The organism is Pseudoflavonifractor capillosus (assembly GCF_016899775.1).
Classification (GTDB): domain Bacteria; phylum Bacillota; class Clostridia; order Oscillospirales; family Oscillospiraceae; genus Lawsonibacter.
This window is the reverse complement of sequence record NZ_JACJJE010000028.1, coordinates 1-42,017: the sequence shown is the minus strand read 5'-3', so window position 1 is coordinate 42,017 and position 42,017 is coordinate 1. Positions and strand designations below refer to the sequence as shown.

The following is a 42,017-nucleotide window of genomic DNA, read 5'->3' as shown; positions in this document are numbered from 1 at the left end:
AAGCGTGCTCTCAGCCTGGGTCTCACCGCGGCCATGATTTCCGGCCTGATGGTGATGGGCTCCAGCGCCGCGAGCTATGCGGATGTGACTTCTGAGGACAATCAGGAAGCCATCGAGGTTCTCCAGGCCGTCGGCATCATGGTCGGCGACGAGAACGGAGACTTCAATCCTGACCAGAACGTCACCCGCAACGAGATGGCCGTTATCATGTCCAACCTGATGGAGTATAACGTGGCCAGCTACAAGAATACCAGCCCCTTCACCGACGTGCCTGCCTGGGCTGAGCCCTACGTGGCTGCCTGCTGGACCAACGGCATCACCGCCGGTTACAGCGACACCATCTACGGCGGTTCCGACACCGTGACCACCGCTCAGGCCGCTCTGATGCTGATGAAGGCCCTGGGCTACTTCCAGTACGCCTCCGACTTCGGCAGCGACTGGCAGCTGGCCACCACCCGCCAGGGCAACGCCATCGACCTGTTCGTGGGCGTGGACTCCGGCGTGACCCAGGCCATGACTCGCAACGACGTGGCTCAGCTGGTGCTGAACACCCTGGAGGCCGGCACCGTGCAGGCTTCCACCGACGGCAGCTGGTCCATCGGCGACGTGGTTATCAACAACAACGTCACCTACAACTACATCACCAGCAACCAGACCTATGCCCGGGCCATCGACGATGACCGGACCACCAACAACGACGGCGACCTAGTCAGCGGCTCCATCGTGGAGCTGGGCGAGCAGCTGTACATGGGCGACCTGAAGCTGGACAAGGACACCACCGATGTGTTCGGCCGTCCTTCCCGCACCTGGAGCTTCGGCGGCAACGAGATCGGCACCTATGCTCAGAAGAATCTGATGGTTGCCGAGTACACCACCGCCGTCACCGGCAAGGACCTGTACGACGTCATCGGCAAGACCGCCTATGACAACTACGAGTTCGAGAGCTATGTGGACGGCGCGGAGAACGACCTGTATGAGGAGATCTCCCGCAACAACAAGGACGACGTTTCCGAGACCGGCAACGGCGCCCTGACCCAGGTGTTCGTGGACTCCGACAACAAGGACGTCATCGTCACCGTGATCAACACCTATCTGGCTAAGGCTGACACCGACTACAACGAGAAGAAGGAAGAAGTTTCCTTCAAGCTGTATGCTCCCAACAGCCTGAATGAGAAGATCATGGACGTCTCCGCCGAGGATTTCGCCATTGAGGACGTGGTCGAGGGCGACTTCGCTCTGGTGACCTACTCCTTCGATTCCGAGGAGATCGAGAGCATCTCTGACGTGGAGACTATGTCCGGCGTGACCATCACCCGGTTCACCTCCAATGACAAGGGCGGCAACAGCGGCACCGAGGTCAGCAGCGTCACTGCCGACGGCACCAAGTATGACGCCTCCAACACCCTGACCTATGAGGCCGACACCCTGGACAACTACACCAATAGCAACCTGAAGGATAAGACCTACAACGTCTATCTGGACCAGTACGGCTACGCCATCGGTGTGGAAGAGGTTGAGGGCTCCAACAACTATCTGTTCCTGACCGGCATCAACGGCGGCAAGGACTATCTGGCCACCGCCAACTTTGACGCCAATGCCATCTTCCTGGACGGCACTTCTGAGGTCATCAAGGTCAAGAGCAACGACGCTATCCGCAATGCCATTACTGAGGCTATTAAAGATACTCCCGATGAAGGGCGCGGCAGCCAGGCTCTGATCAACACCTGGTTCAAGTACACTGTGAACAGCAGCGGTGTCTACACTCTGACTGCGATCGATTATGATCTGAACGGCGGTAAGAATGATCTTGCCCAGAACCAGACCGTTCCTGTGGATACTGATAAGGACGGCAAGTACGATCAGTACAATGTCATCGATGACCGCCACATCTCCCTGCTGGGCGGTACCGGCGACGGCAAGATCTACGGCAACGAGGACACCGTTTACCTGGTGGCCGGTCTGGATACCGTCTCTGTAGATAACGAAGGTACTTACGGCGTAATTGCTGATGCCGATGAGGTCATCGTGGGCGTGGATAATGTGTCCATTGATGTTTGGGGCAAGGCCACGGTCCAGAGTGAGCTGAAGTTGCAGAAGAGTGATAAGGTCGCTCACAGCACTTATGCTCTGTACGACGACTCCGGCGTGGTCATCGCCGCTGTGGTCGTGGGCGAGAGCGAGGGCTCCTCCAGCAACGTGGCTTATGTGATCAGCGAGAAGGCCTCTGAGGAGGGCTATGAGAACGGCGAGTGGAGCTGGACCCGCGACGTGGTCATCGATGGTAAGATCGTCACTCTGAACGAGGTCAACGACGAGGACGAGAGCATCCTGGCCGACGAGATGGTTCAGCACACCTGGTACACCGTCAAGTACGATGCCGACGGCAATGTAAAGAGCATTGATAAATTTGACGAAGCCGCCAAGTACGCCGATGATATGGCTGAGGCCGTCACTGAGCTCCGTGACGAGGATCTGGTAGTGATGCAGTTGAAGGGGCAGGCTATTGATTACAGCAAGAATGGCCGCACCATCTATAACTGGAATGGAAGCAACCAGGACATCGACAATGGTATCTACGTAGACACTGACGTTCAGTTTGTCATCCGTCAGATCAACAAGAACAAGACCACCACTGAGGAGTACACTGGCTGGAATCAGCTGAAGTCCGCTTTGGATACTCTGAATGAGACTCGGAACTACGACTTCAACGCCGTGATCGAGAACGGCCGTATCACCTCCGCTGTCATCATTGACTGGACTGGCGACGGCTATGACGGCCCCTCCAACGAAAGCAAGGGTGTCGTCAAGGTTGAACTGGAAGATTCTCAGTACAACGATGCTGTCGTGCCCTATGTCCTCGCTGGCAACTGGACTGAGGACGCCGCTGTGAACGCGATCAAGCAGGAGCTGATCGACCAGGGCTACACGATCGTTGAGACCCGCGACCACGGTTCTTACTACACCTTCGAAACCTTGACGAAGCATGATGTCAAGAAGACGTTTACTTGGGATGTCACCTACTATGAGAACGTCTACGCTGTGGGCACCGTGATTTCCAACTTCGTCAGCAATGACAAGAATGCTAAGGCCAGCGTGAACGCTAAGTACCTGGTCCCCGGTGAGAGCATCACCTTCACTTATGATCGTGAGGGCAACTGGATGGATTCTTCCTACACGGTGAACTTTACTGTGGGCGGCCAGACTGTTTCCGGCGTCACTCTGGACATTGATGGCACCGTGGCTACTGCCACCTTTAAGGTTCCCTATAACCTGACTGATGGCAATATCACTCTGAATGCCTAATGTTCGATTCTGCAATTTTCATTTGTTCTAAATGAAATAGCAACAGCCCCCCAGGCGGTTTATCCGCCCGGGGGGCTCCTTTCTTTAGTCTCCCTTTCGGTACAACCCCAGCACCCAATAGATTTCATCCTTGTTATTCATCTGATAGCGGGCGTTGTCTGCATGGGTTATGGACAGCTGGGTACCGGACCAACTGTTTACTGACTCGTTGATGAAGGTATCGCTGTAAATATTTTGAGCGATCAATGTCATCTGTGGGTTTCCGCCCCGTCCGAACATCAATGACTCGCTGCCCCCAATGAAAAAGATCTCGGGCAGATGGGCAAACCGGACCTTGGTGGCGTTCCCCGCGCCGCAGGTCCCTGTCCCAGTGTAGGTGAACAGCTCCATCTGACAGTTGCCTGCCCCCGCAGCGGCGGCTGCAAGGTCCGCCTCCAGCTCTGTCCCCTTTGCCGCCAGCCCAGCCAGCGCCGTATCCAGTTTGGCATTGTCGGCGTTGAAGTCGGTGCGTAAAACCTGGTCTGTGGGTTCCCACTGGTTCAGCTGGTAATTGGTCGTTTGATTGGTCGCCATAAATAAAATTCCTCCTTGTTTGAGTTGGGGTCCAGGCTTCCCCCTTCTAGGGGGAAGCTGTCACCCGTTAGGGTGACTGATGAGGGTGTCCCAGGAGCGCGCTTGCTGTGGTCGAGACGCCCCTCATCCGTCACGGCTTCGCCGTGCCACCTTCCCCCCTGTGGGGGGAAGGCTCTCGGCCTACTCAAATAGGGTGGAATTGCTCCCATTGTGGGACGTTTGAATACATATATTGGGAATTAGGGCGGAGTGCGCCTGTTGGGGGGCGGGCGGCCCAGTGTGCCGCCCCTACAGCGAAGACGTGGCAAGCCCGGGCGGCGCGTCCGGGAGGCCGCGCCCTACAAAAGGGGCGGCGGGCGCACAATGTGCGCCCCTACATAGAGAGGGGGCGGGAAACTGCCCCCTCATCCGTCTGGCCTACGGCCAGCCACCTTCCCCCCAGGGGGAAGGCTTGGGAAAAACAAAAAGGGACAGGTCTGGGATCTGTCTCTTAAAACACAGAGGCGAAACGCAGTTTCGCACAAAATTTCTTTGCTTACTTTCTTTTTCAAAGAAAGTAAGAGGCCCCGGTTCACCACCGGGGCCTCTTACTTGTGTGTGTTGTAAAGGAGAGGGAGAAATGGGAGATATGTATGATTACTGGGTACGATGATATAGTAACCGATAATTAAGGCAATTTCGTGACGGGCCTATGAACTTTTTGCAAACAGTTCCCGGGTTTGTGAACAGATTTTGTCCAACCGCCCAATTTACAGGCCTGTGAGATCAAAGGGAGGGGTGTACTCCTCCCTGGCGCTGGTGCGCTCCTGACAGAAGCCAGGGAGCCCCAGGTTCTGCATGTAGGCGATGGCGCTCTCCATCTCCCCCCGGCGCAGGCGGCGGTTCAGCTCCGGGGTGCGGGACAGGTCACCCCAGGGGGTGTACTGGCTCATGAGGGAGAAGAGCACGGTCCCTCGGGGAAATTCCTCGGAAACCCAGTCCATAACCGCCTTGGCCTGGTTCACCTGCCCGGGGAGGATCAGATGGCGGATTACCGTCCCCCGGAGGAGCAGGCCGCTCTCGTCAAATTGGCAGGGCCCCGTCTGCCGGACCATCTCCCGAATGGCGGCCTGGGCCGCCTGGGGATAGTCCGGGGCGGCGGAGTACCGCCCCGCCGTCTCCGGGTCTAGGTACTTGAAATCGGGGAGGTAGACGGACACCCGGCCCTCCAGGGCCCTCAGAGTCTCCACCCGGTCGTAACCCCCGGAGTTCCACACCACCGGCACCGGGAGGGGCTCCTCCAGCACCTGGCGCACCACATGGGCGTAGTGGGTGGGGTTGACGAAGTTGATGTTGTGGCCCCCCTGAGCGACGAGCTCCAGGCAGATCTCCCGCAGGCGCTCCGCTGTGACCGGCCTGCCGAAGTCCTGGTGGCTGATCTTCTCATTCTGACAGAACACACACCCCAGAGAGCACCCGGAGAAGAAGATGGTCCCGGACCCCCGGGTGCCGGAGATGGGGGGCTCCTCCCACATGTGGAGGGCGGCCCGGGCCGCCACCGGCGCGGCGGGCATGCGGCAGTATCCCTCTCCCGCCGTTTCCGTGCGCAGGGCATTGCATTGCCGGGGACAGAGATTGCAGAGCACAGAGGTTCCCTCCTTGTTTTTAGAGAGTTTTGCAGGGGATTTCGCCGCTCCGGCGGCGAGTGACTTTTTGGACACGCCCAAAAAGTCACCAAAAAAGCGCTAGGGGGACGGCTCAGGATGGACACTTTGTGTCCATATTCGCCGCCGCCCCTAGAACCCCCGTTGCGGGGGCCGCCAATACGGGAGGCAGGCAGTCAACGCAAAGGCGCGAGTGGACAACGGACTGGCCTCCGTTCTATTACCGCTGCCGCTGAGTTGTCGGTAACCTTTGGGGATTGCTCCTATCGATGAAAAGCGCGCCTATTAAGTTGCTTGGGTTCAAGTGCGGCTCAGGGGATTGGCGGGCGGGTGAGGACACCCGCCCCTACAGAACATACAGAAGACGATCCGGTGAATGTCGTAGGGGCCGACGACCTCGGCGGCCCGCGGGCGCACAGTGTGCGCCCCTACGGTTGAAACGGGTCGCCCTCATAACCAAGACCGTTCCCCTCATCCGCCTCGCTGCACTCGGCACCTTCCCCCAGGGGAAGGCTTTCGGGCGACCTCAAGGGTCGCTCCTACGGCGTAACTGGACCGGGGCTGTCGGCTGGGACAGCCAGGCGCAGTTGCGGAACTGCACCAGCCTTCAATTTTTGGACAGCCAGGGCCCAGTGGCCCGGCTGGAATTCAGACACGCACTCAGATTTTGCGCGCCGGAACTTTTTTGCCCGCCCCAAGGGATAACCCCCGTAAATGGGGTCCGGGGAAAGGCGACTATGAGCACGAAGTGCTCATCTGGAGCCGTCCCCGGGGGCGTTTTGCCTACTTTGCCGCCATGGGCAAAGTAGGTCGCTGCCCGCAGGCGGCGAAACTCCCTGCGAAGGTCTCCAGGTGCGGCCCGATGAGGGCATCGGGCCCTACAGAAGTGCGAAAAACGAAGATAGCAGCGAACCCCCGCTAAGAAAAATACCCCAACTTCCCTTTGACATACTCCGAGAATGCCTGAAAGGCGTTGGGCACGGCGTACTCCCGGGCCAGAGCATCCCGGTCCGCCCACACCCAGCCCTGTGGGAGGTCCAGAGCCTCCGCCCGGGCGGTATAGGCGGTCATGCGCCACTCGATGTGGGTGAAGATGTGCCTGCCTGTCCCCACCAGCTCCAAATCCGCCGGAGACAGCCCCAGGGCGGCGGGGATCGTCTCCTCCCCGGCCAGCTCGTTGGGATACTCCCACAGCCCGGCCAGCAGGCCCTTTCCCGGCCGCCGCCGCAGGGCCACGCCGTCGTCGGAGAAAATCAGATACACCCGGCGCTCCTCAATGCGGCGCGCCTTCTTGGGGGCCTTCACCGGCAGCTCCCCGATGCGATCCTCCCTGAGGGCCCGGCAGAAGGGGGCCGCCGGGCACTTCTCACACTGAGGCGCGCCGTTGGGCAGGCAGACGGTGGCCCCCAGCTCCATCATGGCCTGGTTAAAGTTCCCCGGCTCCCCGGCGGGAATGACCGCCTGGAGGGCGGCGGTCACCTTCTTCTTCATGGCGGGAGAGGTGATGTCCCCGCTGTCCCCGGTGATCCGGGCCGCCACCCGCAGCACATTCCCGTCCACCGCCGGAACCGGAATGCCGAAGGCGATGGAAGCGATGGCCCCGGCGGTGTAGTCCCCCACCCCCGCCAGGGAGCGGATGTCCTCATAAGTATTTGGAAATACCCCCCCGAACTGCTCCATGATCTGCCGGGCCGCCTTCTGCAGGTTCCGGGCCCGGCTGTAATAGCCCAGCCCCTGCCACAGCTTCATCAGGGCGTCTTCGGGCAGCATGGCCAGGTCGGCCACTGTGGGCGCCGCCTCCAGAAAACGGCGGTAGTAGTCCAGGACCGCCGCCACCCGGGTCTGCTGGAGCATGATCTCCGACACCCACACCCGGTAGGGGGTGGGGTGGGTCCGCCAGGGCAGCACCCGGGCGTTCTCCCGGTACCACATCAGCAGGGGGATCGGGAGCTGTTCCAATTCATCCATAGCCTTCTCCTTATATTCCATCCATACACCGGACCTGGGTCCGGATGCGCGGGTCTCATTATATCCCATTCCTCTCCCGGACGCAAGAGAAGGGGGAATTTTATAACTTTTTACTTATGCAGTATATAATGAATTTGGGGATAGTATTTTTCCGGATTTGGTGGTAAAGTTGGTTCCAGCAAAAGGTTAAAAAATTAACGAGCTGACCGGCAGCCGCTCTTACCGGCCTCCTCGCCAATAACCTTTGCGACTCGATTTTCCATTCCTTCCTTCTCACAAAACAGTCAAAAGGGGAAGCCCGGCGGGGCTTCCCCTTTTGGCATTTGTGGAACCAGCGGCGAAGCCTCTGGAACCGTTACTGCTCCTGGGCGAAAAACTCCTCGTCCAGGATCTTGGCCATCTCGAAAACCAGACTGTCGCAGTGCTCCTTCTTGGGAATTCCCTCCTCCTTGGCCTTGGAGAGGAGGGCGGCGCAGTTGGTGTCCTGGTGCTTCTCTCGGAAGCGCTGGACCAGCTGGGCGGCCTGCTGGGGGGTGCAGCCCTTCATCCCCAGCAGCATCAGGGCGCTGGTGAGCACGCCGCAGGTGGCCCCCATCTTCATTCCTGCCCCGAAGTTGGCCCCCAGGGCGTCCGCCTGCTCCTTGGTGAGGCCCACCTCAGGCCCAAAGGGGACCAGCAGGGACTGGGCACAGTTGTAGTGGCGGCCGTCCGGCTCGGTGCGCAGGTACTGTACTTCTTCCAAACGGGTCATAGTAAATTCCTCCTCATAGTTTATCGGCATCAGTTGAAAATATCCGGCGTGTCAGAAAACAGGGTCCGCACCCGCTCCAGCACCGGCCGGTTCTCCGGCTGGGAGAGGGTGGGGTCGGCCATCAGCAGCCTCCGGGCGGAGTCCTGGGCCTCGCTGAGCAGGCGCATGTCCCCGGCCAGGTCGGCCAGCTTCATCTGGGGCAGGCCGTGCTGGCGGCTGCCGAAGAAGTCGCCCGGGCCCCGGAGCTTCAGATCCTCCTCCGAGATCTTGAAGCCGTCGGTGGTGGAGGCCAGGGTCCTGAGCCGCTGCATGGCCTCCACGCTGCGGGTGTTGGTGATGAGCACGCAGTAGGACTGGTGCTTTCCCCGGCCCACCCGGCCTCGGAGCTGATGGAGCTGGCTGAGGCCGAAGCGCTCCGCGTTCTCCACAATAATCAGGGCGGCGTTGGGCACGTCCACCCCCACCTCGATGACGGTGGTGGACACCAGCACCTGGGTCTCCCCGGCGGCAAAGGCGGCCATCACCGCCTCCTTCTCCTTGGGCTTCATCTTCCCGTGGAGGAAGTCCACCTTCAGGTCGGGGAATACCTCCGTCTGGAGCTTCTTGGCGTAGGTGGTCACCGCCTTTAAATCAAGAGCGGGGCCGTCTCCCTCCCATTCTGCCTTCTGCATTCCACCCTCTGCATTCTCCTCCACCGCTGGGCAGATGATGTAGACCTGCCGGCCCTCTCCCACCAGACGGCGGACGAAGTTGTACATCCTGGCCCGCTTGTCCTCCCGCACCACATAGGTCTCCACCGGCGTGCGGCCCGGAGGCAGCTCGTCGATGACGGACACGTCCAGGTCCCCGTAGATGATCAGGGCCAGGGTCCGGGGGATGGGGGTGGCGGACATGACCAGCACGTGGGGGGAGTCCCCCTTGGCGGCCAGGGCGGCCCGCTGGGCCACTCCGAACCGGTGCTGCTCGTCGGCCACCATCAGGCCCAGCCGGGCGAACTCCACCCCCTGGGAGAGGAGGGCGTGGGTGCCGATGACAAGGTCGATCTCTCCGGCGGCCAGGGCCTGCCGGACTTTTTTCTTGCCCGCCGGGGTGATGGAGCCGGTGAGCAGCCCCACCCGCACCCCCGCCGGCTCCAACAGGGCGGACAGGGAGCGGAAGTGCTGCTCCGAGAGTACCTCCGTGGGTGCCATGAGGGCGGACTGGTATCCCGCCCCCGCCGCCAGCCAGGCGGCATAGGCGGCCACCACCGTCTTGCCGGAACCCACGTCCCCCTGGACCAGCCGGTTCATGGGCCGGCCCGAGGCCATATCTCTTGAAATCTCCTCCATCACCCGCCGCTGGGCCCCGGTGAGGGGAAAGGGGAGGCGGCCGAGAAATTCCTCCATGGGCCGGGACGGGATGGCGCAGCCCAGCACGTCCCCCCGCCGCTCCTTCAGCATGGCCAGACCGGCGGACAGGTAGAAGAGCTCCTCGAAGGTCAGCCGCCGCCGGGCCAGTTCCAGGGCCTGGAAGGACTCTGGGAAGTGGATGTTCCGATAGGAGAATTCCGCCTGGGCCAGCTCGTGGTCCAGACGGACCCCACGGGGCAGGGTCTCGGGCATATCCTGGGCACAGGCGCCCACCGCCTGCTGGGTGAGGGTGCAGAGCAGGTGGTTGGTGATCCCCGCCGTCAGGGGGTAGACGGGGACGATGCAGCCGGTGAAGTTCTGCTTTCCCACCCGCTCGAAGATGGGATTGACCATGGTGCGGCGGCTGCCCTGCTCCTCTACCACGCCGTAAAAAATATATTCCTCTCCGGCCCGGAGGGCCCGCTCCACATAGCTCTGGTTGAAGAAGGTGATGTGCAGGGCCCCCGCCTGGTCCACTACTTTCAGCTTTACCAGCTCCAGCCCCTTGCGGATGCGGGAGAGGCGGGGGTGCTCCGCCGCCACGGCGGAGATGCACACCTTCTGGCCCAGAGGGGCGGAGCGGATGGAGTACACCTGCCGCCGGTCCTCATAGTCCCTTGGAAAGTAGGAAATCAGGTCAGCGCACCGGACCAGGCCCAGCTTTTCCAGCTTTTTGGCCCGCACCTCGCCCACGCCGGGGAAATCGGTAAGGGGGGTGTTCAATGTGATCTCCACGGGCTCCGCCTCCTCTCTGCCAGCTGTTTCGCGGGAATCAACCGCTTTGCGGTTTGTTCAGCAGCCACTATTGTAGCACAAGTTTTTTTCATGGTAAAGGGACGGGAGGCGTCGAACTCCCCCGCAGAGTTGAAACCGCTCCCGGAATGTGGTATCCTGAAGTCCAGGCCACAAGGCTCAAATATATATTTGATAAACCTGTATCGTAAGGAGGTCGTTTTCGATGCCTGACGTGATTTTGAATCTTCTCCCGGTCCGCGAAGAAGAAAAAGCCGCCTTTGAGGCCGCCGCTCCAGACGCGGTCCACCTGTACGCGGGCCGCCGCACCGCCACGCTGGAGCAGTTTGCCCAGGCCACCATCGTCATGGGCTGGCCCAGGGCGGAGATGCTCGCCCAGGCCCCCCGGCTCCGCTGGTTCCACTGCATGTGGGCGGGAACGGATCAATACACCGATACGGTGCCGCCCTCGGTGCTGATGACCTCCTCCGCCGGCACCAACAGCCAGTCTGTGGCGGAGCACATGCTGGCCAGCCTGCTGTCCCTGTATCGGAAAATCCCCCAGTGCCGGGACCAGCAGCGCAATCACAGCTGGATCGACGTGGGCGATATGAAGTCCCTGGCCGGGGCCACAGTGCTGGTGGCGGGCGCGGGCCATGTGGGTTCCGCCTTCGCCCAGCTGTGCAAGGTCCTGGGGGCCGCGCGCACCATCGGGCTGAAGCGGACGGTGGGCGGCCCGGTCCCCGGCTTTGACGAGGTCTTCCCCATGGAGCGCACCGACGAACTGCTCCCACAGGCAGATGTGGCGGCCCTGGTGCTGCCCCACGCCCCCTCCACCGTCCGGTTTATGGACCGCCGGCGCCTGGGGCTGTTGAAGGACGACGCCGTCCTCCTCAGCGCGGGCCGGGGCAGTGTTCTGGACCAGGAGGCCCTGGCGGAGCTGATGCAGGGGGGTAAGCTGTGGGGGGCGGCGCTGGACGTGACCGAGCCGGAGCCCCTTCCGGCGGACAGCCCCCTTTGGGAGGTTCCCCGCCTGCTCATCACCCCCCACGTGGCGGGCGGCATGCGCCTGGAGGTCACCCGGAAAAACTGCATCCAGCTGGCCCTGGACAATTTGAGGCGCTATCAAACCGGAGAACCCCTCCGGAACCTGGTAGCCCGATGATCTATAAAAAATGCCGGAGCGGAACTCATCAAGTCCCGCTCCGGCATTTTATGTCTCGTCCTCCGGCTCCACATAGGTCTCCAGCCCGTACCAGGTCAGATTCTTGTCCTCAATGTCCTGCCAGCAGGAGAATTTCTGCTCCAGCTGCTGCCAGGTCAGGTACCAGTAGTGGTACTGGATAATTAAGTGGGCGGGAATGATGTCCTCGATGATGACCCGGATCTCCTCAAAGTTGGGCGGGATGCCCGGCACCTGGGGGAAGGAGACCTCCACGGTCCCCGCCTGGTCTGTCTCCTCCACCCGGGCGTTGACGCCGCAGCCGGAGATGGTGTCGTTGATGGCCGCCAGGGTAAAGCTGTCCCCGCCGATGCGCAGCAGGGCGGCCAGGGCCTCCCGCATGGTCTTGACCGTCGTGGCGGGGGGGCGGCGGCGAAAGAGGACGGCCACCTGCTCCAGCCCCCAGTCCTCTGCCGTGGCCAGACATGCCTCCCGGTTCAGCTCCTCCAGCGCCCCCTCTACCTGGTCAAAGGCGTCTCCCAGGGCCTCCAGCTCGCCCCCCTGAAAGGGAGCATTGAGCTGATAGATCCCCAGCGGAGCCAGCAGCTGCCGCAAATACTGGGCGTAAGTCATGACATCGCCTCCACATTGATGGAGGAGAGCACCGGCAGCTGGTCCGCCTCGATGGCCACGTCGGCGGCGGGGGAGACGATCTTATAGTTGGCCACTCCCTCACAGCCGTAGATCAGGCTGCCCAGCTGGGCCAGCAGCACGTCCTGCGCCAGCCGCTCTCCGGAGAACCAGGCCTGCAATGCGTTCTTCACCCCGGTGCGGACCTCTGAGCCGTCCCAGCCGTCTTTGGCCTTTACCTGGACGGACAGGGTGACGCCCACCTCCTCCGGGGCCAGCACCTGCACGTCCACCGCAATCTCACGCCGGGTCTGGAAGTAGTCCTCCAGCTCGGCCAGCAGCTCCTCATCGGGCTGTCCGTTTCCGGTGGCCACCACCACATCCACCGTCCCCACACCCCGGTTCCGGGGGAGGACGGAGGCGGCGGCCACCTCGTCAAAGGACAGGGCCCCCTGCTCATAGAAGGCGGCATTGGCCCCGTTGGGCAGGCGTTGGAAGGTGTCCATTACCCGCGCCCGCAGCTCCTGGTCGCTCTCCCCGTCGCTGCCCCCCAGGAATGGACTGGGGTTGCCGCAGCTCTGGATGCCCACGGGGGCCACCGCCATGGAGACGACAGCGTCGGCCGACACGTTGCCCGCACTCCCGGGCTGGACCGCCTGGGCGGGTACGTCCACCTGGGTGGCCCCGGCCGAGAGCACCGCCGCCTGGGTGGTCTCAAAGCGCACCAGCCCGGCGGTCATGCACACCGTCCCCAGGGGGATGGCCCGGTCGTTCTCGCTGGCCTCCCCGGCGGTGAAGCGCAGGGTGCCCACCGCCCGGGTTGCCTCCTTGCGCTCCAGGCTGCGCAGCTGGGCGTGGAGGTCCAGATACTCCCCCTCCGCCGTCTGGGGGAAGGCCTGCCGGGCCACCCAGTCCGCCTGGACGTACAGGGCGTACACCTGGGCCGCCGCCGCGTACAGCCGCACCGCCAGGTCACAGCCCGCCTCCAGCTCCACGCCGGTCTTCTCCCCGAAGCAGGCGAGCATCTCCTCAAAAATTTCATCCACTGTTTTCACGTCCACCCCTCCTCTACAGTATCACATCCATCTGGACGGCCAGGGGCGTCCCCCGCCACTCCAGGTTTGCCGTCAGGACGGCCGCCCCCGTCCCGTCCTCCTGGAGCTCCGTCCCCAATACCGCCAGGTCCGCCTCCTGGACCAGGGCCTCGGTGACGTACTGCAAAGCCAGGGCCTCCCGCGCCGAGGGCCGTTCCCGGCCCAGCAGGTACAGCCGGCTGCCCATCTCCGGCAGGAAGGGGAACTGCCCCCGCCTGGCGGTGAGGCGGAACAGCACCCGGGCCAGCAGGGCCTGGGCCCCGTCCAGCGTCTCAAACCCCCCAGCTCCGTCGGGCACATAGTCCCCCTGCTCCAATTTCAGTTCCATCGCCGTTTCCTCCTATCCCATCATAGAGGCCAGCACCTGGTACACGATATCCTGAATGTAGGCCTCCAGTTCCTGCCCGTTGACGTAAATGTCCCCCTCCAGGGCCACCTCGTCCCCCTTCAAGGTCAGCCCGTCCTCGTCCAGCAGCACCACCCCAGTGCCGCTGTGGATGCGCACCGAGCCGGGGGAGAGCTCATCCTCCTCCGACAGAGCGTCCGGCCGCTTCCCCACCAGGCAGGGGAGCTCCCGGTGGTCCCCCGCCTTGACCACCAGTACCTTGTCCCCCGCCTTGGGCCGCCACTGATAGCCGCCGGGGGTATAGAGGGAGACCCAGCGCCGCTCTCCCCCCAGATAGACGGCGGCCGGGTCGCCCCCCAGGGTCACGACCCCCTGGTCGGCGGCGCACTCCTCGGTGCGCCCCTCCCGCTTGCGATTGGCTGTCCACATATCCGTCACCTCACAACACCATGTCCGGGGGTGCCAGCTCCAAAACGGTCCACGCCCCCCGCTTGTCCTGGCCCACCTGAGCCTGGGCCACCCGGTACTGCCCGTTGCGCCCCCAGTCCGACTGGGCCAGCTGGACCAGATCTCCGGGCTTGGCGAAAAACAGCTTGGGCACCTCCACTTCCAGGCGCAGCTGCTCCGCCGCCGACTGCTCCAGCTGGAACTGCCCGCTGTAGCGCATGGCCTGGTACTGCCCCTTGCCCGGCATGGTAATGACCTGCCGCCGCCGTCCTCCCAGCGCCTGGAAGGAGGGGTTATCCACCGTCTCCGTCCAGTCCTGGTACCGGTCCCGGACCACCACCTGGGAGAGCACTCCGTACCGCCGGTCCCGGCACACCAGCCGGGTGACCGGCACCGTGCTGTCCAGCACCACCCGGGCCGTATTGCTCCAGGGGGTCAGAATCAGCCGCCCCAGCTGGTCAAACCGGGGGTAGATTCCGTTATAGTACCGGGCAAAGTCATAGAGCACCGACCACTCGCTGCTGCCGGCGGCCACCGAGAACTGGGACACCGCCCCCATGGCGGACTGCGCCCCCACGGCCACACCGTACGGGGTCACGTGGTCCCGCAGAATGTCAGCCAAGGTGGCGATCTCATAGTCCTGGCTCAGGGCCTCATTGTCCAGCAGTCGGGCGGCCATCCCCCGGCCGCTCACCTCGAAGTAGGACCCCTCAGAGGTGCGCACCGTCTCGCACTCGTCCACCACCCCGGTGAACTTCACCTCGCCGCCCTCCAGAGCTTGAAAGGTGGCCCACTCCGCCGGCTGCACCGCGTTCTCCCCCTCCCAGATGCACCGTAGCTGAAAGCTGTCGCAGGGCACCCCGGCGGTGTACTGAAAGGTCCAGGACACCGGGGCGGGCAGCTGTGTGGACACGCCTCCCGCCGTAAACACATAGCCAGTCACGCCACCCTCACCTCATCTCCCGGCTGGATCAGATTGGGGTTTTTGATCTGGGGATTCAGGGCGACCAGGGTCTCCAGAGACACACCGAACTTCTGGGCGATCCCCCACAGGGTGTCCCCCTGGACCACCCGGTACCGGCTGGAGGAGCCAGAGGAGGCCAAGCCCCCGGTACCGCCCGAGCCGGTCCCCGCCGCTCCGGCGGACGACTCCACCCGCACCGCTCCGTTGTAGTAATCCGCGTCCTCCCAGAAGGTGAAGGAGTATCGCACATAGTCGGGCAGGGGCTCCTGTTCCAGGCGCAGAGAGACAAAGTAGGCGCTGGCCGCCTGCCAAACCGGGTGGATCAGCAGGCCGGGCCCCTCCTCATAAAAGACGTTGGCCAGCTGTCCGAACTGGTTGTAAGCCCCCTCGCCCACAAACTCCCCCTCCCCCTCCATGACCCGCCGGGTCCGGCCCAGGTCCTGGAGGTAGTAGTAGCCAAAGGGCACCTTGTGTACCGCCATCTTCCGCTCGTAGTCGATGGAGTACACCCTTGGGTTGTGGGGCCAGGTGTAGCTTTTGTACCGCATGGGCGTCAAGATCAACCTGCATTCCTCCTTTTAGTACAGGGAAAATCCCCGGTCGTACCGGCGGCTGTCCCGCTGGAAGGCCCGGTCGATCAGACGGGCCTGATCCTCTCTGCCCGGTAAGGACGCCCCACCGGCGTTTTGACCGCCGCCGTTCCCCTCCGCCGTCTGGGAGGAAAAAGAGGCCTGTCCCCGTGAGGGGAGGGCCAGCGCCGGCGCCAGAGAGCGGCTCCGGCGGTTCTGAGCCAGGGCCTGCGCCTGACCCGCCTGCCGCTCCAACTCCTGCGCCTGCTGGAGCAGAGCGGGCCGCCTCCGGCTCCTGATCTGTTCCAGCAGAACCGCGCCGGCCTCCGCCGGCCCGTCCTCTCCTATGACAGGCCGCTCTCCGCCGGAGGCAAGCGCCTCATCCAGCTCACCCGGGGAGTCCGGGATCGCCGCATCCTGGTCCAGGGCGCCGTCCAGCCCCGGCACATTCTCTAGTTCTTCCAAGTCCAGAGTGGGTTCCGGTGCCGGTTCCCGCTCCAGCCTGAGCCGCTCCCCGCCTTTGCCGGAGTCCGCTTCTCCCGCAGCCACTCCCTCCGGCAGCTCCAGCGCCCCTGCCGGGGTCTCCGCCTCCGGAGCCTTGGGCAGAATGAGGGAGGCCGTCTGCGTCTCCCAGACACCGGCGGCCTCCTCGTCCTCCTGGGTCAGAAGGTCCAGCAGTTCCTCCAGATAGTCCCTCATGGCTGTCCTCCCTTCCTCAGCCGCTCAAAGCGCTCCCGGTCAAAGGAGGGGTTGAGCGCCCCCTCCCAGCTCTCGGCCGGGCGGCCGCACACCGGGCACCGTGCCTCCTCCGCCTGGAGGCGGCAGCTGGGGCACAGCCTGGAGAGCTCCTCCTCCTGATCCAGGGCCATGTGGGTCAGGCACCAAACATAGTCCCGGTCCCGCATGGCCCTGGCCCGCTCCTCGGTGGGCAGGGCGCCGAAGGTTTTCAGCACCTTCCACCGCAGCCGCTCCGCCCCGTCCCGGGCTAGTTTTTTTTTACATCCTCCGCCTGCTCCGCCTCCAGGGTGAGGCCGGGGTTTTCCTCCCGGTTAAAGCGGCTCCAGGTGGCGGCCAGGGCGGCGATCTCCTCCACCCGCAGCCCGGAGAGCACCTCCCGGCCGCTGGAAAAGACCGGCTCCCCCTCCTGGGTCTCCAGGGCCCGGGCAAGCAGACAGGCGTTGGAGCACAGGGCCCGCTCCCGCTCAGACTGGGCCAGCTCCTCCGCCTCCCGCCGGGCCTGGAGCACCTCCAGGGCGGACAGCAGCCGCAGGCTCATACCGTTGTCCAGGTCCAGCCGGTCCCGGCCCGCTAAAATCGACGCGCCCACCGGCTTACACCTCCGTCTCCAGCCGCTTTCCGGCCACAATGGTCACCTTTTCCAGCACCATGTCCCCCAGGGTGCCCGTCTCCTGAATGCCGCTCCACTGGCAGTCGGAGTAGATGACCTTCCGGTCGGGCTTACAGATGACCAGAGAGAAGTCGCTGAGGCTGTAGAAGTCGATACCGTCCCGGATGGCCTCGTCGGTGGCGTACAGCCGGGTGAGTTCCAGTACGTGGGTGGTCTGGCCGGGGACGGTGGCCACCGGCTCCTCCTCTCCAAAGGCCTCCACCGCCCGGCTGGTTTTGGCCGCCTTGGCGGTGTAGCTCTGGACCACCGCCACCTTGGTGCCGTCTACCTCCAGATAGATGTCGCTGCTGGTGGGAAATCCTGCGATGCTCAAGGGTTGCTCCCTCCTTTATTTGAATGGGGGCCGCCCGCTTCTGTTCGCGGGCGGCCCAGGTTTAAATGGTAATGCTGGCCGTCAGCCAGATCTGGTTGAGGCCGTGGGCCACGGTGAAGGAGAACTCCACCAGACACACCGTGGGGTTCTCCGTGTCCGCTGACACAGTCACGTGTTCATAGCCGGTGATGATCTCCCGGCTCAGCTTGCTCTCCAGCTCCAGAATCACCTGGGAGCGGATGGCCCCCCGGCTCTGCTCGGTATTTTTGGCCCGGCGGAACTTGGCCCGCAGGCTCTCCCGGATAGAGGGGATCACATCGTCCACGATCAAAATGGTGGTCAGCTCCCGCCAGGTGGTGTCCGGCGACTCCCCGGTGGTGGTGCGGGTAGTGATGCCCCGGACCACGGAGACCACTCCCGCCACGCTCTCCAGGGGGGTGACTCCGCCCCGCACCAGCAGGTCGATGTCGTTGTCGTTATACTGCTGGGAGAGGCCGTGCAGGCCCGTCAGCTCCGCCCCGCTCAAGGGCAGGGCCGGGTCGCTCTGGGAGGCAATGGCCCCAGCCACCGCCGCTGCGGCGGTGAGACCGGACAGTGCGGTCCCATCCTCATCAGTTCCGCCGGGGGCCACCAGAACCACCCGCTCGCTGTTTAAAGCGGCGGCCCTGGAAATGAGGTTGGTCACCGTCTCGCTGGCCGCTCCGCCCACTACGGCAATCCGCTCCCGCCGGGCGGCGGATGCGGCGGCCACGCTGTCCCGCAGATCCTGCTGGTCGGTCTGGGTGGTGCTGTCGCACACCACCACGCTCACGTTCTCCTGCCCCTCCAGAACCGCAAACCCGGCCTCATAGTCGGTGCTGGCGGCGATGGGGACCGCCGCCACCGCAGCAGCACCGTTGAGGAGGATCACCCGGATCAACTCGGCCATGTCCTGGCCGCCGGCGCTGCCGAAGGTGGTCACTGCCTCCTCATAGCTGGTGATGGTGTAGACCGTCTTGGCGGTGGCCTTGGTGTTTACCGCCACCAGTCCCACGGTCTTTCTCCCGCCGCTTCCGCGGATCAGGGATGATGCGCCGTAGGAGGAGTACACCCCCGGGCGCTCGTGTGTGGTAATGCTCATGGAATCCTCTCCCCTCTGATCTCAAAGTCCAGGAATGTGCCGTCCGCCTCCGTAATGGCGTACAGATAGGCGGTGCACACCGCCTGGGCCGGCTTGCGCAGCAGGCGGCTGTCCCCGTCATAGGCGGTCTCTCCGCTGGAAAACTCCTGGATGGTAAGCCCCTCCGGCCCCGCTCCGGCGCAGGCCTGGGCCAGAATATCCAGCGCGGTCTGAAGGGCCGCCTCCCCAGCCTGGGGCAGGGCGTACAGGTCCAGGCCGAAGGTCAGCTGAACCTTCCGGCCATAGATCTCCTCCCACTGTTCCGTCTCCTGGTTGTATTGCTCCCCCAGGTAGGACTGAAAACCGGCCGGTCCAGCCTGACAGGCTCTCAGGGTGACCGCCGCCACCGCTCCCTCCCGCCGCAGGCGCTCCTCCGCTGGCCAAGCGGTGACCGCGGTCACGCCTTGGGCATTCAAATAGTCCGCCATCCGCTCCCGGATCTTGTCCAGTCCATCGCTCATAGTGCCGCCTCCGCCTCCAGATCCCTGGGCCGGAGCACCGCCCAGGTGTACAAAACGGTCTGCCCCACATGGACCGGGTGGGTGGACCACACCTCATAGGCGCCGCCGTTCCACTCCACCCAGTCCTCCTGTCCCAGGGGACAGTCCGGAGCCCCCAGATATAAAAACCGGTCCTCCCGGCGGAATCCCAGAGGGCTGGGGACCTGCTGCTCCTGCCCAGTCTCCCGGATGGGCTGCAAAAACGCCCTCCCGGCGGTCTCCTGCTCCCCCTGGTGCAGCACCACCCTCTGGCCGTACCGCTCCAGCAGGGCGGACCACTCCCGATCCATCATCCCCTCACCCCCTGGACAAAGAAGCCGCCGTCCACCACATAGGGGGCCATCAGCCGCTCCGCCTGCTCCAGGAGGGAGGCCGTCTCCCGGCCTCCCTCCCGGCGGATGGTCACATCCCCGGCGGTAAAGGCGGTGACGCCCTCCCCGCCGTCCCCGGTGCGCAGCCCCGCCAGCACCATCCAGGCCGCGGCGGTGACAAAGGCGCTCTCACAGTCCTCCGCCGTCACCCCCGGCCTCAGCCGCCGGGCGAGGGAGTCCTGCACCGCCTGACACAGGGGGGTGAGCAGCTCCTCCTGGCTGGTGTCCGCCCCCATGGCGGCCAGCAGCTTCAGAACCTTCTCCGTCATCGTCAGTCCTCTTCCGCCGCCTTGACCTTCAGCACCCGGGAGGCGTCGGGGAACAGCTTGGCAAAGCCGCACAGGGTGGTGATGGCCGCCCGCTCCAGCTGCCGGTCGATGAGCTTGTCGTACTCCACCATCACGTCGCTGCCCTGAACCAGCTCCAGGGCGTACCGGTGGTCCAGGCCGATGATGGTGTCGGCGGGCACCGCCGAGGTGCGCAGCAGGGTGGCCCCCAGGGGGGTGGTCAGCTTGCCGGTGCCCTGGAAGTTCAGCCCGGTGAGGGGGTCCTTGAATTCGGTGAGCTTGAGCATCTTCAGCATCACGTCGGGGCTCACCAGCAGAGTGTTCATCTCATAGGGATCAAATTTGCCCCAGAAGGTCACCAAATCGTCATAGGTGAGGGTGGAGGCGGCGGTGGTCTCGTCCGCTTCCGCCTCGTTGTCGTTGCCGTCCCCGTTCATCAGCACGTCCACACCGTCGGAGAGCAGCATCCGGGCGATGTGTGCGCCGATCTGCCGCAGGGTGACGGAGAACAGGTCCAGCTTCTGGTACCGCACCGCCTCATAGGAGGCCACCAGCATGCGCCCCCGCTTGTGGAGCTTCACCAGGTTGGCCTGGACCTTGATGGTGGTGGCGGGGATGGCCGCCCCCTCATCCACCGCCTTCAGCTCCTTCTCGCCGCCCCCGGCCTCGGCGGTGATGGAGCGGTAGTCCATCCCCTCAAAGCGGGTGGTGGCGGCGGTGATGGCGGGGAGCAGGTTGGCCTCCTCCATGCCCTGGCGCACGGACCGGGCGATGTACTCGGGGAAGAGCACCGCCGAATCGGCGGTGCGGAAGAACTTCTCCACCGGGTCGGAGCCCGCCCCCTTCACCTTGATGTCAAAGCGCTTGAGCTGCCGCTGGAAGGCGTCCAGCCCCTCCAAACGGGTGCCCTTGTACTGCTCCGAGGGGTCCAGCCGCTCCAGCACCTGGGTAAAGGAGCGGCCCGCCTCCTGGTACATCCCTTTCTCCAGGCGGATGGTGTCAAACTGATTCGCCATAGCAAAAACCTCCTTTTTCTTACAGACAGACCACGGCGGTCTTGGCCGCAGCGTCCACACTGACCACCAGGGCGGGCACGCCGCCGGTGGAGGCCGTCTGCACACCGCCGGTGCCGTCGGCCGCCAGACTGACCCGGCCCAGTGCCACGCTGCCGGTAGTGGGCAGAGTCAGAAAGCCCTTCACCTGCACCCCGGCAAAGCCGCCCCGGACAGACTGGGCCTGCCCGGCAAAGGCGTCGTTGGCGCTGCACGCCCCCACCTCGCCGTTGGCGGTGATCTTCACCATCTGGCCGGGCTTTACGCCGTCCTGGGCGGCAAAGGTGGCGATAACTGCCCCGATGTCCTCAAACGAAACCTTACTCACTGCGTGTTCCTCCTTTGTTTTTTCAAAGATTCAGAATCAAACCCGAACTGCCGGTCAAATCAAGAACGCCCTGTCCTCCTCGGGGCGCCGCTCCGGCTCCTTTCCGTACCCTAGCTGCACCGTCAGAGGGTACCGCTCCTGGGCCCGGGCCTCATAGGCCTGCTTCAGCTCCTGGAGCTCCCCCTCCTCCAGCTTTTCGGCGATGGCTTTCAGCACCGCCAAGTCCAACTTGGGGTCGGCCAGCCCCCCCAGCCGCACCACATCGGCGCGGAGGGAGGAGATCCACTTCCGGCCCAGAGCCGCCTCGTGCTCCAGCGTCTCCAGCTCCCGGGCGCATCCGGCATTCCCCTGGACCAGCTCCTTCAGGCAGGCCGCCTCCCGGCGTCCGGAAAATCCCTTGACCACCCCGGCCCGGGGCTGGGCGGGCACCGCCACGAAGGAGAACTCGTAGGCGTCGCTGGCCTCCTCCAGGCTGATGTAGCACAGCTTCCCGTCGTACACCTCCCCGGGCTTGTGGCCGCAGCTCTCTCCCCGGGGCGCGCCGCAGATGGAGCACACCGCCTTCTCCACCGAGCAGGCCACGCTGACCTCCTTTTTGATACCCCCCTCGATTTCGGCGATGAGGCTCTGGTTGTCCGGGGTGCGCACCATATAGGCGTACCCCTTCAGCCAGCAGTAGGGGTCCCCCGCCTGGGTGAGCCGCCCGGGCTCCGCCATCACCTGGGTGCGGTAGAGCCGGGCCGCCTGGCCCTGGGCGCTCCAGTTGTGGTCAAAGATGCCGCTCTTGCCCACAAACAGGGGGGCCAGCTGTTCCAGGGTCTTGGGGGCAAAGCGCTCCCCGTCCCGGTCCACCTCGTTGTCGCACAGGCGCACCGAGAAGGCGTACACCTCCGCCTCCGTCAGAGGCGTGCGGCTGAGGCGGTTGATGTCCTCCAGGTGCCCCGGCTGAAGGACCGCCTGGGGCTCCTGGGATGTTTTGATGATCTTCACGTTGTCTCCCTCCTGATCTGTTCCGTCTGGGCCTGATAGAGCCCGGCCTTGGCCTCCTCCACCAGATCCTGCAAGTTGATGTCCTCCCAGTCCACCTCCACCGGCCCGGCGATCCCGTGGAGGCGCAGCCACAGCTGGCACACCCTCCGAACCACCGGCTCCACCCCCCGGCGGATGGCGGTGATCTCACTGGTGAGCAGGTCGGCCTGCTGGGCGCTCATGCGTTCGGTGGAGGACCAGGACAGCCCCAGCAGAAAGGGCGGAATCCCCGTCCGGGCGATGAGCTGCTCCAGAATCTGCCGCACCGGCACCTCGCTGTCCAGCACCTGGTTGTCCGCACCGATGACCTTGATGTCCACGTCGCCCACCGCCACAAAGTCCCGCACCGCCCCCTGGCGGGTGGAGCGCATGGCGGCGGACCACTCGCTGGCCACCATCTCCCCACGCTCCTGGGCGGACAGGCCGTCCCCCTCGCCGGGCTTGCACACCACGGCGAAGCGCAGGTTGCCCACCCGCTCCCAGTTCTGGCCGACGGCCTGATAGATTTTCAGGAGGATTCCGCTCAAAAAGGGCATGGACCGCAGCAGGGACACCCCGTAGGGGCTGTCCGTTCCCGGCTGAAAGGGGGTGAACAGCAGCAGCTCCTGCCAGGGCAGCTCCTCCAGCTGCCCGCTCCCGTCCCGGATGCACAGCCAGAAGTCCAGGGGCGTGTCCCCCTCCTTGATCTCCACCTGCCCCGGATCGGCGCACAGCAGGGCGGCAATGTCTTGCCCGCCGGGGGAGAGGACGATCTCTCCCACCCCCTGGCCGCAGGTGAACATGGAGTCCAGATACTGGTCCAGAAAGGACTGGATGCCCCTCTGGCCCCGCCCGGTGTCCACCTGGGCCAAAAACTGCTCCAGCCCCCTCTGGCCCTCCGGGTCCGGGCATCGGACAATGACGCCCCCGCACAGCCGCACCAGCTTCAAAAGGGCGGCGTCCACAATGGGCACCGCCTCCCGGATGGAGCGGTACAGGTCCAGCTCCCCCCGGCGCAGGGGGACGTACCGGTCCAGCATCCCAAAGGGGTGGTGCTCCACGTCCCGCAGCTGGACCTGGGGTGCCCTGGCCGCCGGTTTTTTCTTTGCAAACCACTTCACATCAAATTTCCTCCCTCTCCCGGATCTTCGTTAAATGGAAGCCCGCTCTACACTTCCGGCAAAGAAACTTCCGCCATTCTTTGCCGCCACCGTGGCGGCAAAGTAACGGATATCGTCCATAGCGTGGTCATTGGATTTGACCACCCGGTCGCCGCCGGTGCCGGAGGTGTCCCAGCAGTACAGCCCGAACTCCCGGATGGCGTCCCGACAGGGGGCGCAGATGACGATTTTCCCCGCCCGCAGCAGCTCCGCCGTGGTGCGGATGCCGGAGAGCACGTCGTTTTTGGCCCGAACCACCGGCCACCCCTGCCGCCGGAGCAGCTCCAGAAAGCTGGCGGCGGAGGGGTCCACCACCACGCCCTGGATCTTCCGTCCGCCCGCCAGCGCGGCCAGGTCCTGGGCGTACTCACCGTCTGTCTTCTGCCGCCGCTCCCTCCGGGAGTCGTAGTAAAACTCCGCCGCCCGGTACCAAACTCCGCCTTTTCTGCCCCAAAGGCCCATGGAGGTGGGGTTCACCGTCCCGTAGTCACAGGAGATGTACCAGGGCCCGCCCAGCCCCTCCGGCGCCTCCCGCACCAGCTCCGGCCCGAAGAAGTCGTAGATGAGACCCTCCGCCTGGGCCCACTCCCCCAGAATAAACCGGCGGTAGAAGGCCCCCTGAAACATGGCCTCGTACCGCCGGATGGTCTCCCGGGACAGTCCGGGGTTGTCCTCCATGGTGAAGGACAGCCGCAGCACGTTTTTCTCCCGGGCCTTCTGGACCCACTCCTGATAGAACCAGTGGGCGGGGCTCTCCGGGTTGCAGGAGAACCACAGCCGGCTCCCCTCCACTGAGCACCGGGCGCACACCTGCTCCACAAAGGAGCGGGGCATCAGCGCCGCCTCGTCCAGCAGGGCCCCCGCCAGGGTGATCCCCTGGACCAGAGCGGCGGACCGCTCATCCAGCCCGCCGAACAGATAGAAGGTATTGCGCCGCCTTCCCAGAGATATGTCGATCCGGTTCTGGGACAGCCGCTCCCGGATCTGAAACCCCATCTCCCGCAGAATGGGCCGCAGCTCCTGCCACAGATTCCGCCGCACCGCCGGCACGGACTTGCCGCACAGGGCGAAGCTCTTTTGAACGAAGCAGGTCATAGCCCAGCAGAAGAAGGACAGTCCGGTGCATAACGTCTTGCCGCTGCGTACCGCCCCCTCGCACAAGATGGCGTCATAGCCGCTGTCCGGGGAGGAGGGCCGCCACCAGGTGAGCACCCGCCGCTGCTTTTTGGAAAACTTCAGGGGTCTCACGCCTCCGGCTCCTCCATTCTCTGCAAAAACTGCTCCAGCTGCTCCTCCCCGCTGGGTCCGCTCAGCTCCAGCAGCCGCTCCAAAGCCCGCATCCGGTCGGTGAATTTCATCTCCACCGTCCCCGCCCCGCTGCGCCGGAACTCGGTGAGGGCGGACAGATCCAGCCGCCCGATGGCGTCCCGCTCCTCCTCCGGAAGGTAGGCCAGCTTGACGGCGTCATTGACCTTGGCGCAGGCCAGCTTTCCCATCTGCTCCAGCAGTGCCTCCCGGTCCAGAGCCCTCTTGTCTCTCTTCACCATATCCCTCCTCACCCCGGGCGGGCAGAGGGGAAAAGTTGTACGTTTCCGTCCCAATAAGAAATTTTTCTCCCGCCACGGCGGAATTTTACAAAAAAATCGCACATCCTGGATTATGGTAAAGGGCGTGTGATGCCGGAAATCAAAAATTTACCGGCCTCCCGCCGGGTATAGAAGGTTCTTCGCCTCCACATCCTGAATCCACAAGACCAAGAAACGGGAGGCGTTTGTTCCATGAAGCGAATTTGTGCCCTGCTGCTGACGGCGGCTCTGCTCACCGGCCCCGCGGCGGCGGCCGGGGAGACGGCGGAAGCGGCCCAGCCGGCCCTGGACCTCTCCGCCGCCTCCGCGGTGCTGATGGAAAAGGAGACCGGGACCCTACTCTACGAAAAGGCGTCCCACGAAAAACTGGAACCGGCCAGCGTCACCAAGGTGATGACCCTGCTGCTCATCTTCGAGGCCCTGGACAGCGGCCGCATCGCCAAGGAGAACGTGGTCACCGTCTCCGCCTATGCCGCTGGCATGGGCGGCTCCCAGGTTTACCTGAAAGAGGGGGAACAGATGACGGTGGGGGAGCTGGTGAAGTGCATTACTGTGGTCTCGGGCAACGACGCCGCCGTGGCCATGGCGGAGTACCTGGCGGGGAGCGAGACCGCCTTTGTGGAGCAGATGAACCGGCGTGCTCAGGAGCTGGGAATGGGGGACACCACCTTCCTCAACTGCACCGGTCTGCCCGCCCAGGGCCATGTGACTTCTGCCCATGACATCGCCCTCATGTCCCGGGAGCTGGTGCTCAATCACCCCGGTATCCGGGAGTACACCACCATCTGGATGGACTCCATCCGGAACGGGGCCTTCGGGCTGACCAACACCAATCGCCTGGTCCGCTTCTATCAGGGGGCCACCGGCCTGAAGACCGGCTCCACCGACTCCGCCCTCTACTGCATGTCGGCCACGGCGGAGCGGGACGGTATGGAGCTCATTGCCGTGGTGATGAAGTCCCCCACCTCCGCCGACCGCTTTGAGGACGCCAAGGCCCTGCTGGACTACGGCTTCGCCTCCTACACTCTGGTCAGCGTATACCCGGACTCCCCCCTGGCCCCCATCCCGGTGCTGCTGGGCGAGCAGGGACAGGTCCAGCCCCAGCTGGCGCGGGAGTGCCGCCTGCTGGTCCGGAAGGGCCAGGAGGGGCAGATTTCCACCAAGGTCACCCTGGCCCAGGATCTGGCCGCCCCGGTGGAACAGGGGCAGACCGTGGGAGAGATGGAGGTCTCTCTGGACGGCCAGGTGCGGGACGCCGTCCCCATCCTCTCCGCCCAGGGGGTGGAACGGCTCACAATTCCCAAGATTTTCTCCCGGCTTCTGGAAGAGATGCTCATGGCCGGATAAGTCAAAATGAAATATGTCCCGCCGCGCGGCTTTTCTGTGAAAAACGGCGCGGCGGGACATTGCCCTGTATATTCAGCTCTATAAAATTCCATTTCACACCCTTTTGACTTGACGGTGTGAAACGCGTGTTGTATAATTTATATAAATATCAGGGATCTCGGTTTTGCACACTTGTCATTTTAGACGCAAAATCGGCTGATCTGATAGGAATGAGGTGATCTCATTGGTCAATTATCATGGAAAACTATCCGAATATGACCTGTTTTTAGAGTTGGAAGCCTTCTCGGAGGGGCGCAGCTGCCACGCATGGCGGTGTTTTGGGGCCCACGCCGACGAGGTGGACGGCCAGAGCGGCTGCACCTTCCGGGTGTGGGCGCCCAACGCCAAGCAGGTGTGCGTCTTCGGAGATTTCAACGGATGGGATGAGACCGCCGCTCCCCTGGAAAAGGTGGAGGGCGGGATCTGGCAGGGATTCATTCCCGGCCTGAAGCGCTATGATACCTATAAGTATGCCATCCAGGGGCCAGACGGCAAGGTGGTGGCCAAGGCCGACCCCTACGCCTTCCACGCGGAGACCCGTCCGGGCAACGCCTCCAAGATCTACGAGTTGGACGAGTACCCCTGGGGGGACAAGAGCTGGCTGGAGTACCGGGCCAAGAATCCCCCGTACCGCCGGCCCATGAACATCTACGAGTGCCACCTGGGCTCCTGGCGGCGCACCGGCGAGGGGGAGTTCCTATCCTACCGGGACACCGCCCACTACCTGGTCCCCTATGTAAAGGAGATGGGCTACACCCATGTGGAGCTGCTCCCGGTGATGGAGCACCCCTTGGATGCCTCCTGGGGCTACCAGGTCACCGGCTACTTTGCCGCCACCAGCCGGTTCGGCACCCCCGACGATCTCAAATACCTCATCGACCAGCTGCACCAGGCGGGCGTGGGCGTGATTCTGGACTGGGTCCCCGCTCACTTCCCCCGGGATGCCTTCGGCCTGTATCACTTCGACGGCACTCCCACCTATGAGTACTCCGACCCCCGAAAGGGGGAGCACCCCGACTGGGGCACTCAGGTCTTTGATCTGGGCCGGAACGAGGTGCGCTCCTTCCTGTTCTCCAACGCCATGTTCTGGCTGGAGGAGTACCACGCCGACGGCCTGCGGGTGGACGCGGTATCCTCCATGCTCTATCTGGACTACGGCCGTCAGGACGGAGCCTGGATGCCCAATATCCACGGCGGCAAAGAGAACCTGGAGGCCATCGAGTTCTTCCAGAAGCTGAACACCACCATCTTCGCCGCCCACCCGGACGTGCTGATGATTGCCGAGGAATCCACTGCCTGGCCCAAGGTGACCTATCCGGTGGACGACGGCGGCCTGGGCTTCAACTTCAAGTGGAACATGGGCTGGATGAACGACATCTGCCACTACATCAAGCTGGACCCCTATTTCCGGCAGTTCAACCACCGGGACATCACCTTCTCCCTCATGTATGCCTTTTCGGAGAACTATATCCTGCCCCTGTCCCACGACGAGGTGGTCCACATGAAGGGTTCCTTCCTGGGCAAGATGCCCGGGGACAACCCGGAGAAGTTCGCCGGCGTCCGGGCCTTCTACACCTATATGCTCACCCACCCCGGCAAGAAGCTCTCCTTCATGGGGGCGGAGATCGGCCAGTGGAACGAGTGGCACTACGAGTACTCTCTGGACTGGCACCTGCTCCAGTACGAGCCCCACAAAAAGCTCCACGCCTTCTTCAAGGCGGCCAACGCCCTCTATCTGGCCGAGTCCCCCCTGTGGGAGCAGGACGACTCCTGGCAGGGCTTCCAGTGGCTGTGCGCCGACGACAACAAGGCCGACACCGTGGCCTTCCTGCGCTGGGACCGGGAGGGCAAACCGCTCATCGTGGTTTGCAACTTCTCCCCCGTCCACCGGAAGGGCTACTATGTAGGCGCCCCCTTCGCGGGCACCTGGGCCCCCATCTTCAACACCGACGCCGAGGAGTTCGGCGGCAGCGGCCTGGGAGACACCGCCCCCCTCAAGACGGTGAACACCCCCTGCCACGACCAGGAGCAGGCATTGTCCATCGACCTGCCCCCCATGTCGGCAGTGATCTACCGCTGCACCCACCGCAATCCCGTGCGGAAAAAGAAGGACTCCAGCAAGGAGGCCGCCGAAAAGAAGACCTCCTCTAAGGCCAAAAAGGCGGGGGAGGGTGGAAAATCCGCCGCAGCCAAGACGGCCGCCCGGAAATCCAAGGCTGCGGCCCGGCCCGGACCCAAGGCCAAATCGGAAACCTGAATCCAGCGTGCACCTCCCATCTGGGGGAGTTTACACTACATCAGAGGTGAACGACATATGAAAAAAGAAGTTGTGGCCATGCTGTTGGCGGGCGGACAGGGCAGCCGGCTCTACGCCCTCACCAGCCAGGTGGCCAAGCCCGCCGTCCCATTCGGCGGGAAGTACCGCATCATTGACTTTCCCCTGTCCAACTGCGTCAACTCCGGCATCGACACCGTGGGCGTGCTCACCCAGTACCGCCCCCTGGAGCTGAACAGCTACATCGGCTCCGGCCAGCCCTGGGACCTGGACCGGTCCGACGGCGGCGTGCACATCCTCCCCCCCTACATGCGGGAGGGCGATCAGGGCACCTGGTACAAGGGCACCGCCAACGCCATCTATCAGAACATCGGCTTCCTGGACCTGTACGACCCGGACTATGTGGTCATACTCTCCGGCGACCACATCTATAAGATGGACTACTCCGACATGGTGGCCCAGCACAAGAAGACCGAGGCCGCCTGCACCATCTCCGTGCTGGAGGTGACCCTGGAGGAGGCCAAGCGCTTCGGCATTATGAACGCCAACGAGGACGGCCAGGTCTACGAGTTTGAGGAGAAGCCTCAGCACCCCAAGAGCACCCTGGCCTCCATGGGCATCTATGTCTTCACCTGGTCCAAGCTGCGTCAGTACCTCATCGACGACGAGGCCGACCCCAACTCCTCCAACGACTTCGGCAAGAACATCATCCCCAATATGCTCGCCGCCGGCGAGAAGCTGATGACTTACCGCTTCTCCGGCTATTGGAAGGACGTGGGCACCATCAACTCCCTGTGGGATGCCAACATGGACATGCTGGCCCCCCACAGCGGCATCGACCTGTATGATCCCAGCTGGCCCATCTACGCCCGTAGCCCCATCAAGCCCCCCCATGTCACCGGCCCCAACGCCCAGATCTCCCACTCTCTGGTCACCGGCGGCTGCCAGGTGGACGGCTCGGTGGAAAACTCGGTGCTCTTCCACTCCGTCACGGTGGAGGAAGGAGCCGACGTCCAGTATTCCATCCTCATGCCCGGCGCAGTGGTGAAGAAGGGGGCCGTTGTGGCCTACGCCATTGTGGCGGAGAACGCCGTCATCGGGGAGGAGGCCACCATCGGCGCGCCTCCCAGCGAGGACCCGGACTGGGGCATTGCCGTGGTAGGCGGCGGCGTTGCCATCGGAGACAAGGCGGTTGTGAAGCCAAGCGCCATGATCCGGGAAGATGTGAAAGGAGGTGAGCAGGCATGAACGACCTGCACGGCATCATTTTTGCGTACCGGTCCGACGCCAACCTGGGGGAGCTGACCCGTCCCCGGAACACCTGCTCCCTGCCCTTCGGCGGGCGGTACCGCCTGGTGGACTTCATGCTCTCCAACTATGTCAACGCCGGCATCACCGACGTGGGCATCATTGTACATCAGAGCTATCAGTCCCTGCTGGACCACGTGGGCTCCGGTAAGGATTGGGAGCTGTCCCGCCGCCACGGCGGCCTGCGCATCCTGCCCCCCTTCGGCTATGCGGAGCGGGGCGGCGAGTACCGGGGCAACATGGACGCCCTGGCCGGCGTGGCCGACTATCTGGAAAACATCCGCCAGGAGTATGTGATTCTGGCCTGGGGTGACATGGCGGTGAACCTGCCGGTGGCCGAGGTGCTCCAGCAGCACATCGACACCGGGGCCGATGTGACCATGGTGTGCACCCCCACCCTGAAGGGTGCTCCCCGCTTCTCCGAGTACGTGGAGGTGGATGAGGAGGGCCGGGTCACCGACCTGTCCGTCCACCCGGTGGCCGCGGACAAGACGCTGGAGAGCCTGGAGGTCTACATCCTCTCCAAGAAGCTGCTGCTGGATATGGTGGACTACTGCGCCGCCCATGACATCATCAACTTCAGCCGCGGCGTGCTCCAGCCCCGTCTGAAGACCCTGAAGCTCATGTCCTACGTGCACCAGGGCTATGTGGCCCGCTTCCAGTCAGTGAGCGGTTACTTCGAGCGCTCCATGGACCTGCTGGACCCCGCCGTGCGGGACGACCTGTTCAACCCCGCCCGGCCCATCCGCACCAAGGACCGCTCCAGTCCCTCCACCTACTACGGCCCCGACGCCAAGTCCATCCACTCCCTGGTGGCCGACGGCTGCCTCATCGAGGGCGAGGTGGAGAACTCCATCGTCTCCCGCCACGTGGTCATCGAGAAGGGCGCCAAGGTGTCCAACTGTGTGCTGATGCAGGGCACCGTGGTCAAGAGCGGCGCCTCTCTGTCCTATGTGATCACCGACAAGGACGTCACCGTCAACCAGGACCGCATGCTGATGGGCCATCTCACCTATCCTCTGGCCATCGCCAAGGGCTCCGTGGTGTAATCCTACATTGTTCCCGCCGGGGAGGCGGTGCAGTTCCTGCCCTGTCCCCCCGGCGGTCTCGTCTGTAAATTTGTCTGGAGAAAGGGGTCTTACTATGAAAATCCTGTTTGCCGCCTCGGAAGCGGTGCCCTTCATCAAAACCGGCGGTCTGGCCGATGTGGCCGGCTCCCTGCCCAAAGCTCTGGCCCAGGCCGGCCATGAGGTCAAGGTTATTCTCCCCCTGTACGAGGGCGTCAGCGGGGAGTGGCGCAGCCAGATGACCTTCCTGAAGTATTTCAACGTCACGCTGTCCTGGCGGCAGGTGTACTGCGGCATCTTCCAGCTGGAGCGGGACGGGGTCACCTACTGGTTTGTGGACAACGAGTACTACTTCAAGCGCTGGCAGATGTATGGCCACTTCGACGACTGCGAGCGGTTCGCCTACTTCTCCCGGGCCGTCATCGAGACGCCGGGACAGCTGGACTGGTGGCCCGACATCATCCACTGCAACGACTGGCAGACCGCCCTGGTACCCGTCTACCTGCTGGAGGACAAGTACCGCATCCCCCAGCTGGGCAACGCCAAGAGCGTGTTCACCATCCACAACATTGAGTATCAGGGCCGTTACGGCGACCAGGTTCTGGAGGATGTCATCGGTCTGGGCCGCAACTACTTCAACGAGGGGATGCTGGCCTTCCACGGAGATGTGAACCTGATGAAGGGCGCCATCATGGCCTCCACCTATGTGACCACCGTGTCGCCCACCTACGCTCAGGAGCTGCGTATGCCCTTCTATGCCCACGGCATGGACGCGGTCATCAACCAGCAGAGCGGCAAGCTCCAGGGCATCCTCAACGGCATTGACATGGCCCTCTACGATCCGGCCAAGAAGCCCGGCCTGGCGGCCAACTTCACCGCCAAGAACCCCGCCAAGGGCAAGACCGCCTGCAAGCTGGCCCTCCAGAAGGCGGTGGGCCTGCGGGAGGACGAATCCGCCCCCATTATCGCCTGCGTCTCCCGTCTGGTGGGCCACAAGGGCTTCTCTCTGGTCACCGACGTGCTCCACCAGATCATGGAGATGAATGTGCAGATGGTGGTGCTGGGTACCGGCGACTGGCAGTACGAGGAGGCCTTCCGCAACGCTCAGCGCCAGTATCCCGGCCGCTTCTCCGCCCAGATCACCTACTCCGCCCCCCTCTCCGACATGATCTATGCCGGCGCCGACATCTTCCTCATGCCCTCCATCAGCGAGCCCTGCGGCCTGAGCCAGATGATCGCCATGCGCTTCGGCACCGTGCCCGTGGTCCGGGAGACCGGCGGCCTGAAGGACACCGTCCTGCCCTACAACAAGTTCGAGGGCACCGGTCGCGGCTTTACCTTCTCGGATATCAACGCCGGGGATATGCTCTGGGTCATCCGGGAGGCTGTGGATCTGTACCACAACAACAAGGAGGCCTGGCGCGGCCTGCAGAAGGAAGGCATGACCGCCGATTTCAGCTGGGATCACTCCGCCCAGGAATACATCGATATTTACCAGCGCATTTCCGGCTGAGGCCGGTCTCCAAAGCCCTCCGCTCCGGCGGAGGGCTTTCCATTTCCCAATGCCGGGAGCCCTTGTCAAAACAGCATGGAACCGGGAAAATCCTCCCCGCTTTTGCACTCTTCTGTACATTGACGCTCCCTGGAAAATCTGATACAATATCACCGGGTAGGGAAAAATCTTTCCAATTCCCTTTGATTTGATTTTGTGAAACGGGAGGCATTCCGAATGGCTGAATATACCAAGGCCCAGCTTACCGAGATGATCGTCGGCAAGCTCCGCCGCAACTTTGGGCGCGACGTGGATGACGCCACCCCCAACCATATGTTCAAGGCCTGCGCACTGGTGCTCCGTGACATCATGTCCAGCCACCAGATGGAGACAGGCAATCAGGTGTGGGAGGGCCAGCAGCGCCAGGTCCACTACCTGTCTCTGGAATTTCTGATGGGCCGTTCCCTGGAAAAGAACGCCTACAATCTGGGCCTTCTGGATACCCTGAAGGACACGCTGGAGGACCTGGGCTTCTCTGCCTCCGACCTGTTTGAGAAGGAGCCGGACGCCGGCCTGGGCAACGGCGGCCTGGGCCGTCTGGCCGCCTGCTACCTGGACTCCATGACCACCCTGGAGATCCCCGCTACCGGCTATACCATCTGCTACGAGCTGGGCATCTTCAAGCAGAAGATCGTGGACGGCAAGCAGGTGGAGCAGGCCGACAACTGGCTGGGCCTGGGCGACGCCTGGCTCATCCCCAAGGTGGACGAGACCGAGGAGGTCCGCTTCGGCGGCAAGGTGGTGGACCACTGGGACGAGCGGGGGGTCAATCACCCGGAGCACGTGGGCTACACCACCGTCCTGGCCATCCCCCGGGACATGGAGATCGCCGGCTATAAGACCCGCCACACCAACACCCTGCGTCTGTGGGACGCCAAGAGCCCTGTCCCTGTGGATATGAGCTACTACTCCCGGGGCGAGTATCTGAAGGCGGTGGAGCAGCAGGCCATGGCCGAGGTCATCGCCAAGGTGCTCTACCCCGACGACAACCACTACGAGGGTAAGTCCCTGCGCCTGAAGCAGCAGTATTTCTTTGTCTCCGCCACCGTCCAGTCTATCGTGCGTCAGCACCGGGCCCAGTACGGCACCCTGCGGAACTTCCACGAGAAGCACGTCATCCAGATCAACGACACCCACCCCACCCTGGTGATTCCCGAGCTCATGCGGATTCTCCTGGACGTGGAGGGTTACAGCTGGAACGACGCCTGGAACATCGTCACCCACACGGTGGCCTACACCAACCACACCGTCCTGGCCGAGGCCCTGGAGCGCTGGCCCCAGGGGCTCATTGAGAACCTCCTGCCCCGTATCTGGCAGATTTTGAAGGAGATCGCCGCCCGGTATCAGCGCACACTGGAGCAGCACTTCCACGGCGACCAGAGCAAGGTCTCCAAGATGGCCATTATCTGGAACGGCGAGGTGCGCATGGCCAACCTGTGCGTGTGCGCCTGTTACGCGGTGAATGGCGTATCCGCCCTCCACTCGGAGATTTTGAAGCAGGATGTGTTCCACGACGCCTATACCATGCGTCCGGAGCAGTTCAAGAACGTCACCAACGGTGTGGACCACCGCCGCTGGCTGTCCCAGATCAACCCCAAGCTGGACGCCCTGGTGAAGGAGTGCACCGGTGGGGACGACTACCTGCTCCACCCGGAGGCCATCCGCGGCCTGGAGAAGTACAAGGACGACCAGAGCGTCCTGGCCCAGCTGGAGGCCATCAAGAAGGAGAATAAGCGCCGCTTCGCCGCCTACGTGGCCCGGGAGTCCGGCGTGCAGCTGAACACCGACGCCGTCTTTGATGTGCAGGTGAAGCGCCTCCACGAGTACAAGCGGCAGCTTCTGAACGTGCTGCACATCATCCACCTGTACAACCAGCTGCGGGATAACCCCAACATGGAGTTCACTCCCCAGACCTTCCTCTTCGGCGCCAAGGCGGCCCCCGGCTACCACGTGGCCAAGAAGATCATCCAGCTCATCAACTCCCTGTCCGCCCAGATCAACGCCGACCCCATCTGCAAGGATAAGCTCCAGGTGGTCTTTTTAGAGAACTACCGGGTCTCTCTGGCGGAGAAGCTCATGCCCGCCTCTGAGATCAGCGAGCAGATCTCCACCGCCGGCAAGGAGGCCAGCGGCACCGGCAACATGAAGTTCATGATGAACGGCGCCCTGACCATCGGCACCCTGGACGGCGCCAACGTGGAGATGCACCAGCAGCTGGGCGACGAGAATATCTTCCTCTTCGGCCTCACCGCCGATCAGGTGGTTCAGCTGAAGAACCAGGGCTATATCCCCGCCAACTATTACAACAGCAATCCGGCCATCAAGCGGGTGCTGGATCAGATCCGCGCCGGCTTCGGCGACGGTGTAGACTACAACGACATTGCCGACCGGCTCCTGGTGGGTGCGGGCGGCAGCCCGGCCGACGAGTACCTGCTCCTGGCCGACTTTGACAGCTACTGCCAGGCCCACCGCCGCGCCATTGAGACTTACGCCGACCGCAAGCTCTGGAACCAGATGTCCCTCATCAACATCGCCCGTTCCGGCATCTTCGCCGCCGACCGGTCCATCCGGGATTACGCCGGCGATATCTGGCACGTACCCACCCGTCTGTAATAAAAGCGCCCGCCGCACACCCGTGCGGCGGGCTTCTTTTCCCCTTGCAAAATGGTGAAAAATGAAATAAAATGAAGGGGAACATGATCCCCGTTTTGTTTTGTAGAGGAGGAATAACATATGATTTCCATTGCGTCGGATCACGGCGGTTACCGTTTAAAAGAGCACATCAAGGCCTATCTCACCGCCAAGGGCCTCAGCGTTCTGGACTGCGGCTGTGACAGCGAGGAGAGTTGCGACTACCCCGTTTTCGGCAAGGCGGCGGCCCAGGCCGTGGCGGACGGCCGGTGCGAGAAGGGCATTGTCATCTGCACCACCGGCATCGGCATCTCCATCTCTGCCAACAAGGTGAAGGGGGTCCGGTGCGCCCTGTGCGGCGACCCCTACTCCGCCGAGATGACCCGCCGCCACAACGACGCCAACATGCTGGCCATGGGTGCCGGGATCATCGGTCCCAACATGGCCGAGCGCATTGTAGACGTATTTCTGAACACCCAGTTTGAGGGCGGCCGCCACGCCCGCCGGGTGGGCCTGATGATGGACATCGAGAAGGAATAGAGCAGTTCCTTTCTTTGAAAAAGAAAGGAACCAAAGAAATTTTATGCAAAACTGCGTTTCGCCTCTGTGTGTTAAGGGACAGGTTCCAGACCTGTCCCTTTTCTTGTATATAGAGCCGTTTGTAATTGTGCCGTAGGGGCGCACACTGTGCGCCCGCCGTTTTTCGCCCACAATCCCCGTAGGGGCGGGTGTCCTCACCCGCCCCAGAGAATTTCTCTCTGCAGGGGCGGCTATCAGCCGCCCGAAAACCTTTCCCCAGGGAGAAGGCGGCCCGAAGAGCCGGATGAGGGGGCAGGTTCCAGCTTTTGTAGGGCGCGACGACTCGGCGCGCCGCCCGGGGGCTTACCTCGTCTCCATCGTAGGGGCGGCACACCGAGCCTCCCGCCCCCCAAACAGACGCACTCCGCCCTGATTCCCAATATATGTATTCAAACGTCCCACAAAGGGGCACATTCCTCCTTATTTGAGCAGACCCAAAGCCTCCCTTGTAAAAGGGAGGGGGACCGCCGAAGGCGGTGGAGGGATTCTATTTCCCACACAGAGCCCGAAAGACAGAATCCCCCAGTCACCGCCTGACGGCGGCGACTGCCCCCTTTCACAAGAGGGCCATTGCTCCAACCAAAATAAGGAGGAATTTATACTATGGCAACCAATCAAACGGCCAATTATCAGCTGAACCAGTGGGAGCCCACCGACCAGGTTTTACGCACCGATTTCAACGCCGACAACGTCAAGCTGGATGCGGCGATAGCAGAGTTGGAGAGCGGGAAAGCCGACCAGAGCGCACTCAGTGCGCTGTCTTCTACAGTCGCATCGCTCTCTCTCAACCTGACTAAACTCACATTCGGCTCCTATGTCGGAAATGATGCGGCGTCCCGTACCATCTCCCTCGGCTTCACCCCAAAAGCGGTGCTGGTCTTTACCAGCTTTGGTGCGGTCTATGACGGCTTGGAATATGCCTCCTGTCATTACGGTGGTCTGGCTTCCACTGGGCGGCCCATCCAGTCTAAGACCTCGGAAAAAATGGTCCTGCAGGTAGCTTCCAATGGCTTCACGGTGGCCTATGAGTCCTCCGCCTCTGGAGACCGGATCTTGACCAACGAAACCGGAGTCACATACTATTACATCGCGTTTACCTAAAACATGAGAATAATAGGAGCCCCCGGACCAATTAGATCCGGGGGCTCCTTAATTGTTGTACTATAGAGACTCTAAGAGAAACTTAGGCCTCGACTGCCTTCAGGCCAGCATCCGCCGCACCCGCAGCATTGGAAACAACGATCTTGTAGGTGTTAATGTTCTTTACACCATTAGCAACACTTACGATGTTGTTCACAGTAAACTCATTCGTTGTGCTGTCAGGAGCCGCAGTAATGGTATAAGTAGCGCTCATGCCATCATCGGCAACTTTCCAGGTACCAGTCAGGCCGGCACTGCCGGTCTCACCGGCCTTGTCAGCAGTGACTTTCTCAGAGAAGTAAACGGTGATAACGTCGTTAGCATTGATGAGTCCATCACCCAACTTGTCGAGGGTAAGCTCAACGCGGGTAATAGTGGGCGCTGCGACTTCCTCAATGGAGCCAACAGCCAGCGTTTCATTGCCCTTAACCGTGATATTCGCGGTAGCAGTGGTCTGAGAATTGTCGTTCTTGAAGATAAACTCCGCACCGTTGGTCAGAGTAATCTTCAGACCAGTCTCACTGGTGTTGCTGACAGCGGGGTTGATGGTGGCAGTCAGGAGGACCTGAGCACCATCAGTCAGGTTAGCTTTCCGGCTAGCGGTAACAGTCAGGGTCGTATCCTTGAAAGCCCCATTGTACCCGGACTTCAGCTCGCTGAGCTTGGTAGCAGTACCAATCTCAGTAATAGTGTAGGTCTCATTCAGACCGTCAGTGACAGTCAGATCCACGACCACAGCAGCGTCGTCAGTTACCGTGGCACCACCATCAAAGGAAGCTACATCGATCTCCTTGCCACTGCTCAGAGCATAGGTGTCACTCTTCAGAGTGGTGTTGCCCTGCTTCACAGTGTAGTTCACGGTGCTGGTGTTGTCGGTGGTATTCAGCGCGATGTCGTTCAGAGCAGTGGCGCCCACGGCGACCTCATCGGGAGCGGTATCCTTCACAGGCACGTTGCCGGTGTAGGAAACCTTCACCTTGTCGTAGGTGATACCGGTCTCCTCATAGGTGACCTCGTCAGCCGCAGTCAGGCCAGTGCCGACAATGTTGCCAATGCCGCTGGTCTGGTTGGCACGGATCACCACAGTACCGTTGTCAATGAAGACCCCGTTGCTGTAAACGTTGAAGGAGACGGTAGCCTTCGCACTGGCGGGGATGTGGCTGGGGCGCACGAAGTCAGTGATACGGGCAGAGATATTGCCATTGTTGGCGGCAGCAATGCTGTAGCTGTAGTTGGCAGCCTCGCCCTGACCGCCGCCATTGGCAGCGTCGCCGTTAGGATCGGGGTTGACAACCAGGATCAGCTTGGCCACAGGAGCGGCCTCGTCGTTGTCGTCCACGTTCAGGATGTAGACAGCGCTGGTCTCAGCATCCTTCGGGTTGTTGGCGTCCACCACGTTGATGTCGCCCAGGTCGCCGATGGAAACGGTATCCACATCGTCGTTCTCGTCGTTCAGGTTGACAACGACCACCAGGGACTCGTCGTTCAGATAGGTGAAGCGCTCGTGAGCAACCTCGTGCTTGGAGGAGTCATAGCTCTTATCGCTGTTGGTGGCATTAGCCACAGTCAGGCTCTGACCCTTAGCGTAGGTGGCATAGGCGTCAGTGGCAAGGCCGTAGTTATCCAGAACCTCGTCCTCATCAACAATCTGATCGATGTCGGTCACGTTGCCGTCGCTGTCGGTCTTGAGGATCTTGTAGACACCGACCTCCAGATTATCCTGCTTATCGGCGAAGGTGAGGGTGGTCTTTTCGCCATTGATGTAGCCGGTGTAGTTCCAGACATTGCCGTTCTCGTTGTACTCCTCCTCGGCGCCGGTGCTGGTCACCAGGAAGAAGTTGTCGTTGTCCAGCTCATAGGCCACGTCGTTGGTGATGAACACCACGTCGGCCACGGTGTTGTCCTCGTCGTACACAACCCAGCCCTCAACGTCGCTCATAGTGGGCACGTTGTTGTAGCCGATGTAGGAAGTGTTGTTCCAGGCGTCCACGAACACGGTGTTGCTGTCCACATAGAAAGTACCGGTAGCGGCGCCAGCGGCCTCCTCGGTCATGCGGGCGCGGCCATTCTCAATTTTCACCTTCTGCATCTGATCCAGAGTAAATTCATGATTGCCCTTGGAATCAGTGTAGTAGGAAGAGGTCAGGTCGTAAGCGTTGCCGCTGCGGCTGTACTTGTACACGCCCAGGCCCAGCTCACCCAGCTTGTCATAATTGCCGTTCTGGTCATAGCCAGTGATGTCGTCGCCGTCCACCTCGTCGATGTCCACGGTCTCCTCAGTGCCGTCGTACTTCACGATCTTGGCGGAGTAATCGCCATAGGCGCTGTGCAGGCCCTTCACCAGGACATAGTCCTCGGCGACCTCACCAGCGTCAGCCACGGCTACCAGGCAGCCGTTGGCGTCCAGATACAGGACGACCTCATCGCCAGCGCCGGGGTTGGCAGGGGTGTTGTTCTCCAGGTCATACAGGCCCTTGTTGTCAGAGGTGTAGCCATTCAGAACAGTGTCGGTGGTGTAGGCATAGTTGTAGTTGTAGGTGGTGCCATCGATACGCAGGTAGTCGTTGGCCTTCACGGCGGAAACGGTACCCTCGACGGTCTCGGCCAGAGTCATGGCCTCGATGTCGCCGTCGGCGATGTTCACCACGACGATATCGCCGCGGGCAAACTCGGTCTCGGTGTTGAACTCACGGTTCACAGCCACGCCGTCGGGACGGGTCTTCAGGTTGACAGTGACAGTGTAGTCATTGTCATCGCTGTTAGCCTCCACACGGCTGACCTCAGCCACATAGCTGTGGATGACGGTCACGTCCACGGTCTCAGCCACGGTATCCACGAACATCTCGGTCAGGACGCCGTTACCGGTGGTCTGCCAGCGGTCGGTGTCGTTCCGATCCAGCTTGGAGCCATCCATGGTGTGAGCTTCACCGTCGATCCAGTAGGTCCAGGTGTAGTCGTTCACAGCAGCAGTGCCGGCGGAACGGTACAGATCACGCTCGGTGACCTTGGTGGTCCAGGTCTGAGTCCGATCATCCACATAGGTGCCGATCTCGTTGTCCTTGTAGGACCAGATGGAAGCGGGACGGCCGAAAGCGTCGTGATCCTTAGCCTTGGCCAGATCGCCCTGGTACAGGTCCTCGCCCAGTTCCACGATGGGCCGGCCAGCGTCGGAGTTGGCGTCGGTGGACAGCGCACCGCTGATGGACTTGGCGTAACCGGCATTGCTGGTCACATAGTTGTATTCCACGCTGCTGGCAATAGTCACGCCGCCTACGGTGATGTTGCCGCTGGTGGTAGGAGTCACCATACCGGACTCCAGGGTGTTCAGCACCAGCTGAGCCACATCGTTGCGGGTCATGGCCTGAGTCACACCGGCATCTACGCCGTCGAACAGGTCAATAGCGTTGCCCTGACGGGTGGTGGCCAGCTGCCAGTCGGTACCGAAGTCCTGATTGTACTGGAAGTAACCCAGAGCCTTCATCAGCATCAGGGCCGCCTGAGCGGTGGTCACAGTCTCGCTGCCGCCATAAGTGGTGGCACTGGTACCGGCAGTAATCCCGTTCACAAAGCAGGCAGCCACATAAGGCTCAGCCCAGCTGGGCACGTCGGTAAAGGGAGAGGTGTTTGCATAGCTGGCCACGTTATACTCCATCAGGTTGGACATAACCACAGCCATCTCATTGCGGGTGACGTTCTGATCAGGGTTGAAGTCTCCGTTCTCGTCGCCGACCATGATGCCGACAGCCTGGAGAACCTCAATGGCTTCCTGATTGTTCTCAGAAGTCACATCCGCGTAGCTCGCGGCGCTGGAGCCCATCACCATCAGGCCGGAAATCATGGCCGCGGTGAGACCCAGGCTGAGAGCACGCTTCAGGTTTCTCATTGGAATTCCTCCTTTTAAATTCAGGCAGGGGCGCCAATACCTTCCAAAATTAGCTGCCATTTGCCAACTTTTAGGAAGGAAGTATAATTCAGGAAAGCATAACGCCCCTTGCATGCTCCAAAACGTGCTCAAAACGCAAAAAAGAGGGAGAAATCCGCGGGTTTCTCCCTCAAAAAATCACCTTGGTAGACTTTTGGTAGACCGCCTCCCAAAAACAGCAAAAAGAAACCGCCGGAAACCCTTGGCGCGCAAGGCTTCCCGGCGGTAGACCTGGTAGACATTTGGTAGACCGGCAAAGAGAGAAGGGCAAAATCGGAACCATCACCGCTCTCGGTTTGGGAAGTCCGATTCAGTTTGTACCTCAAAGGAGATGGTAAGCGTCTCGCCGCTGCGCAGGATCTGGAGTGAGACAATATCTCCCGGGAGTACATCAGCTTTGGCCTGTTTCAGCTCCACAATGGTGCTGACTTCAGTGCCATTTAAAGCAGTCACCCGGTCATCCGCGCGAAGGCCGGCGGCGTAGGCGTTGCTGTTTTGTTCCACCTGGGACACCCGGAGCGTGCCGTCGCTGGAGTCCACGGTGAAGCCCAGAGCGGGCTGCCCCGCAATGAGCCAATCTGCTGTCTCTTTGACATTGGTCATGGGGATGGCAAACCCAAGCCCCTCCACGGTGTTGTCTTCGGCCACAATTTTCATGGTGGTGATGCCCACCACCTGGCCGTGGTCGTTGATAAGGGCGCCGCCGGAGTTGCCGAAGTTGATAGGCGCGCTGGTCTGAATGACTTCCATATTGACGCCGTCCACATTGACGATCCGATTCAGCGCGGAGACGATGCCCTGGGTGATGGAAGTCCGGTAGCCCAGTGGGTCTCCAATGGCCACTACCATATCTCCGCACAGTAGCTGGTCCGAGTCGCCGAATTCTGCAGGGGTCAGGCCATGGGCGTCCACTTTCAGCACCGCTACATCCGCGTCTGCGTCCGCCCCCACCAGCTTAGCCTCCAGGATGGTGTCGTCGTGAAAAGCGGCGTAGACCCGCAGGCTGTTGGCCACCACGTGGGCATTTGTGAGCAGGTAGCCGTCCGCACTCATTACGATTCCGGTTCCGGTGCTGGAGGTGCCGTCACCTTCTGCCCAGAGAGAGACAATGGAGGGGACGCACTTCTGATAGATCTCTGTTGCCGTCAGCGTGTCCTCCGGCGTGGGAGAGATGGCTACGGTCACACCGGTTCCCGTCTCCGCCCGTTCCAGGGCGGCAAAGGGGTCCTGTGTGCTGCTGGTGGTGATGATTCCGGGATCTGCCTCTGATTCCTGGGGCCACAGATAGCGCACCGCTACCGTCCCAACCGTCAGGCTCACCACCAGCACAAACAGGGTTAGAAAGGGAAAGAGCGGCCGCCTTCTGCACTTCCAGCGGCGCTTGGGCCGCAGAAGCCTGTCTCTTATACACATCT

General features: G+C 62.4%; 36 protein-coding genes and 1 pseudogene. 10 read left to right on the top strand and 27 right to left on the bottom strand.

Going from position 1 to position 42,017, the window contains the following annotated elements:
• Positions 1–3,303, top strand: a 3,303-nt coding sequence (locus H6B31_RS10035; protein ID WP_204898389.1) for an S-layer homology domain-containing protein, incomplete at its 5' end; no start/stop codon positions are given.
• An 84-nt stretch (positions 3,304–3,387) separates the two neighbouring features.
• On the opposite strand, the gene H6B31_RS10030 is transcribed toward H6B31_RS10035, so the two are convergent.
• The 5 genes and pseudogenes from H6B31_RS10030 to recG form a co-directional block, all read right to left on the bottom strand.
• Positions 3,388–3,876 carry a hypothetical protein gene (locus tag H6B31_RS10030; protein ID WP_204898388.1) on the bottom strand — a complete coding sequence of 163 codons (489 nt, stop codon included), beginning with the start codon at positions 3,874–3,876 and terminating at the stop codon, positions 3,388–3,390.
• Positions 3,877–4,625: 749 nt separating this feature from the next.
• Positions 4,626–5,501, bottom strand: a complete 876-nt coding sequence (locus tag H6B31_RS10025; protein ID WP_204898387.1) for a 4Fe-4S cluster-binding domain-containing protein — start codon at positions 5,499–5,501, stop codon at positions 4,626–4,628.
• A gap of 936 nt (positions 5,502–6,437) precedes the next feature.
• A complete protein-coding gene (gene mutY / locus H6B31_RS10020) occupies positions 6,438–7,487 on the bottom strand; it encodes an A/G-specific adenine glycosylase (RefSeq protein WP_204898386.1) in 1,050 nt (349 codons plus the stop codon).
• Between the two features lie 355 nt (positions 7,488–7,842).
• Positions 7,843–8,238, bottom strand: coding sequence for a C-GCAxxG-C-C family protein (locus tag H6B31_RS10015; RefSeq protein WP_204898385.1), 396 nt, complete (start codon positions 8,236–8,238; stop codon positions 7,843–7,845).
• 29 nt (positions 8,239–8,267) lie between these two features.
• Positions 8,268–10,373 (bottom strand): annotated as a pseudogene (gene recG, locus H6B31_RS10010) (ATP-dependent DNA helicase RecG); the annotation flags it as partial.
• Positions 10,374–10,584: 211 nt separating this feature from the next.
• Between recG and H6B31_RS10005 the strand changes: the two are divergent.
• Positions 10,585–11,523 carry a D-2-hydroxyacid dehydrogenase gene (locus H6B31_RS10005; protein WP_204898383.1) on the top strand — a complete coding sequence of 313 codons (939 nt, stop codon included), beginning with the start codon at positions 10,585–10,587 and terminating at the stop codon, positions 11,521–11,523.
• A gap of 48 nt (positions 11,524–11,571) precedes the next feature.
• On the opposite strand, the gene H6B31_RS10000 is transcribed toward H6B31_RS10005, so the two are convergent.
• The 20 genes from H6B31_RS10000 to H6B31_RS09905 all read right to left on the bottom strand — a co-directional run bounded on the left by H6B31_RS10000 (position 11,572) and on the right by H6B31_RS09905 (position 24,700).
• Positions 11,572–12,153: a DUF2313 domain-containing protein gene (locus H6B31_RS10000; RefSeq protein WP_204898382.1), complete on the bottom strand. Its 582-nt coding sequence runs from the start codon at positions 12,151–12,153 to the stop codon at positions 11,572–11,574.
• A complete protein-coding gene (locus H6B31_RS09995) occupies positions 12,150–13,205 on the bottom strand; it encodes a baseplate J/gp47 family protein (RefSeq protein ID WP_204898381.1) in 1,056 nt (351 codons plus the stop codon). The genes H6B31_RS10000 and H6B31_RS09995 overlap by 4 nt, the downstream gene beginning before the upstream one ends.
• A 13-nt stretch (positions 13,206–13,218) precedes the next feature.
• Entirely contained in the window at positions 13,219–13,572 is a 354-nt protein-coding gene (locus H6B31_RS09990; RefSeq protein WP_204898380.1) for a hypothetical protein, read from the bottom strand.
• Positions 13,573–13,584: 12 nt separating this feature from the next.
• Positions 13,585–14,019, bottom strand: a complete 435-nt coding sequence (locus tag H6B31_RS09985) for a hypothetical protein (protein WP_204898379.1) — start codon at positions 14,017–14,019, stop codon at positions 13,585–13,587.
• A gap of 10 nt (positions 14,020–14,029) precedes the next feature.
• Complete coding sequence (locus H6B31_RS09980) at positions 14,030–14,980, bottom strand: hypothetical protein (protein ID WP_204898378.1); 951 nt, start codon at positions 14,978–14,980, stop codon at positions 14,030–14,032.
• A complete protein-coding gene (locus tag H6B31_RS09975; RefSeq protein ID WP_204898392.1) occupies positions 14,977–15,549 on the bottom strand; it encodes a LysM peptidoglycan-binding domain-containing protein in 573 nt (190 codons plus the stop codon). The genes H6B31_RS09980 and H6B31_RS09975 overlap by 4 nt, the downstream gene beginning before the upstream one ends.
• A 30-nt stretch (positions 15,550–15,579) precedes the next feature.
• Positions 15,580–16,269, bottom strand: coding sequence for a hypothetical protein (locus H6B31_RS09970; protein WP_204898377.1), 690 nt, complete (start codon positions 16,267–16,269; stop codon positions 15,580–15,582).
• Complete coding sequence (locus tag H6B31_RS09965; RefSeq protein ID WP_346014065.1) at positions 16,266–16,523, bottom strand: molybdopterin oxidoreductase; 258 nt, start codon at positions 16,521–16,523, stop codon at positions 16,266–16,268. The genes H6B31_RS09970 and H6B31_RS09965 overlap by 4 nt, the downstream gene beginning before the upstream one ends.
• Before the next feature lie 32 nt (positions 16,524–16,555).
• Positions 16,556–16,897 carry a hypothetical protein gene (locus tag H6B31_RS09960; RefSeq protein WP_204898376.1) on the bottom strand — a complete coding sequence of 114 codons (342 nt, stop codon included), beginning with the start codon at positions 16,895–16,897 and terminating at the stop codon, positions 16,556–16,558.
• 4 nt (positions 16,898–16,901) lie between these two features.
• Positions 16,902–17,291, bottom strand: coding sequence for a hypothetical protein (locus H6B31_RS09955; protein ID WP_204898375.1), 390 nt, complete (start codon positions 17,289–17,291; stop codon positions 16,902–16,904).
• Positions 17,292–17,352: 61 nt separating this feature from the next.
• A complete protein-coding gene (locus tag H6B31_RS09950; protein WP_204898374.1) occupies positions 17,353–18,411 on the bottom strand; it encodes a phage tail sheath subtilisin-like domain-containing protein in 1,059 nt (352 codons plus the stop codon).
• Complete coding sequence (locus H6B31_RS09945; protein ID WP_204898373.1) at positions 18,408–18,911, bottom strand: hypothetical protein; 504 nt, start codon at positions 18,909–18,911, stop codon at positions 18,408–18,410. The genes H6B31_RS09950 and H6B31_RS09945 overlap by 4 nt, the downstream gene beginning before the upstream one ends.
• Positions 18,908–19,243, bottom strand: coding sequence for a hypothetical protein (locus H6B31_RS09940; protein WP_204898372.1), 336 nt, complete (start codon positions 19,241–19,243; stop codon positions 18,908–18,910). Before H6B31_RS09940 ends, H6B31_RS09945 begins: the two co-directional genes overlap by 4 nt.
• Positions 19,240–19,590 carry a hypothetical protein gene (locus H6B31_RS09935; RefSeq protein WP_243418980.1) on the bottom strand — a complete coding sequence of 117 codons (351 nt, stop codon included), beginning with the start codon at positions 19,588–19,590 and terminating at the stop codon, positions 19,240–19,242. Before H6B31_RS09935 ends, H6B31_RS09940 begins: the two co-directional genes overlap by 4 nt.
• A 2-nt stretch (positions 19,591–19,592) precedes the next feature.
• Entirely contained in the window at positions 19,593–20,624 is a 1,032-nt protein-coding gene (locus tag H6B31_RS09930) for a phage major capsid protein (protein ID WP_204898371.1), read from the bottom strand.
• A 19-nt stretch (positions 20,625–20,643) separates the two neighbouring features.
• Positions 20,644–20,988: a hypothetical protein gene (locus H6B31_RS09925; RefSeq protein WP_204898370.1), complete on the bottom strand. Its 345-nt coding sequence runs from the start codon at positions 20,986–20,988 to the stop codon at positions 20,644–20,646.
• 54 nt (positions 20,989–21,042) lie between these two features.
• Positions 21,043–21,978 (bottom strand): hypothetical protein, encoded by a 936-nt coding sequence (locus H6B31_RS09920; protein WP_204898369.1) that lies wholly within the window; start codon positions 21,976–21,978, stop codon positions 21,043–21,045.
• Positions 21,975–23,117: a serine/threonine protein phosphatase gene (locus tag H6B31_RS09915; protein WP_204898368.1), complete on the bottom strand. Its 1,143-nt coding sequence runs from the start codon at positions 23,115–23,117 to the stop codon at positions 21,975–21,977. Before H6B31_RS09915 ends, H6B31_RS09920 begins: the two co-directional genes overlap by 4 nt.
• Before the next feature lie 30 nt (positions 23,118–23,147).
• The gene (locus H6B31_RS09910) at positions 23,148–24,404 is read right to left on the bottom strand and encodes a PBSX family phage terminase large subunit (protein ID WP_204898367.1); all 1,257 of its coding nucleotides are present in this window, start codon (positions 24,402–24,404) and stop codon (positions 23,148–23,150) included.
• The gene (locus H6B31_RS09905; RefSeq protein WP_346014064.1) at positions 24,401–24,700 is read right to left on the bottom strand and encodes an XRE family transcriptional regulator; all 300 of its coding nucleotides are present in this window, start codon (positions 24,698–24,700) and stop codon (positions 24,401–24,403) included. The genes H6B31_RS09910 and H6B31_RS09905 overlap by 4 nt, the downstream gene beginning before the upstream one ends.
• A 234-nt stretch (positions 24,701–24,934) precedes the next feature.
• Here H6B31_RS09905 and H6B31_RS09900 point away from each other — a divergent pair, with 234 nt between their 5' ends.
• The 8 genes from H6B31_RS09900 to H6B31_RS09865 all read left to right on the top strand — a co-directional run bounded on the left by H6B31_RS09900 (position 24,935) and on the right by H6B31_RS09865 (position 36,641).
• Positions 24,935–26,089 (top strand): D-alanyl-D-alanine carboxypeptidase family protein, encoded by a 1,155-nt coding sequence (locus H6B31_RS09900; protein ID WP_204898365.1) that lies wholly within the window; start codon positions 24,935–24,937, stop codon positions 26,087–26,089.
• 223 nt (positions 26,090–26,312) lie between these two features.
• Entirely contained in the window at positions 26,313–28,385 is a 2,073-nt protein-coding gene (gene glgB / locus H6B31_RS09895; protein WP_243418978.1) for a 1,4-alpha-glucan branching protein GlgB, read from the top strand.
• A gap of 57 nt (positions 28,386–28,442) precedes the next feature.
• Positions 28,443–29,651, top strand: a complete 1,209-nt coding sequence (locus H6B31_RS09890; RefSeq protein WP_204898364.1) for a glucose-1-phosphate adenylyltransferase — start codon at positions 28,443–28,445, stop codon at positions 29,649–29,651.
• Positions 29,648–30,760, top strand: coding sequence for a glucose-1-phosphate adenylyltransferase subunit GlgD (glgD, locus tag H6B31_RS09885; RefSeq protein ID WP_087289611.1), 1,113 nt, complete (start codon positions 29,648–29,650; stop codon positions 30,758–30,760). The genes H6B31_RS09890 and glgD overlap by 4 nt, the downstream gene beginning before the upstream one ends.
• 94 nt (positions 30,761–30,854) lie before the next feature.
• Positions 30,855–32,291: a glycogen synthase GlgA gene (gene glgA, locus H6B31_RS09880; protein ID WP_204898363.1), complete on the top strand. Its 1,437-nt coding sequence runs from the start codon at positions 30,855–30,857 to the stop codon at positions 32,289–32,291.
• A gap of 216 nt (positions 32,292–32,507) precedes the next feature.
• The gene (locus tag H6B31_RS09875) at positions 32,508–34,943 is read left to right on the top strand and encodes a glycogen/starch/alpha-glucan phosphorylase (protein WP_204898362.1); all 2,436 of its coding nucleotides are present in this window, start codon (positions 32,508–32,510) and stop codon (positions 34,941–34,943) included.
• A 120-nt stretch (positions 34,944–35,063) separates the two neighbouring features.
• Positions 35,064–35,501 (top strand): ribose 5-phosphate isomerase B, encoded by a 438-nt coding sequence (gene rpiB / locus H6B31_RS09870; RefSeq protein ID WP_087289608.1) that lies wholly within the window; start codon positions 35,064–35,066, stop codon positions 35,499–35,501.
• Positions 35,502–36,143: 642 nt separating this feature from the next.
• Complete coding sequence (locus tag H6B31_RS09865) at positions 36,144–36,641, top strand: hypothetical protein (RefSeq protein ID WP_204898361.1); 498 nt, start codon at positions 36,144–36,146, stop codon at positions 36,639–36,641.
• Between the two features lie 82 nt (positions 36,642–36,723).
• Here the strand turns inward: H6B31_RS09865 and H6B31_RS09860 are convergent, their stop codons facing one another.
• The gene (locus tag H6B31_RS09860; protein WP_204898360.1) at positions 36,724–40,563 is read right to left on the bottom strand and encodes an S-layer homology domain-containing protein; all 3,840 of its coding nucleotides are present in this window, start codon (positions 40,561–40,563) and stop codon (positions 36,724–36,726) included.
• A 321-nt stretch (positions 40,564–40,884) separates the two neighbouring features.
• A partial coding sequence (locus H6B31_RS09855) for a S1C family serine protease (RefSeq protein WP_204898359.1) occupies positions 40,885–42,017 on the bottom strand: 1,133 nt, incomplete at its 5' end.

Excerpts from the sequence above, each read along its gene's own strand:
- rpiB (WP_087289608.1), top strand. The coding sequence starts at position 35,064 with ATGATTTCCATTGCGTCGGATCACGGCGGTTACCGTTTAAAAGAGCAC.
- glgD (WP_087289611.1), top strand. The coding sequence starts at position 29,648 with ATGAACGACCTGCACGGCATCATTTTTGCGTACCGGTCCGACGCCAAC.
- H6B31_RS09875 (WP_204898362.1), top strand. The coding sequence starts at position 32,508 with ATGGCTGAATATACCAAGGCCCAGCTTACCGAGATGATCGTCGGCAAG.
- H6B31_RS09990 (WP_204898380.1), bottom strand. The coding sequence starts at position 13,572 with ATGGAACTGAAATTGGAGCAGGGGGACTATGTGCCCGACGGAGCTGGG.
- H6B31_RS09975 (WP_204898392.1), bottom strand. The coding sequence starts at position 15,549 with ATGCGGTACAAAAGCTACACCTGGCCCCACAACCCAAGGGTGTACTCC.
- mutY (WP_204898386.1), bottom strand. The coding sequence starts at position 7,487 with ATGGATGAATTGGAACAGCTCCCGATCCCCCTGCTGATGTGGTACCGG.
- H6B31_RS10030 (WP_204898388.1), bottom strand. The coding sequence starts at position 3,876 with ATGGCGACCAATCAAACGACCAATTACCAGCTGAACCAGTGGGAACCC.
- H6B31_RS09890 (WP_204898364.1), top strand. The coding sequence starts at position 28,443 with ATGAAAAAAGAAGTTGTGGCCATGCTGTTGGCGGGCGGACAGGGCAGC.
- H6B31_RS10005 (WP_204898383.1), top strand. The coding sequence starts at position 10,585 with ATGCCTGACGTGATTTTGAATCTTCTCCCGGTCCGCGAAGAAGAAAAA.
- H6B31_RS09900 (WP_204898365.1), top strand. The coding sequence starts at position 24,935 with ATGAAGCGAATTTGTGCCCTGCTGCTGACGGCGGCTCTGCTCACCGGC.
- glgA (WP_204898363.1), top strand. The coding sequence starts at position 30,855 with ATGAAAATCCTGTTTGCCGCCTCGGAAGCGGTGCCCTTCATCAAAACC.
- H6B31_RS10000 (WP_204898382.1), bottom strand. The coding sequence starts at position 12,153 with ATGACTTACGCCCAGTATTTGCGGCAGCTGCTGGCTCCGCTGGGGATC.
- H6B31_RS09860 (WP_204898360.1), bottom strand. The coding sequence starts at position 40,563 with ATGAGAAACCTGAAGCGTGCTCTCAGCCTGGGTCTCACCGCGGCCATG.
- H6B31_RS09945 (WP_204898373.1), bottom strand. The coding sequence starts at position 18,911 with ATGAGCGATGGACTGGACAAGATCCGGGAGCGGATGGCGGACTATTTG.
- H6B31_RS09950 (WP_204898374.1), bottom strand. The coding sequence starts at position 18,411 with ATGAGCATTACCACACACGAGCGCCCGGGGGTGTACTCCTCCTACGGC.
- H6B31_RS09970 (WP_204898377.1), bottom strand. The coding sequence starts at position 16,269 with ATGAGGGACTATCTGGAGGAACTGCTGGACCTTCTGACCCAGGAGGAC.
- H6B31_RS10015 (WP_204898385.1), bottom strand. The coding sequence starts at position 8,238 with ATGACCCGTTTGGAAGAAGTACAGTACCTGCGCACCGAGCCGGACGGC.
- H6B31_RS09985 (WP_204898379.1), bottom strand. The coding sequence starts at position 14,019 with ATGTGGACAGCCAATCGCAAGCGGGAGGGGCGCACCGAGGAGTGCGCC.
- H6B31_RS09935 (WP_243418980.1), bottom strand. The coding sequence starts at position 19,590 with ATGACGGAGAAGGTTCTGAAGCTGCTGGCCGCCATGGGGGCGGACACC.
- H6B31_RS09865 (WP_204898361.1), top strand. The coding sequence starts at position 36,144 with ATGGCAACCAATCAAACGGCCAATTATCAGCTGAACCAGTGGGAGCCC.
- H6B31_RS09930 (WP_204898371.1), bottom strand. The coding sequence starts at position 20,624 with ATGGCGAATCAGTTTGACACCATCCGCCTGGAGAAAGGGATGTACCAG.
- H6B31_RS09940 (WP_204898372.1), bottom strand. The coding sequence starts at position 19,243 with ATGATGGATCGGGAGTGGTCCGCCCTGCTGGAGCGGTACGGCCAGAGG.